Raw genomic sequence first — 57,671 nt, 5'->3', positions numbered from 1 at the left:
CCACCACGTCGAGGGCACTCATCGGCTCGTCGCCGAACAGGATCCGGGGCGAGTGCACCACGGCCCGGGCGATCGCGATCCGCTGCCGTTGCCCGCCGGAGAACTCGTGCGGGTACCGGTCGACCGTGTCGGCAGGCAGGTCGACGCGCTCCAGCACGGCACGGACCAGGTCGTCGTGCGACCCCGGGACCTGCAGGGCCCGCAGCGGCTCGGCGACGATCGCGCCGACGCGCATCCGCGGGTCGAGGGACGCGTACGGGTCCTGGAACACCACCCCGGTCTCGCGACGGAACCAGCGCAACGCACGCGCGGACCGGGACGCGACCACCGGACGGCCGGAGGCGGCGACGGTGCCGGCGGAAGGGGCCTCCAGGCCGGCGAGCAGCCGGACCAGCGTGGACTTGCCGGATCCCGATTCGCCGACGATGCCGAGCCGTGCGCCGGGGGCGACCGTCAGGTCGACACCGTCGACGGCGGTGCGGACCGGACCGGGCTCGAACGGGCCGCGACGGGGGAGTCGGTAGGTGCGGTGGAGACCGGTGGCCTCGAGGACGGGGAGGGTCACGGGGCGGTCCTCCTGGCGGTGGCACGTGCGGCGTCGACGAGCGCGGCGGTGGCGGGGTGCTGCGGTGCGGCGAGCAGGTCTGCGACGCGGCCCTGCTCGACCACCCGGCCGGCGTCGAGCACCACTGCGGTGTCGGCGATGCGCGCGAGCACGGCGAGGTCGTGGGTGACGAACACCATGCCCGCCGGCAGGTGCTCGAAGAGGTCGAGGATGCGGGCCTCGGTGGTGACGTCGAGCGCCGTGGTCGGCTCGTCGGCCACCAGGTACGACGGCTCGCCGGCCATCGCCATCGCGATGCAGATCCGCTGCCGTTGTCCGCCGGACAGCTGGTGCGGGTACTGCCGCAGCAGCGACTCCGGGTCGGGCAGGCCCACGGACGCCGCCAGGTCGACGGCTGCCGCGCGCGCCGCGCGTCGGTCGAGCCCGCGGTGCAGCCGGAGCGGCTCCGCGATCTGCGCGCCGACACGGCGCAGCGGGTCGAGCGCCGTCCCCGGCTCCTGGAACACCATCGCGATGCCCGCCCCACGGTGTCGCGCGCGCTCGCGGTCGGGCAGGCCGACGAGTTCGGTGCCGTCCAGGCGGACGCTGCCGGTCACGACGGCGCCGGTGGGCTCCAGGCCCATCAGGGCGAGCGAGGTCATCGACTTGCCGGATCCGCTCGCGCCGATCACGCCGACGCGCTGGCCGGGAGGCACGGTGAAGGTGACGTCGTCGAGGATCGTCCGCCCCGTGATGCGGACCGACAACCCGCGCACCTCGAGTCCGGAGGCTGCGGTGGCGTGGGCGGTGCCGGCTGCGCCGGTGGGGCCGGCTGCGTGGTCGGGGCCGGATCCGTCGTGTGCGTCGGCGGTCATGCGGTCACCCCCGGGTTGGTCGTCGCCGGGTCGGCGCTCCGGCCGCTCGTCGTGCCGTGGGTTGACGTCCGGTCGCTCGTCGTCAGCCGCGGGTCCGAGGCGTCCCGCACCGCGTCGCCGAGCAACGACAGTGCCGCGACGACGAGGGCGATGGCGGCTCCCGGCCAGGTCGCACTCCACGGGTGGACCCCGATGTAGGTCTGCAGGTCGGACAGCAGGCTGCCCCAGGACGCGGTGTCCGATCCGGCGCCGTAGCCCAGGTAGGACAGCCCGGCCTCGGCGAGCACCGCCGTGGCCATCGCGAGCGACAACTGCACGGTGAACAGCGGCGCCGCGTTCGGCACCAGGTGACGGAAGAGCACCCCGGCACCGCCGACGCCGGACGCCCGGGCCGCGGTCACGTAGTCGCTCCGGGCGATCCGCCGGATCTCACCGCGGGCCACGCGGGCGATCGTCACGCCGAAGGACAGCCCGACGCTGACGATCACGACGCCGAGCGACCCGCCGAACACCGCGGTCAGGAGCATCGCGGTGAGCAGGGTCGGGAACGCCACCAGGATGTCGAGCAGGACCGCGGTGCCCTCGCGCACCCAGCGGGCGGTGAGCGAACCGATCGCGGTGAGGACGATGCCGACGACGCTCGCGATCACCCCGGAGCCGACGGCGACGAGCACGGTGGTGCGGGTGCCGGCGAGCAGGTAGCTCGCGATGTCGCGGCCGGCGGCGTCGGTGCCGAACCAGTGCGCGGCGCTCGGCCCCTCCCACTGGTGGAACGGGTCGGCGCGGAACGGGTTCTGCGGTGTCCAGACGAGCGACACGGCCGCGAGCACGAGCAGCAGGCCGAGCACGACGACGGCGAAGACCCCGGTCGGTCGGGACACCAGGCGGCGGATCATCCCTGCACCTCGCGCTGTCGGGGGTCGAGGGTGCGGTGCACGACGTCGACGGCGAACCCGACGAGCAGCACGAGTCCGGTGAGCACGAGCAGTTCCGACTGCACCTTCGTGATGTCGCGGCGGCCGACGTCGGTCACGAGCATCCGGCCCACCCCGGGCAGGGAGAACAGCTGCTCGACGACGACGGCACCGACGAGCAGCCCGGCGATCTGGACGCCGAGCACGGCGAGCACCGTGAGGGCGACGCTCGGCAGACCGTGGCGGAGCAGCGCCTGTGTGCGGGTGAGCCCGACGGCGGCGGCGGTGCGCAGGTGGTCGGCGTCGAGGACGGAGAGCGTGGCGGACCGGGTGAACCGGAGGATCACGGCGCCCTCGACCGCACCGATCGTCAGCGCGGGCAGCACGAGCGACGCGAACGCCCGCCCGGGTTCCGACCAGCCGTCGAGCGGGAAGCCCTGCGTCGGCAGCCAGTGCAGCGTCACCGCGAACAGGGCGACGAGGAGCATGCCGGCCCACACGACGGGCACGGCGGCGACCGCCTGCGCCCCGAACCCGATCACCGCACCGCCCGGGCGTCGACGGAGCACCGCGGCGACCACCCCGAGCGGGACACCGATCACCAGGGCGGTCGCCAGGGACATCGCGGCGAGCGGCAGGGTGATCGCGAGCTTCTGCGCGATCTCCGGTGCGACGGCACCGTTCGTCACCAGCGAGCGGCCGAGGTCACCGCGGAACACCCCGCCGATCCAGTCGAGGTACTGCACCACGACGGGCCGGTCGAGTCCGAGCTGCTGGCGGAGCTGCTCCACCTGCGCGGGGGTCGACTGCGTGCCGGCGACGACCTGGGCGACGTCACCGGGCAGCACGCGGAGCGTGGCGAAGATGATGACGCTCGCCACGAGCAGGCCGACGACGAGCAGGAGCACCCGCCCGATGAGGAACCGGGTCACGACACCGATGCTACGGGGACGGACACCCCGCCGCGGCCGCTCCGGGTCACTTGACCGCGAGCTTCGCCAGGTCGAGGCGCGAGTTGCCGCCGTCGACCGGGAAGCCCGTCACGCCGGAGCGCACCGCGGTGATCTCGGTCGCCGTGTAGAGCCACTCGCCGGCCGCGTCCTCGCTGACGATGCGTGCAGCCTTGCGGAGTGCCTCGGTCTTCGTGGCCTCGTCGGTCGCCGCGATCGACTGGGCGTAGAGGGCCTGCACCTTCGGGTTGTCGTACCCGAAGTAGTAGTCCGGGTTCGCCCAGTTGCCGAAGTCACGGGCCTCGACGTGGTCGACCATCGACAGGTCGAAGTCCCGCTCGCCGGACTTCGGCGCCTGGAACACCGAGGACAGCCAGGTGGCGAAGTCGACGCGCTTGACCGTCAGGGTGATCCCGACGTCGGCGAGCTGCGACTTCAGCACGTCGCCGATCGTCGTCGGGTAGATGTTCGCGTAGGTGAGCGTCAGCTTCAGGTCCTGCTGGCCGGCGGCGGCCAGGAGCTTCTTCGCGTTCGCGGGGTCGTACGCGTCGATGTCGGTGAGGTCCTCGTAGCCGGGGTCGAGCTCCGGGATCGGGCCACCCTGCTCCACGCCGGTGCCGCCGATCGCCTTGATGAGCGCCTTCGCGTCGATCGCCTGCCGGATGGCCCGGCGCACGCGCTCGTCCGTGAACGGTTCCTTGCGGTCGTTGAACGCCAGCGTGTACTTGTCGGTCGTCTTGCCGCTGTGCAGCGCGATGTCGGCGTTGCCCTGCAGCTGGCTCTTGAGCGTGCCGTCGACCGGGTTCAGGACGTCGAGGTCACCGTTCGCCATCGCGTTGACGGCGGTCGACGGGTCCGTGATGTACCGGAAGACGATCTTCGCGACCTTCGCCTTCGTGCCCCAGTAGTCCTCGTTGCGGTCGAAGGTGAGCGAGTCGCCCTGCTTCCAGTCGGCCACCTCGAACGGACCGGTGCCGTTGGCGCTGTCGGACAGGTCGTTGTCGGCCGCCTTCTCGAGCACCAGGCCGGAGCGGCCGGTCAGGTTCCAGAGCAGGTCGGAGTCCGGCTTCGCCAGTTGCAGCACGACGGAGTCGTCCGACGGCGAGGTGATCGACGTGACGCCCGCGAGCTTGGCCGAGTCGACGTACGAGTCGTTCGACTTGACCTGCTCGAGCGACCAGACGACGTCGGCTGCGGTGACCGGCTTGCCGTCCTGGAACGTCGTGCCGTCCCGCAGCGTGAACGTGTAGGTCAGGCCGTCCTTCGAGACCTCGTGCGATGAGGCCAGCACGTCACGGATCTCGCCGTCGGCGGTCCGGCCGACGAGCCCCTGGTACACGTTGTCGATGAGCACCTGGTCGAGCGCCGCCCCGGACTGGGTGCGGATGTCGAGACTCGTCGGCTCGAGCACCAGCCCGACGCGCACCGTGGCGTCCTTGCCGCCGGTGGTGTCGGACGAGCCGGAGCAGCCGGTCAGCGCCAGGGCGGAGACGACGGCGACGGCGGTGGCGGCGAGGGCAGCGCGCCCGATGCGCGAGGTGCGCGCAGTGCGACGGGGCAGGAGCGGACTCATGGGGTGGTGGGTTCCTTCCGGGCACGAGGGCTGGGATCGGGCCTCGCGCTCGCACGAGGGTACCGGCGGCTGGTGCCGTCCGGCGACGGTTCTTCGATCGGGTGCAACAATCCGTGCCGCTCCGCCCATGCCCGGATCGCCGAAGCCAGTTCGAGGGGTGCCTGGTTCTGCACCGCGTGCCGCGAGGTCACCGTCACGATCTCGGCGTCCGGCAGACGTTCGGCGAACCCGGCGTGCAGCTTCGGGGAGACGTACCCGCGGTCACCCCGGACGAGCAGGATCGGCACGCGCAGGGCCTCGAGGTCCGGCCACGCATCGGCGAAGCGCCCCACCGACGACGTCCGCCCGGCGGGCAGGTGCGGGAAGTGGTGACGGCGAACGAGTCGCCCGTCCGCACCGAGGGCCGTCGTGTGCCGGGCCTCGCGCAGCAGCACCTGCCGGTCGTCGCCGACCCGCGCCTCGATCGCCCGGTCGACGACCTGCTCGAGCGACTCGAACGGCTCCTCGGCCTCGAGCGCGCGGGCGATCCGGTCGACGGCACGCTGCGCGAAGTCCGGCGACATGTCGACGAGCACGAGTCCGGTCACCCGCTCCGGCGCGGTGGCCGCGAGTCGGGCGGACAGGATGGCGCCGAGCGAGTGGCCGACGACGATGCCCGGCGGCACCGCGAGCGCGTCGAGCGCGGCGAGCACGCTCGGCGCCGTCGCGGCCGCCGCGTAGTCCGCGTCCTCCCGCCACGACGACCGGCCGTGGCCGGGCAGGTCGAGGGCGACCGCCGGCTCGCCCACGGCGAGTGCCGTGGTGTCGAAGCTGTGGGCGTCGATGCCGAGCCCGTGCAGGTAGGTGATCCGAGCCTCCTGGCCGTCGTCGCCCCACCGGATCGCGGAGGTCTCCTGCCCGTCCGCGGTGCGGACCACCTGCCTGGAGGCGCGGAGCGGCTCAGGGACGCCGCTCGCGCTGGCGAGGGCGGGCAGGTCGGCGAATTCGTCGTCGGGGGCTTCGGACACGGGGACGATCCTCGCACCGTTCCGGGGGCCTGGAGACGTTAGGTAAGGCATGCCATACTCGATTCCGTGGCAACCCGGTATCGCGTCTTCTCCGTCCGTGTGGCCGCCGTCACGTTGCTCACCCCGAACTTCGTCCGGGTCACGCTGACGGGCGACGCGCTCGCCGACTTCTCCTCGGTCGGTCTCGACCAGCGGATCAAGATCGTGCTGCCCCTGCCCGGCGTCGGCTTCTCCGAACTGCCGGAGGACGAGGATTGGTACGCCGCCTGGCGCGCGCTGCCGGACGACGCCCGCAACCCGCTCCGCACGTACACGGTCCGCTCGTTCCGGCCGGACGCCCGCGAGCTCGACATCGACTTCGTCGCGCACGGCGACACCGGTCCGGCGTCGCGCTGGGTGTCGGCCTGCCGCGTCGGTGACGAGCTGCGCATCGTCGGGCCGCGGGTCCCCGAGTCGCCGGAGGACCTGCCGACCGGGGCCGCCGAGTTCGCTCCCGGGCACGCGAACCGGATCCTGCTCGCCGGGGACGAGACCGCCGCACCCGCCATCTGCGCCATCCTCGAAGCCCTCGACGTCTCGACCGTCGGCCACGTCTTCATCGAGGTGCCCACCGACGCCGACCGGCTGCCGGTCACCGCGCCCGCCGGGGTCGAGGTCCGCTGGATCGCCCGCAACGGCGCCACCCACGGGGTCCGGATGACCGACCAGGTGCACGCCTGGGCCTCCACCGTCGCGCCGTCCGCCGCCGCGTGCGAGCCGGCCGCCGAGCTCACCGACGTCGACGTCGACGAGCAGGTGCTGTGGGACGTCCCCGCCCCGGTCGACGAGCGCCCCGTCTACGCGTGGATCGCGGGCGAGGCCGGCTGCGTCAAGGAACTCCGCCGCCACCTGGTGCGCGGCGTCGGCATCGACCGCAAGCAGGTCGCGTTCATGGGCTACTGGCGGCACGGCAAGGCCGAGCACTGATGCCGACCGCGGGCACCGCGCTCGGTCCGGTCCCGACCACCGCGCTGGGGGCCCGTGGGCTGACCCTGGCGTACGACGACCGGGTCGTGGTGGACACGCTCGACGTCGACATCCCCGACGGCGAACTCACGGTCATCGTCGGGCCGAACGCCTGCGGCAAGTCGACGCTGCTGAAGTCCTTCGCCCGCACCCTGAAGCCACGAGCCGGCACGGTCTTCCTCGACGGGGCGCCGATCGACTCGTACCGCCCGAAGGCCGTCGCCCGGCGCGTCGGGATGCTCCCGCAGACCCCGATCGCCCCCGACGGCATCACCGTGCGTGACCTCGTGTCCCGGGGCCGGTTCCCGCACCAGGACCTGCTGCACCCCTCGTCCGGATCAGACCGGCAGGCCGTGCAGGCCGCGCTCGAGCAGACGTCGACGGTGGAACTGGCGGACCGGAGCGTCGACGAGCTCTCCGGCGGGCAGCGGCAGCGGGTGTGGATCGCGATGGTGCTCGCGCAGCAGACCGACATCGTGCTGCTCGACGAGCCGACGACGTTCCTCGACATCGCGCACCAGTACGACGTGCTCGAACTCGCCTCAACGCTGCACGCCGCCGGTCGCACGGTCGTCGCGGTGCTGCACGACCTGAACCAGGCCGCGCGCTACGCCACCCACGTCATCGCGATGCGCGACGGGGCGATCGTCTCGGCGGGCAAGCCGTCGTCGGTGCTCACCGCGGACCTCGTCGAGGACGTCTTCGGCCTGCCGTGCGTCGTCGTCCCCGACCCCGAGACCGGCACTCCGCTCGTGGTGCCGCGGCGGCGCGCGGCCTGACGCACGGGCCGGCTGGGGCCGGGCCGGGCCGAGGTCGCACGATCTGCCGCCTGCCCGGCGTCGGGGCGACAGTTCGCGCGACCACGACGACGCGCACGCGGCGTGTCGTGCGACCGCAGCACACCCGCGCCGCACCCGCCCCGCCCCGCACGCGCACGCGCACCCGTCAGCGGTAGCCGCCGTCCTCCAGGCCGGCCTCGACCTCGAACCGGTTCCGCAGGGGATCCCGCCCGGCGACGGCGTAGAGCAGCGGCATGAGCATCCCGTACCGGCGCCACTGCTCGACGTGCACCCGCTCGTGCCGGAGCACCCGCGGGCCGTCGTTGTCGCGGGTCAGGTACACCGAACCGACGCAGGTGCCGCCGCGCCGGAACACCCAGCGCGGCAGCCCCGTGCAGACGACGAGCCCGTCCTCCACCCGGATCCGCCCGGTCGACAGGGGGACGCCCACGGCGAGCCCGACGGCGGTCGCGAACACCCACCCCGCGCGGGACACGGGGGAGTCGAGCAGCGGGTTGCGCACGCTCAGGCCGGGCGGCCGTACGTCTCGAGCAGGCGGAGCCAGATCTCGTTCATCGTCGGGTAGGCCGGCACCGCGTGCCACAGGCGGTCGATCGGGACCTCGCCCACGACGGCGACGGTGGCACCGTGCAGCATCTCGGCGACGTCCTGGCCGACGAACGTGACGCCCACGACGACCCCGCGGTCCTCGTCGACGACCATCTTCGCGCGGCCCGTGTAGCCGTCCGCCTGCAGCGAGGACCCGGCGATCGCACCGAGGTCGTACTCGACCGCGCGGACGTTCAGCCCCTGTTCGCGGGCCTTCGCCTCGGTCAGGCCGACGCTCGCGACCTCGGGGTCGGTGAAGGTGACCTGCGGCGAGGCGGCGTGGTCGGCGGTGGCGACGTGGGCACCCCACGGCTCGGCGTGCAGTGGCGTGCCCTGGTACCGGGCGGCGATCGCCTCGCCGGCGGCACGCGCCTGGTACTTGCCCTGGTGCGTGAGCAGGACGCGGTGGTTGACGTCACCCACGGCGTACAACCAGTCGGTGCCGTGCACGAGCATGGTGTCGTCGACGTCGAGCCAGTCGCCCGCGGTCAGGCCGACGGTCTCGAGCCCGAGGTCACGCGTGTGTGCGGCGCGGCCGGTGGCGGCGAGCACCTCGCTCGTGATGACCGTGGTGCCGTCGTCGAGTTCCGTGGTGACGAGACCGTGCTCGTCGCGGTCGACCCGGACCGGGTTGACGCCGGTGCGGACGTCGACACCGAGTTCGCGCAGGGAGTCGGCGACGAGTTCCCCGGCGAAGGGCTCCATGCCGCCGAGCAGACCGTGCCGGGCGACGAGGGTGACCTTCGCGCCGAGGGAGGCCCACGCGGTCGCGAGCTCCGAGCCGGAGACGCCGCCGCCGATGACGAGCAGGCTCTCGGGGACCTGCTGGGCGCTGGTGCCCTCGCGGGTGCCCCACGGCTTCGCCTCGGCGAGACCGGGCACCGGGGGCAGCGTGTGCAGGGAACCGGTGACGACCGCGACGGCGGCGCGCGCCGTGTGCGTCTCGCCGTCGACGTCGATGGTCTTCGGGCCGGTGATGCGGGCGTGCCCGCGGATCAGGTCGATGCCGGCGGACTCGAGCCACGAGACCTGGCTGTCGTCCTTCCAGTCCGAGGTGAACGAGTTGCGGCGGGCGAGCACGTGTGCCGCGTCGAGCGTGCCGGTCACGGCCTGCTTCGCACCGTCGAGCCGCTTGGCGGCGGCGAGGGCGTGTCCGCTGCGCAGGAGCGCCTTCGAGGGCATGCACGCCCAGTAGGAGCACTCGCCGCCGACGAGCTCGGCCTCCACGATCGCGACCGACAGGTCGCGCTTCCTGGCGTAGTCCGCCACGTTCTCGCCGACAGCGCCGGCTCCGATCACGATGAGGTCGTAGTCCGTCATGCTGCCGAGCGTACGCGGGACGGCAGGGCGTCCGCCGGTCGCGTCGGACGTGTGGTCAGCCCACCCGGGAGGCGCTGGTCACCGCTCCGACGACGCGCAGGATCACGCCGAGGTCGTCCACCGCCCGGTCCGGGTCGACTGGGGCGAATCCGGTGAGCGCGGCGCCGACGAGGCGCCGGCCGCGGGTCGCGGCCTGGATGCGCTCGACGAGCGCTGCGCCGTCGAGGCCGAACGGGACGGGTTCGAGGAGTCCGTCGACCTCGGACGGGTCGAGGACGTCGAGGTCGACGTGCACGAACACCGACGAGGCACCGGTCCGCTCGACCGCTGCGGCGAGGGCGTCCGGGGTGGCGGCGTCGACGTCGAGGTGCACGATCCCGGCCTTGTCGAGGGCGGCCCGTTCGGCGTCCTCGACCCCGCGGACCCCGGCGACGACGACCGAGGACGCCGGCACCACCGGCAGGCCGGGGAACAGGTCGTCGGGGCGGTCGACCAGCAGGCGCAGGGCGGCGGTCTCGGCGGCAACGGGCTGTGCCCGGTTGAGCGCGCGGTACCCGCTGGACCCGGAGATGCGGACGAACGCGGTGTCCGGTGCGAGGGCGGCGGTCGCGCCGAGGACACTGGCGCCGTCACCGCCGACGACGAGCACCGGTTCGGTGGCGACGGCTGTTTCCTCGGCGACGCGTTCGGCGACGGCGAGCACCGAGGTGTAGCGGGCGACGGCGGTCTCGAGGCGGTCACCCGCTCCGGCCGGGACGTCGATCACGGTGGTGGACGCCCGGGGGAGGTCGGCCGCGATCGCCGACGCACCGTCCCCGAGGCGCATCGCGCGCGACGACGCCGAACCCTGCCACTGACCGACCACGAGGAAGTGCATCGTCTCAGTCTGTCAGCTGGGGTCCGGCGTCGTCAGGGCGTTCGTCAGATGCTCGAGGATCCGCCGGACTTCAGCGCGGCGAGCCGTGCCTCGACCTCGGCGTCCTTGCCGACGTCCTCGAGGCTCTCGAACTGTGCGTCGAGGCTCGACGACTGCAGCTCCTGCTGGCCGAGCACCTTCGCCTCTTCGCGGCGGACCTTCTCCTCGAAGCGGCCGAGGTCGCTCGTCGGGTCGAGCACGTCGATGTTGCCGAGGGCGTCGTTGACGCGGGACTGCGCCTCGGCGGTCTTCGAGCGGGCGACGAGGTTGTCCCGCTTCGCGCGGAGCTGCTCGAGCTTCTGCTCCATGCCGGCGAGACCGGTCTTGAGCTTCTCGACGGCCTCGTTCTGCGACGCCAGGTTCGGCTCCGCGTCCTTGACCTCCTGCTCGGCGGCGATCTGCTTGCCGATGGCGATCTTGGCGAGGTTGTCGAACTTGTCCGCCTCGGCCGTCTTGCCCTCGGAGCGGTACTTGTCGGCTGCGGTGGAGGCGTTGGCGGCCTTCTGGCCCCACTCGACCGCGGCCTTCTTGTCCTCTTCGTGGTCCTGCTCGAGCAGGCGCACGTTGCCGATGGTCTGCGCGATCGCGGTCTTCGCGTCGGCGATGTTGTTCGTGTAGTCGCGGACGAGCTGGTCCAGCATCTTCTGCGGGTCCTCGGCGTCGTCGATGATCTGGTTGATGTTCGCGCGCACGAGGGTGGAGATGCGTCCGAAGATGGTCTGCTTGGCCATTGCTGTTCCCTTTCGTGGAAGTCCTGTGGACGGTGTTGTCGGGTCGTGTCTGGTTCTGGGTGACGGGGGGAGTGCGTCGGGTCAGAAGCGGCCGCCGCCGGAGAAGCCGCCGCCCCCGAAGGAACCGCCGCCGTAGCTGCCGCCGCGTCCGCCGAGCAGGCCGCCGAGGACGAGTCCGGTGACGAGGCCGCCGAGCTGGGCGCCGCCGCCGCCACCGCCCTGGCCGCCGCCCCAGCCGCCGAGGTCGTCGTTGGCGGCGTCCATCGCGGCGGCCGCGTACTGCTCGGCCGCGCGGGCGGCGTTGAGTGCCTGGCCGGGGTTGTTCGGGGCGAGTTCGACGGCGTCGTCGTAGGCGCGCTGGGCCTCGGACAGCCGGGTCCGGGCGGTCGGGCCGATGCCGCCGCGGTGCAGGGAGACGTAATCGCGGGCCTGGCTGATCCGGTTCCGGGCGTCGCGCAGGGCGGCGTCGAGCGCCTGGGTGGCCCGCTGGCGCTGTTCTTCGGCACCCCGTGCCGTGGCGATGGCCTGGTCGATCTCGGTGTTCGCCCGTGTCAGCGCGTCGACGGCCGCCACAGGGTCCTTCGGGTCGAGCCCCTGGCGGAGCACGGCCTCGGCGCGGGTGACCGCTGCGGCGAGGTCCGGCCCGCCCGAGCGCAGGCTGCGGGCGGCGGCGACGTCGCCCTGGATGTCGATGCGCATCGCCTCGGCGCGGGCGGTGGCCTCGTCGAAGGACTGCTCGGCGGCGAGTGCTCCGTCGGTGAGCTGCTGCACCTGGGCGAGCGCGTGCTGGGCGTCGCGCACGGCCACGACCGCCTCGCCCTTGTCGCCGGCGGCGATGGAGGCGGTGGCGGCGTTCGAGCGTTCGGTGGCGAAGGCGAGCACCTGGTGGGCCTGGTCGACGTTGTTCGCCACGGTGGCGAGGGTGCGGCCGGTGTAGCGCGCGCGGACGCGGTCGAGCGCAGCGGCGGCGGCCCCGACCGATGCCGGTGCGGCGGCCACGGCCTGGGCGAGCGATGCGGCCGCGTCCTCGATGCCGTCCTCGAGCGAGCGGAGCTGGTCGAACGCCTCGGTCTGCTCCTCGATCGCGGCGTGCGCACGTTCGCAGATCACGATGATCTGGTTCGCCCACTCGGCGCGCTGCTGCGGGGTGTCGGGGATCTCGTCGTCGAGCTGCTGCCGGATCGTGAAGGCCTTGCGGACCTCGCGCTGTGCGGCCTGCACGGCGTCGGCGAAGGGCTTGGCGGCGTCGGGGCCGAACTGCGCGCTCGCGAACCCGACCTCTTGCTCGGCGGTGCGGAGTTCGTCGTCGATGGTGACCAGGGCGCCGCCGGCGGTGCGTTCGAGGTCGGCGAGCGAGGCTTCCTGCGCCTCGGTCGCTGCGGCGGTGCGGCGCTTGTTGCGGGTCCGGATGACCAGGACCACGACGATGAGCCCGACGACCACGACGAGCAGCAGGATCCACAGCCAGGTCAGGTCCACCGGGGCCTGCGACTGGGTCAGCCCGTCGGCGAAGGCCACGGCGGCGCCGGACCAGTCGCCCTGCTTGAGCTCGGGGAGCAGCGAGTCGTTGACGGCGTTCTCCACGTCGGACGAGGAGATCGCGGTCTCGTTCGTCTGCTGCACGTCGTAGTTCCGCTCGTCGACCGCGACCGAGAGCAGGATGCCGTCGGTGTCGATCTGGTTCTGCTCGAGCACGGCCCGGCCCCACTCGGTGTGGTCGGTGGGGTCGGTGAAGGACGGCACGAACACGACGTACAGCTGCGTCTGGGTCTCGGAGTACAGGTCCTGCACGGCCTGCTCGACCTTCGACTGCTGGGATGCGGTCAGCGCGTCGGCCTCGTCGAGGACGTACGCGCCGCCCAGGTCGACGGGCGCCGTGGCGTGGGCGGTCGCTGCCGGAGCCAGGACGATCAGCATCGCGACGAGGGCGGCCGTCACACGGCTCCACAGCCGCGTTGTCCCCCTGTGCCCGCTCGATCCGTCCGTGCCCGATCCGTGCTGGACCGCTCGCATCCGTCCTCCGTCCGTCGCCGGTCGGTACCCCGTGGCACCGCACCGGACCGCGCCACGAGTGCGCTGTCGCCCGGAGTCTATCCAGGCCACGCAGGGGCACCGCCAGACTCTGGGGGAACGCTCCGGACCGTGCTTCCCGTGGACGTCTTGTCCCCCGTACCGGGGTATGCTGGCGCCACTGTTCGAGGATGAACGGAAGGGGAAGAACGATGGAACGCACCACGAGCACCGAGGTCGTCCCGCTCGAGGACGGCTACCACCGGGTGTCGACTCCGGCGACGGGTGTGATCGGTTTCGTGCGCGAGCACGACGGCCGTTACGAGGTCCTGCGCGGACGAGTTCGCCAGGCGACCCGCTCCGAGGGGCAGTACAGCACCATGAACGTCGCGCTCATCGCGCTGACGCACGCCTGATCCGCTCTGGGCGCGACCAGACGACCGACGGGCGCTGCCCCGGTCGGTGGGTCGCGCCTCCAGACCGTCACGGTGACGCTCCGGACGCCGGCTGCTGACCGCGCGGACGACCGGGAGGCCCTGGTCGCCGCCGTCGCGTCGGCGACCGGCGTCGAGCCGGTCGCCGTGCGCGCGGGGCGCGTCTGTCCGCACTGCGCGGGGACCGACCACGGTCGTCCGTGGGCGACCGTCGCGGGCGTCACGGTCGGCGTGAGCCTGTCGCGCGCGCCGGGCGTCGTCGCCCTCGCGGTCGGACCGTCGGCACTCGGCGTCGACGTCGAACGGGTCTCGCGGGTCGCCGCTGCGCCGCTCGACGCCTTCACCTCGGGGGAGCTGCTCCGGGCTGACGGAGACCCGGCGCTCCTCGCGGCAGCGTGGGCGGCGAAGGAAGCGGTGCTGAAACGCGACGGACGCGGGCTGCGCGTCGACCCGCTCGCGGTGGAGGTCGACGTGGCCGCCGGTACTGCCCGGTTCGAGGGTGCCGAACAACCGCTCACCGTGCTGTACCCCGCACCGGACGTCGTGCTCGTCGTCGCCGCGGGTGGCCCGCCCGTCGAGGTGGTCGGGACGGTCAGCGGGGGAGCGTGAGCACCTCGGCGCCGTCCTCGGTGATCGCGATGGTGTGCTCGGTGTGGGCGGTCCGCGCTCCGGTGGCACTCCGCAGGGTCCACCCGTCGGCGTCGGTGACCAGGACGTCGGTGTCCGCCATCACCCACGGTTCGAGCGCGAGCAGGAGTCCGGGCCGGAGCGTGTAGCCGCGGCCGGAGCGCCCGGTGTTCGACACGTGCGGGTCCTGGTGCATGGTCGAGCCGATGCCGTGCCCGCCGAACTCGACGTTCACCGGGTAGCCCGCGGCCTCGAGCACGGTGCCGATCGCGTGGGACAGGTCACCGATGCGGGCGCCCGGTCCGGCGGCGGCGATGCCCGCGGCCAGCGCGCGTTCGGTGGCGTCGATGAGTGCGAGATCCTCGGGGCGTGCGGTACCGACGACGAAGCTGATCGCGGCGTCGGCGGCGATGCCGTCCAGGGACACCGCGAGGTCGAGGGTCAGCAGGTCGCCGTCCTGCAGCGCCCGGTCGTGCGGCAGCCCGTGCAGGACGGCGTCGTTCACGGCCGTGCAGATGTGGTGGCCGAACGGGCCGCGGCCGAACGAGGGTGCGTAGTCCACGTAGCAGGAGTCGGCACCGGCGGCCTCGATCATCTGCTTCGCCCACCGGTCGATCTCGAGCAGGTTCGTGCCGACGCGGGTGCGTTCGCGCAGGGTCTGCAGGATCGTGCCGACGAGGGCTCCGGTGGCGCGGCCCTTGTCGACCTCGGCGGGGGTCAGGATCTCGATCACGCGGATGATCATACCGGTATTACTATGTGGTCATGGTCCGTCTCCCACTCCGCCCCGACGAGGTCGCGCGCGGTCGTCGCCTCGGTGCGCTGCTCCGTCGTGCCCGTGGTCCGCGATCGATCGTGGACACCGCCCTGGCCGCGGGGATCTCGCCGGAGACGCTCCGGAAGATCGAGACCGGCCGCATCGCGACGCCGGCGTTCTCGACCATCGCGTCGGTCGCGGGTGTCGTCGGGCTGTCGCTCGACGCGGTGTGGTCCGAGGTCAGCTGCGACCCGGCCGACGGCGAGCTGGCTGGCTAGTCGACGCGGCGGCGTCGCGAGCTGGTCGACGCGGCGGCGGAGCCTGCTCGCCAGCGGGCAGCGCCGGCACCGACGCCTCGTCGATCCAGGGCCCGGTCACCGCACCGACGTCCGCGACCGAGCGGCCGGCGGCGTCCGCGAACGCACGGAGCACGTCCGGCACGGTCACGGATCCGTGACGGTGCCGCTCGGTGATGCTCCGCAGCCCGGCGAAGAAGGCGTCGTCGCCGAACGTGCGGCGGACGGCGTGCAGGGCGAGGGCACCGCGCTTGTAGACGCGGTCGTCGAACATGTCCTTCGCGCCCGGGTCACCGACGACCAGGTCCTCCGGCTGTTCGAGCAGTCCCTGCCGGTACCGCTCGGCCAGCTGGTCGGCGGTGTCGTCCCCGCGGTCCTCGGACCACAGCCACTCGGCGTAGCAGGCGAACCCCTCGTGCAGCCAGATGTCGTGCCACCGGGTGACCGTGACGGAGTTGCCGAACCACTGGTGGGCGAGCTCGTGGGCGATGAGGCGGTCGGTGCCGTGTTCGCCGTCGACGTGGTTCCGGCCGAACACCGCCAGGCCGTGGGCCTCGAGCGGGATCTCCAGGTCGTCGTCGGTCACCACGACGCCGTACGCCGCGAACGGGTACGGGCCGAACCGGTCACCGAACAGCGCGAGCATCTCCGGCACCTGGCCGAAGTCGGTCTTCGCGGCGGCGGCGAGGTCGGCGGGGTGGTGCAGCGTGACGGGGACCCCGCTCGTGCGCAGCTTCGTGGTGCGGTACCGGCCGATCTGCACGGTCGCCAGGTAGGTCGCCATCGGCTCGGTGGTGGCGTAGGTCCAGCGGGTGCCGACGCGGTCGCGCTCCTTGGCGAGCAGCTCCCCGTTCGCCAGGACGTCGTACGCCGCCTCGGCCGCGATCTCGATCCGGTACGTGGCCTTGTCGTCGGGGCGGTCGTTGCACGGGAACCACGACGGCGCTCCCGTGGGCTGCGCGGCGACGATGACGCCGTCGGACAGTTCCTCCCAGCCGAGCTGCCCCCACGCACTCCGGACGGGGTGCGGGGTACCGCGGTACCGCAGGTGCACGCTGAACACGGTGTCGGCGGCGATGGGGTCGGCCGGGGTGACCGTCACCTTGTGCGTCGCGGTCGAGACCTTCTTCGCCCGGCGTCCGTCGACGTCGACCCGGTCGACCGTGAGCCCGTGCAGGTCGATCACGACCTTCTCGAGCGGCTCCAGGGCGCGCGCGGTGATCGTGGCGGTGCCGTCCAGGCGGTTCGTGGCGACGCGGTAGTCGAGACGGAGCTCGTAGTGCTCGGCACTCCACCGTCGGTCGCCGCTGTGCGGGGTGTACGGGTCTGCGGCGGGATCGGAGGGCACGGGGACAGTCAACCTCATGGCGCCGGTGGGGCGGTCACCGAGGGAGCTGCCGATGTCCACGGAGCGATCGGGTTGCCGGACCAGCGGGAGCCCGTCGGCACCTGCTCACCGCGCATCACGAGCGAGGACGGCCCGACGGTCGCCCCGGCACCGATGCCGGCCGCCGGAAGGACCACGCTGTGCGGCCCGAGCGTCGCACCCGCGTCGATCCGGACGGTGTCGAGCTGCATCACGCGGTCGTGGAACAGGTGGGTCTGCACGACCGTGCCCCGCGCCACCGACGCCCCGGAGCCGATGGTGACCAGGTCGGCCTCGGGCAGCCAGTACGTCTCGAGCCAGGTGCCGCGGCCGATCGTCGCACCGAGGCTCCGCAGCCAGACGGCCAGCGCGGGGGTGCCGGTTGCCTGCTCGGCGAACCAGGGGCGCGCGACGGTCTCGACGAAGGTGTCCTGCACCTCGTTGCGCCACACGAAGGACGACCACAGCGGGTGCTCCCGGGCGGTGATCCGGCCGACGAACGCCCACTTCGCGATCGTCGAAACGACGGCGGCGACGGCACCGGCGGCGATGAGCACCGGTCCGGCGAGCAGCACCGTCCAGCCGATCCCCACGGCCGACCAGAGCGCCAGCAGTGCTCCGGCCACGCCGAGCGCGATGGCGGCGGAGACCATCGGGGCGACCAGGCGCAGCAGCTCCCAGCAGCCGCGGGCGACCTTGAGCCGCCGGGACGGACGGAACGTGCGCGCCTCGTCGAACTCCGTCGCCGCGCGCCGCAGCCGCACCGGGGGCGACCCGAGCCACGACGACCCGCGCTTGGCCTTCTTCGGCACCGCGGACAGCACCGCCACCAGCGCCTCGCGCGGCACCGAGCGTCCGGCCCCCGTCATGCCGCTGTTGCCGAGGAACGCCCGACGGCCGACCTTCGAGCGACCGATCCGCACCCGACCGCCGCCGAGCTCGTACGTCGCCACCATCGTGTCGTCGGCCAGGAACGCCCCCGACGCGATCTGCGTCAACGCCGGGATGAGCAGCACCGTCGAGATCTCGGTGTCCCGCCCGACGCGGGCGCCGAGCAGCCGCAGCCACACCGGCGTCACGAGTGAGGCGTACAGCGGGAACAGCAGGGTGCGCGCCGCGTCGAGCACCCGCTCGGTCGACCACACCTGCCAGCCGATCCGGGAGCGCACCGGGTGCCGCCCCTCGTGCAGGCCGATGCCGAGCAGCCGCACCGCGACCACCACCAGCAGCGCGTACACCGCACCGGCGACGACCGTCGCCAGGGGGACCGTCACCAGCGCACGGAGCACCGCGTCGCCCAGGGTCGACGCCCGCCCGACCAGGGCGAGGGCGACCAGCAGTCCGACCGCGACACCGACCACCGGCAACCCGGCCACGGCCAGGGACCCGGCCCCGTACGCGAGCAGCCAGCGTCGTCGGGTCGCTGGACGGGCCTCCCGGTCGTCACGAGCCGACCCGGTGCGCTCCGCAGGTGCCCCTGCCCAGCGTTCGCCCGCGGGCACCGGGCCGCCGACGGCGGAACCCGCCGTGATCTCGGCACCCGCACCGACGTGCGCCCCGGGCAGCAGCGTCGTCCGGCTGCGCACCACGGCGTCCTCGTCGATGCGGACGTGCCCCAGGTGGAACACGTCGCCGTCGAGCCAGTGCCCGGCCAGGTCGACCTCGGGCTCGATCGAGGCACGCTTGCCGATCGTGAGCATCCCGGTCACCGGCGGCAGCGTGTGCAGGTCGACGTCCCTGCCGATGCGCGCGCCGAGGGCCCGGGCGTAGTAGCTGATCCACGGGGCGCCCGCCGTCGAGGGGCCGTCGACCGCCTCGGCGATGCGCTCGGCCAGCCAGACCCGCAGGTGCACCGAACCACCGCGGGGGTACGACCCCGGCCGGACCCCGGCGAGCAGCAGCCGCGCGAGCACCACCGTCAGCGCCATCTTGCCGATCGGCGTCACGAACACCAGGAGCGCCAGCACCAGCACCGGCCAGGGCAGCACCGGCAGGAACGGCAGCGTCGTCGCGTGCAGCACCGCAGCCACCAGGGCCGTCCACGTCAGCACCCGCAACCCCCGGAGCACCTGCACAGGCAGCCCGAGCAGCGTCATCAGCAACCCCGTCGCCGGAGGCACCGGAGTGACGTCGCGCGACGACGCCTCGACCGGGCCGGACTCGTCCAGCGCCGCCGCCAACGCCCCGATCCGCGGGTGGTCGTACACGTCCGCCACCGTCGTCGTCGGGAACCGCTCCCGGATGGCCGACACCAGTTGCGCCGCCGTCAACGACCCACCGCCGTGCGCGAAGAAGTCGTCGTCGACGCTCGCCACCGGCACCCCCAGGATCGCCGACCACCGCTCGGCGATCCACGCCACCGTGTCCGGCAGCATCGCCGCGTCCGAGGCACCGGGCAACGGCCACGGCAGCGCCGCGCGGTCGACCTTGCCCGACGTCCGCGTCGGCAGCGACTCCACCACGGCCACCAACGGCACCAGCGCCGCCGGCAGCTCCTGCCGCAACCGGGCGTTCGCCGCAGCCACGTCCACCGTCGCCCCGGCCACCGGAGCCACGTACCCGACCAGCACCTGGTTGCCCGCCGGGGTCCGCTGCACCACCGCGGCCCCACCCGCCACGTCGTCCAGGGCCTGCAGCGCCGCATCGATCTCCCCGAGCTCGATCCGCCGGCCACCGAGCTTCACCTGGTCGTCCGCACGCCCCTGGAACACCAGCCCCTCGGGCTCGTACCGAACCAGGTCCCCGCTCCGGTACGCCCGCTCCCACCCGAGCTCCGGGAACGGCGCGTACTTCTCCGCGTCCTTCGCCGGGTCCAGGTACCGCCCCAGCCCGACCCCGCCGATCACGAGCTCACCGACGCCGCCCGGCTCCACCCGCTGCCCGGCACCGTCCACCACCGCCAGGTCCCACCCGTCCAGCGGCAACCCGATCCGGATGGGCTGGCTCCCGTCGAGCAGGGACCCGCACGCCACCACCGTCGCCTCGGTCGGCCCGTACGTGTTCCACACCTCACGGTCACGACTCGCGATGCGCGCCGCCAGCTCCGGCGGGCACGCCTCACCACCGAAGATCACCAGCCGCACCTGCTCGAGCGCATCGTCCGGCCACAGCGCCGCGAGCGTCGGCACCGTCGACACCACCGTGATCGTGTGCGCGATGAGCCACGGCCCCAGGTCCACCCCCGTCCGCACCAACGACCGGGGCGCCGGCACCAGCGCGGCACCGTGCCCCCACGCCAGCCACATCTCCTCGCACGACGCGTCGAACGCCACGCTCAGCCCCGCCAGCACCCGGTCACCCGGACCGATCGGCGCCGCCTGCAGGAACATCCGTGCCTCGGCGTCCACGAACGCCGCTGCACTGCGGTGGGTGACCGCCACACCCTTCGGGACCCCGGTCGACCCGGACGTGAAGATGATCCACGCGTCGTCGGTCTCACGGGGGAGTTCGGCGCTCGCCGCAGGGTCCGTCACCGGCAGCTCGGTGCCGTCGCGGTCGCGCAGGACACCGCCCGCGCCGATCACCCCGACGACACCGGCCTCGCCGAACACCAGGGTGGCGCGCTCCTCGGGGTCGTCCGCGTCGACCGGCACGTACGCGGCTCCGGCGGCGAGCACGGCGAGGATCGACAGGTACAGGTCACGCCCACCGGAGGGGATCCGCACCCCGACCCGGTCGCCCCGTCGGACACCGCGGCGGGCCAGATCGTCGGCCTGCGCGCGCACGAGGTCGAGCAGGGCGGCGTAGTCGACGCTGCCGGCCGGGTCCTCGAGCGCCGTCGCGTCCGGGTGGGTCGCCGCGGTCGCCGCCAGGACGTCGAACAGGGTCCGTGGGGCGGGTGCGTCGCCGCCGCGGGCGAGTTCGAGCTGCGCGTTCCCGGTGCCGATGGTCATCGAGGCCTCTTCCCGGTCGTGTGCGGGACGACCGGCCCGTGATCCTAGAGGGTCGAGGTGTCCTGCTCGGGAACGGACGGTGCCGCACCGGTCGGGCCGAGCGCCGCACCGGTCGGGCCGAGTGCCGCACGGGCCGCGTCGAGCGCCGTCGCGATCCCGATCGAGTCGTCCAGCGAGTGCACCGGGGACTCCGTGCGACCCTCCGCCACGTACTGCGCCAGCGCCGCCGCCTGCCACACGAGTCCCTGACGACCCCGCAGCCCCGTCGGCTCCGCCCAGTGGTCCTCCCCACCCGGGTGGTGCACCGCGAACGACGCCGGGAACACGAAGTGGTCGGTGTACCGGACCGTGGCCCGGCTCCCGGCGATCACCGCCAGCCCCGGCGTCCACGCCGTCATCGACGTGGCCACCACCGCCTGCGCGCCACGCTCCGCCGTCGACACCGTGACGGACTGGAGGTCCACCCCGCGATCCGAGACCGCCCCCGTCGTGCTGCTGGTCACCGGGGCGCCGGTGGCGAACCGTGCGAACCAGTGCCCGTAGACGCCGGCGTCGAGGAGGGCACCCCCACCTGCGGCGGGGTCGAACATCCGGTCCGCCGGGTCCGGGTCGTGCGGCCACCCGACGTCGACCGTCGCGAGGCGGACGTCGCCGAGGACCCCGTCCGCGAGCAGACGGGCGATGACCGTGGTGCCCGGCAGGTACCGGGTCCACATCGCCTCCATCGCGAGGACGCCCGCGGCCCGTGCGGCGTCGGCGAGGGTGCGGGTGTCCGCTGCCGAGGTCGTCATCGGCTTCTCGACGAGCACGTGCTTGCCGGCGGCGATCGCGAGCAACGCGTGCCCGAGGTGCTGCGGGTGCGGCGAGGCGACGTAGACCACGTCGACGGACGGGTCCGCCACGAGGGCCTCGTACGACCCGTGCACACCGGGCACGCCGTGGCGGGCGGCGAAGGCCGCAGCACGCTCGGGGGAGCGGGACCCCACGGCGATCACGCGCTGGTCGGAGTTCGCGTGCAGCGTCGCCGTGAAGTCGTTCGCGATCTCCCCGGGGCCGATCACACCCCACCGGAGCACGGGTCCGCCCCGCAGCGCGTGGACTCCGGGCACCGGGAACGTCATCGTCATGCCGGAACGCTACCGGGATGCTCCGGACCCGGTTGTGCGGCTCCTCGCCACGGAACCGACCCGCATCGAGTCATCCGACCCAATCGCCCCGTGGGACCGTCGATGAGAATCGGATTCCACGAACCGCCGCCGGTCGCGGCGTCGGGAACCCGAGGAAGGTCGTCACCGATGCCCACCCAGCCACCTCCCCACATCGACCGCGACGTGCGGTACTCGGACCGGCACGACGCCCTGGTCCTCGACGTCCACCGTCCGGCCCCCGGAACGCCCGCGAGCACCGGCGCCGTCGTGCTCGTGCACGGGGGCGGCTGGTTCCGCGGGGACAAGTCCAAGGAGGACGGCCTGTCCGCCCGACTCGTCGACGCCGGGTACACGGTCTTCGTCCCGAACTACCGGCTGGCACCGACGGACGTGTTCCCCGCGAGCAGGGACGACGTGCTCACCGCGTACGAGTGGGCGCTGCAGTCCGACGTCCCCTTCGACCGGAGCAAGGTCGCCTTCTTCGGCGGGTCGGCCGGCGGGAACCTCGCCGTCGAGGGCGGCATCGCGACCGGCCGTCCCTCCGTGAGCTGGTCCGGGATATTCGGCCTCGCCGAGATCATCCGGGCGACGGACGGCACGGTCTCCGCGGCGCCGACGACCCAGGACCTCGACGCGATGCGGAGCGCCGACATCGACCAGACCGGGCGGGACGACCCGTTCCTCCGCTGGGTGATCCTGCAGGAGGTCGGCGGCGACCGGTCGGCGCTCGCCGCGGCGTCCACGATCGAGCACGTGACGGCGTCGACGGGCCCCGTCTACCTCGCCAACTCGCTGGACGAGTGGGTCCCGCGGTCGGACCCGATCGCGCTGCAGGCGGCGCTCGCCGCGGTCGGCGTCCCGAACACGCTGCAGCTGATCCCCGGTCTCCGGCACGCCGAGGGCTACACCGACCACGCGCTGCCCGGATCGCTCGCGTTCCTCGCGCAGACGCTCGGGGTCGAGCACCGCTGAGCGGCGCGCGACGAAGGAGGACCCCCGTGCACGACGACTCCGCAGCACCGCTCCCGATCGGCCCGGTCGGCAACGTCTTCCTGTTCGTCGACGACCTCGACGCCGCGGTCGTCTGGTACGCGGCCAGGCTCCGCCGCGAACCGGTCGTGCGTGGTGGCGCGCTCGTTGCGTTCGACATCGAGGGCGTCCGCCTCACGCTGCACCGCACCGACGAACTGAACACGCCGGGGCCGTCCGGAACGGTGCCGTACTGGACCGTGCCCGACGTCGATGCCGTCGTCGAGGACTGGGTCGCCAACGGTGCCGTCGCGCACCGGGGGCCGAAGACGGTGTTCACGGGAGAGCGGCTCTGCCAGCTGCTCGATCCCTTCGGGAACCTCTTCGGCGTACTTTCCAGTGCCCCCAGGAGGATTCGAACCTCCGCCCCTGCCTCCGGAGGGCAGTGCTCTATCCCCTGAGCTATGGGGGCCAAGGGGTGTCAACAACCGTAGCAGGTCCGGCGGGTGGTCCTGGACAGCGCGTGTCGCGCTGTGGAGGTGCCATCGGACGGCCGGGAGGCGCGGTGCGGGCCCGCCACGGCCCTCACGTCTGCACCGTGCGTCCGTCGCGATCCCGTGCGAGGTTTCGTGTCCCGTGCGGCGCTGCAAGCGCGCACCACGCACGGAAGCTCGCACCAGATGGCGGACCCGGCACCGTGCGAGCGTCACGAGCCGGTGCGAGGTTCCGCGTTCCGTGCGGCGCTGCAAGCGCGCACCACCCGCGCAACCTCGCACCAGACGACGGACGCGGCACCGTGCGTGGCCGCCGCCGACCTGGAGGCGCGGTGCGGGCCCGCCGCGGGCCTCCTGTCCGCACGGTGCGCGCGTCGAGATCCCGTGCGAGGTTCCGTGTTCCGTGTTCCGTGCGGCGCTGCAAGCGCGCACCAGGCACGCGACCTCGCACCAGATGGCGGACGCGGCACCGAGCGAGCGACGCGATCCCGTGCGAGGTTCCGTGTTCCGTGCGGCGCTGCAAGCGCGCACCAGGCACGCGACCTCGCACCCGATGGCGGACACGGCACCGTGCGTGGCCGTCGCCGGCCGGGAGGCGCGGTGCGGGCCCGCCGCGGCCCTCCCGTCCGCACCGTGCGTCCGTCGTGATCCCGTGCGAGGTTCCGCGTTCCGTGCAGCGCTGTGAGCAGCGCACCACGTGCGCAACCTCGCACCGGACGGCGGCGGCCCCGCACCGTGCGCGGGGGCCGCGCGCGTCAGCCCGCGGGCGTCGCCGTCGCCGACCCGGACGGCTGGAGCGCGGCCCGCACCGCGTCGACGACGGGCTGCGCCCCACCCGGCTCGGTGAACAGCGTCGACTGCGCGGTGATCCAGTACGGGTCGGCGAAGGCGTCCGCGCGGCCGACGTCGCCGCTCAGGGCGAAGTAGCCCTCCACGCGGTAGGTGGGGACGGACCCGCCCCGCTCATACAGGGCGTCCTTCAGGTTGGTGAGCGACTTCTCAGGCAGGTCGGCGACCGCGAGCGTGATCGCCGTGGCGTCCGCGTCGGTGCTGACGAACCGGCACACGCGACCCTGCTGCTTCGCGATGGTCGCGGCGGGGGAGCCCTTCGTCGGGGTGAAGGAGTCGTCGAGCTCGAAGGTCTGCCCGTACACCGACAGTGCGCTCGTCGGCAGGAGCTCCGCGCAGGTCTGCGACACCGGCTTGCCCGCCGGGGTCGCGCTGGCCGACGGAGTGCTGTCCCCGCTGCTCGAGCACCCGGCGAGCACGACGGCTGCTGCGGTGGTGAGGGTGGCGACGGTGAGCGCCCGGGCACGGCTGCGGGGGGTCATCCCGACATGATGCTGCATCGACCGGTGCGGACCTGGGCGTCCCGGTAGGATCGGTCCTCGTGACTCCTGCCGAACTCTCCGCCGCGTACCTGTCGATCCTGACCGGGATCGTCGAGCGCCGAGGCGCGTCCGAGACCGTGACGATCGAGGAGTCCCACGTGGTGCTCGAGCGTCCGAAGAACCGCGCCCACGGCGACTGGGCCTCGAACGCCGCCATGCAGCTCGCGAAGCGGCTCGGCACGAACCCGCGCGAGCTCGCGACCGAGATCGCCGGCGAGCTGACCGAGCTCGACGGTGTGGACTCCGTCGACGTCGCCGGCCCCGGCTTCATCAACATCACGCTCGAGGCGGCCGCCGCTGGCGAGATCGCGCGCACCATCGTGGACGGCGGCGAGTCCTTCGGCACCGGCGACCTGTACGACGGCGTCCGGATCAACCTGGAGTTCGTCTCCGCCAACCCCACCGGCCCGATCCACATGGGCGGCGTCCGCTGGGCCGCAGTGGGCGACAGCCTGGCCCGCGTGTTCCAGGCGCAGGGCGGCCTCGTCACCCGCGAGTACTACTTCAACGACCACGGTGCGCAGATCGACCGGTTCGCCCGCTCCCTCGTCGCCAGCGCACTCGGTGAGCCGACGCCCGAGGACGGCTACGGCGGCGCCTACATCGCCGAGATCGCCGCACGGGTCATCGCGACCCTCGAGCCGGGCATCGACGTCCGCGACCTGCCGCGCGACGAGGCGCAGGAGCTCTTCCGTCGCGAGGGCGTCGACTTCATGTTCGCGGACATCAAGTCGTCGCTGCACGACTTCGGCGTCGACTTCGACGTCTACTTCCACGAGAACGCCCTGCACGAGTCGAAGGCCGTCGAGCGTGCGATCGCCCGGCTGCGGTCGGCCGGCGTGATGTACGAGGCCGAGGGTGCCGAGTGGCTCCGCACGACCGACTTCGGCGACGACCGCGACCGCGTCGTCATCAAGTCGGACGGCGAGCCCGCGTACATCGCCGGCGACCTGGCGTACTACCTCGACAAGCGCGAGCGCGGGTTCGAGCGGAACCTGATCATGCTCGGCGCCGACCACCACGGCTACGTCGGCCGGATGATGGCGATGTGCGCCGCGTTCGGGGACGAGCCGGGCAAGAACCTCGAGATCCTGATCGGGCAGATGGTCAACCTGCTCAAGGACGGCGAACCGATGCGCATGTCGAAGCGCAACGGCACCATCGTCACGATGGAGGACCTCGTCGACGCCGTCGGTGTCGACGCCGGCCGGTACGCCCTGGTCCGCTTCGCCAGCGACACCGCGATCGACATCGACCTCGACCTGCTCACCAAGCGCACGAACGACAACCCCGTCTTCTACGTGCAGTACGCCCACGCCCGCACGCAGTCGGTGGCCCGGAACGCCGCCGCGGCCGGGGTCGACCGGTCGGTGTTCGACGCCTCGCTGCTGACCCACGAGTCGGAGAGCGCGCTCCTCGGAGCCCTCGCCGAGTACCCGCGGGTGGTCCGGCACGCAGCCGAACTGCGCGAGCCGCACCGCATCGCGCGGTACATCGAGCAGCTGGCCGGCCTGTACCACCGCTGGTACGACTCCTGCCGTGTCACGCCCCTCGGCGACGAGCCCGTGACCGACCTGCACCGCACGCGCCTGTGGCTGAACGACGCCACCGGCCAGGTCGTCCGGAACGGCCTCGGCCTGCTCGGCGTGTCGGCTCCGTCCCGCATGTAGCGGCACTCCTTCCGCAAAGCACCGGTGTTCGCGCACCGAACACCCGCATTCCGCGGCGTCGAGCGCGAACACCGGTGTCTTGCATCCCGGCAGCCGCCGCGCCGGACGCGCACCGGGCCTCCAGGCAGGCTGCCGGGACGGACTGGCAGGGTGGGACGCATGCCCGCAGCCACCGAACGCCCCACCACGCGCCGCCGCTGGCCCGTCGTCCTGCTCGTGGTCGTCGTCGTGCTCGCCGCCCTCGTCGTGATCGCCGAGTTCGTGCTGCGCGGCGTCGTCGACCGGATCATCGCCCAGCAGGTCGAGCAGTCGCTGCCGGACGGCACGACCGGCGAGGTCGACGCCCACGCCGAGGGCATCGTCATCCCGCAGCTCATCAGCGGCACCCTCGACCGCGTCGAGATCTCCTCGGCGAAGCTCACGGTCGACGGCATCCCGCTCGCCGCCGACGTCACCGCGCAGGACGTCCCGGTGGACGGCAAGGGCGACGTCCGCGACGTCGACGGCACGGTCACCCTGGCGTCGTCGAGCGTCAAGGACCTGGCGAAGTACAGCCCGCTGTTCGACCGGCTGAACCTGGTCGACGGCGGCGTCGAACTGACGGGGTCGTCGTCGGTGCTCGGCTACGACATCACCTACGCGGCCAAGGGTGCCGTCGTCGCGCAGGACGACGGCCGCGGCATCTCGATCACCCCGGAGAGCGTCCGGATCACGAACTCCGACCTCGGCCTGAAGGTCGACTCGATCCCGGGCGTCACCGGCGTCCCGGTGCAGGTCTGCACCGCGCAGTTCCTGCCCGAGGCGCTGCGGGTGCGCTCGCTCGACGTGTCGAAGTCGGACGCGACGGTCCGGATCACCGCGGACGCGCTACCGCTCAACGAGGACGGCCTGCGGACGGTCGGCAGCTGCGGCTGAGTGGACGGGTGCGTAACGCGGCCTGGAGGAACGGCTCGCGTCGGTAGGATCGGGTCCCGTGAGCGAGAACCCCCTTGCACCGCCGCGGCTGCGGTTCCCGACGGACGCCTCCGAACTGGTGGACCGCATCTGGCCCGCGTCTGCGACGCGGACCGACGACGGCACCCTGGCGATCGGCGGCATCAGCGCGACGGACCTGGTCGCGCAGTTCGGCACGCCCCTGTACGTCGTCGACGAGCGTGACGTCCAGTCCCGCGCCGTCCGTGTGCGGAACGCGTTCGCCGAGGCGTTCGAGCGCATCGGCAGCCACGCGCACGTCTACTACGCCGGCAAGGCCTTCCTGACGACGCAGGTCGTCGCGTGGATGGCCGAGGCCGACCTGCGCGTGGACGTCTGCACCGCCGGTGAGCTCGCGGTCGCCCTGGCCGGCGGCATCGACCCCGGCCGGCTCGGCTTCCACGGCAACGACAAGTCCGACGCCGAGATCGCCCGCGCGGTCGAGGTCGGTATCGGCACGATCGTGCTCGACAGCCACGAAGAGGTGCAGCGCGTCGCCCGTGCCGCCGCCGACGCCGGGGTCGTGCAGCGCGTGCGCATCCGGATCAACACCGGTGTGCACGCGTCCACCCACGAGTACCTGGCGACCGCCCGCGAGGACCAGAAGTTCGGCATCCCGCTGTCCGAGGCCGTCGAGGCCGCGGCAGCCGTCCGCGCTGAACCCTCGCTCGCCTTCGTCGGGCTGCACTCGCACATCGGCTCGCAGATCTTCGACGACGCCGGCTTCCGCGAGGCCGCACGTCGACTCATGGACGTGCACGCGACGCTCGTGGCCTCCGGTCCGGTGCCCGAGCTGAACCTCGGCGGCGGCTGGGGCATCGACTACACCGAGGCCGACTCGGCCTTCGCCCCCGAGGACGTCGCCGAGGCACTGGCCACGATCATCGGCGAGGCCTGCGCCGAGCGCGGCATCCCGGTGCCGGACATCGCCGTCGAGCCGGGCCGCTACATCATCGGCCCGCCCGGGGTGACGCTCTACCGCGTCGGCACGATCAAGCCCGTCACGCTCGAGACCGACGACGGCGGCAGCGCGACCCGCACGTACGTCTCGGTCGACGGCGGGATGAGCGACAACATCCGTCCCGCCCTGTACGGCGCCGACTACACGGCCCGGCTCGCCCGCACCTCGGACGCACCGGCGGTGCTGAGCCGCGTCGTCGGCAAGCACTGCGAGAGCGGCGACGTCGTGGTGAACGACGAGTACCTGCCCGGCGACGTGCAGCGCGGTGACCTGCTCGCCGTCGCGGCCACCGGGGCCTACTGCTGGGCGCTGTCGAGCAACTACAACCACGTGGGCCGCCCGCCGGTCGTCGCCGTCGCGGACGGCGCAGCCCGTATCCTCGTGCGGGGCGAGACGATCGACGACCTCCTCGCCCGTGACACCGGGGTCGCCGCCGTGCCCGCCGACGGCACCGGCCGCTGACCCCCGACCCGACCGGGTCCGCCCACCCCGCAGGGCGCACCCCCACCGACAGGAACCGCTACCAGATGATCGAATACCGCAACGTCCGTGTCGCGCTGCTCGGGGCCGGCTCGGTCGGTTCCCAGGTCGCGCGACTGCTCCTCGAGCACGGCGACGAGCTGGCCTCGCGCGCCGGTGCCGGGCTGGAGCTGGTCGGGATCGCCGTGCGCGACGTGGACGCCCAGCGCGACGTCGACCTGCCGGCGGAGCTCTTCACCACGGACGCGGCATCGCTCATCCTCGGCGCGGACATCGTCGTCGAGCTCATCGGCGGCATCGAGCCGGCGCGCACCCTCGTGCTCCAGGCCCTGCAGTCGGGCGCGGACGTCGTCACCGGCAACAAGGCGCTGCTCGCGACCCACGGCCCGGAGCTCTTCGCCGCGGCCGAGCAGGTCGGCGCGCAGCTCTACTACGAGGCCGCCGTGGCCGGGGCGATCCCGATCATCCGCCCGCTGCACGACTCGCTCGCCGGTGACCGCATCGTCCGGATCATGGGCATCGTCAACGGCACCACGAACTTCATCCTCGACCTGATGGACCGCAAGGGCTCCACGTTCGAGGACGCCCTGGCCACCGCGACGGAGCTCGGGTACGCCGAGGCCGACCCGACCGCCGACGTCGAGGGCTACGACGCCGCGCAGAAGGCCGCGATCCTGGCCTCGCTGGCGTTCCACACCTCGGTGCCGCTCGCCGCCGTGCACCGCGAGGGCATCACCCACGTCACGATCGACCAGGTCCGCGCCGCCCGCAAGGCCGGCTACGTCGTGAAGATCCTGGCGACCGCCGAGCGGCTCACCGACGAGGACGGCCGCGAGGGCGTCAGCGCCCGCGTCTACCCGGCCCTCGTGCCCGAGTCGCACCCGCTCGCGAGCGTGCACGGTGCGAAGAACGCCGTGTTCGTCGAGGCCGAGGCCGCCGGCGACCTGATGTTCTACGGCGCGGGTGCCGGTGGCGTCGAGACGGCCTCGGCGGTCCTCGGCGACCTGGTCTCCGCGGCCCGTCGGCACGTCATCGGCGGCCCGGGGGTCGCCGAGTCGACGCAGTCCGAGCTGCCGGTGTTCCCGATCGGCACCGTCCGCACGAGCTACCAGATCACCCTGCACGTCACGGACGCCCCCGGCGTGCTGTCGACGGTCGCCGGCGTGCTCGCGAAGCACGGCGTCAGCGTCGAGACGGTCGAACAGACCACCACCGGCGCAGCTGAGGGGACCGCGACGCTCGTCATCGGCACCCACCTGGCGCGCGAGGCCGACCTGGCGGACACCGTCGTCGCCCTCCGCGGCGAGGACGTCGTCCTGGACGTCACCAGCGTCCTGCGCGTCGTCGGTCGCTGACGCGACCACGGGCCTCCAGGCCGACCAGCCGGCCCACCCAGCCGCACCACCACCAGATCGACACCACCGGACAGAGAGAGAAGCCTGATGGCCCACCAGTGGCAGGGAGTCCTGCGCGAGTACGCCGACCGACTCGACGTGACCGAGGCGACGCCCATCGTCACGCTCGGTGAGGGCGGCACGCCGCTCATCCCGGCTCGTCGGCTCTCCGAGCGCACCGGCGCCGAGGTCTACGTGAAGTTCGAGGGCATGAACCCGACGGGTTCGTTCAAGGACCGCGGCATGACGATGGCGATCTCGAAGGCCGTCGAGCACGGCGCGAAGGCCGTCATCTGCGCCTCGACCGGCAACACCAGCGCCTCGGCCGCCGCGTACGCCACGCACGCCGGCATCACCGCCGCGGTGCTCGTGCCCGAGGGCAAGATCGCCATGGGCAAGCTCAGCCAGGCCGTCGCCCACGACGCCCAGCTGCTGCAGGTGCAGGGCAACTTCGACGACTGCCTCGACATCGCCCGCGACCTGGCGGCGAACTACCCGGTGCACCTCGTCAACTCCGTCAACAACGACCGCATCGAGGGGCAGAAGACCGCCGCGTTCGAGGTCGTCGACGTCCTCGGTGACGCACCGGACTTCCACTTCCTGCCCGTCGGCAATGCGGGCAACTACACCGCGTACTCGCGCGGCTACCGCGAGGACGTCGCCACCGGCCGCAGCACCAAGCTGCCCCGCATGTTCGGGTTCCAGGCCGCCGGTTCCGCCCCGATCGTGCACGGCGAGGTTGTCCGGCACCCGGACACCATCGCGTCGGCGATCCGCATCGGCAACCCGGCCTCGTGGCAGTTCGCGCTCGAGGCGCGGGAGGAGACCGACGGCTACTTCGGTGCCATCACCGACGAGGCCATCCTCGCGGCACACCGCATCCTGTCGGCCGAGGTCGGCGTCTTCGTCGAGCCTGCGTCGGCGATCGGTGTGGCCGGGCTGCTCGAGCGCGCCGACGCCGGCGTCGTGCCGAAGGGCGCGAAGGTCGTCATCACGGTCACGGGCCACGGCCTGAAGGACCCGCAGTGGGCGCTCCGCACGCCGGACGGCGGCGAGGTCACCCCGACGAGCGTGCCGGTCGACACGAAGTCGATCGCCGACGTGCTCGGTCTGGTCAGCGAGCAGTGATCTCCGACCGCTCGTCCGGACCGGGTGAGGGCATGACCGCCCGCAGTGCTGTACCGGCCGGACGGGCGGTCCGTGCACTGCCGACCGGATCGGCGGTCCGCGTCCGGGTGCCTGCCACGTCGGCGAACCTCGGCCCCGGCTTCGACTCGCTCGGCCTCGCGCTCTCGCTCTACGACGAGGTCGTGGTGCGCGTGCGCCGCCAACCCGGCGCCACCGTCACGGTCGAGGGCGTCGGTGCCGGCGAGGTCGCCACCGACGACACGAACCTCGTCGTCCGTGCGGTCCGCCGTGGCCTGGAGCACGCCGGTGTCGACCAGCCCGGTCTCGAGCTGCACGCCACGAACGCGATCCCGCACGGCCGCGGTCTCGGTTCCTCCGCCGCGGCGATCGTCGCCGGGCTGATGGCGGCCCGGGGGCTCCTCGAGGGCATCGTCGACCTCGACGCCTCGACGCTCCTGACCCTGGCCACCGAGATGGAGGGCCACCCGGACAACGTCGCGCCGGCGCTCTTCGGCGGCCTGACGATCGCGTGGATGACCGCCGAGGGCCCTGCGTACAAGCGGCTCCTGGTGCACCGCGGTGTCGCCCCGGTGGTGTTCGTGCCGACCTCGACGCTCTCGACCAAGCTCGCGCGCTCCCTGCAGCCCGAGCAGGTCCCGCACGCCGACGCCGCGTTCAACGTCTCCCGCTCGGCGCTGCTCGTCGCGGCGCTCATCCAGAGCCCCGAGCTGCTGCTCGCCGCGACCGAGGACCGTCTGCACCAGGCGTACCGCGCCAGCGCCATGCCCGAGACCGACGCCCTGATCCGGTTGCTCCGACAGCACGGCCTCGCCGCGGTGGTCTCCGGTGCCGGGCCGAGCCTGCTCGTCCTCGGCAGCGACCCGGCACAGCGCCTGACCGCCGCCGAACTGGTGCAGCGACACGCCGAATCCGACTGGCGGCCGCTCATGCTGGCCGTCGATCTCGGTGGTGCTACAGTGGCAGCGCACTCGGCGCTCGAAGCCGAACCCGCGTAACCGTACGGATCGCTCGTCCTCAGGACAGCTCCTGCGACGTCGCAGGGTCCGGTGCGCGAGTGTGCATCTCTTTCTGATCACCGAATCCCGATCCGTCGTCTGAACGGCGGTCGATGCTCACCCTGCATCCGGGACGGTGGAAACTCTCCGCGTTCTGCGGTTCGAAAGGAAACACCGACCTTGACCGACAACAACTCCGCCCAGGTGGAGATCCCCAGCGACCTGCGTGCCCTCCGTCTCCCGGAGCTCCAGCGCATCGCCTCCTCGCTCGGCATCACCGGGCTCTCCAAGCTCCGCAAGGGCGACCTGATCGCCTCCATCGAGGACAAGCGTCCCGTCGACGAGACGCCGGCCGCCCCGGCCGCCGCCGCCGTCGCCGAGACCCCCGCCGAGCCGGCCGCCACCGAGCAGCCGACCCTGCCGGAGCCCGCCGAGACCCCCGCGCAGCCCGCTGCCGAGGCCCCCGTCGCCGACCCCGAGGCCCCCGCCGAGTCGGCAGCCCCGAGCCGTGCCCGTCGTTCGCGCCGCGCATCGTCCGGCGGCACCGTGAACGCCGCGCCGACCTCGGCCGCCGAGCACACCAACCACGGCCAGACCGGCACCGAGGACCTCCTCGCCGGGCTCGACCAGGTCCGCGCCGAGAAGGACGCCCAGGAAGCCGCGCAGTCCGGCTCCCAGCGCCGTGGCCGTGGCCAGCGGAACGCCGAGCAGCGTGGCACCGAGCAGCGTGGCGCCGACCAGCGCGCCGCCGAGCAGGGCCAGCAGGCGTCGGCACCCGCCGAGGCCGAGCAGCCGAGCCAGGCGGGCCAGCAGGGCCAGCAGGCTCCGACGTCCGCCGTGCAGGCCGACCAGGACCAGAACGAGTCCGGCGACCAGAACGACCAGGGCGACCAGAACTCCGAGCAGGGCGAGGGCGGCTCGCGTCGCGGTCGTCGTAGCCGTGGTCGCGGTCGTGGCCGTGGCCAGAACGCCGAGAACGGCGAGCAGCAGAACGGCGCCGACCAGCAGAACGGCGCCCAGAACGGCGCCCAGAACGCCGGCCAGCAGAAGCAGAACGGTGCCGACCAGCAGAACGGCGGCCAGCAGAAGCAGAACGGCGGCGAGCAGCAGAACGGCCAGCAGAACGGCGGCCAGAAGCAGAACGACCAGCCGAAGCAGGCCGAGGCCAAGCAGGACGACAAGGCCGACCAGAAGCAGCAGCAGAACAACGGTCAGCAGAAGCAGCAGACCAGCGGCCAGCAGAAGCAGCAGCAGCAACAGCACGCCGACGAGGCCGAGAGCGGCCGCAGCCGTCGCCAGCGCGACCGCAAGCGCGGCCGTGGCGGCCAGAACGACGACTTCGAGCCCGAGGTCACCGAGGACGACGTCCTGATCCCGATCGCGGGCATCCTCGACGTCCTCGACAACTACGCGTTCGTCCGCACCACCGGGTACCTGCCGGGCCCGAGCGACGTCTACGTCTCCCTCGGCCAGGTGAAGAAGTACCACCTGCGCAAGGGCGACGCCGTCGTCGGTTCGATCAAGCAGCCGCGTGACGGCGAGCAGCAGAGCCGCCAGAAGTACAACGCGCTCGTGGCCGTCGAGTCGATCAACGGCCAGTCCGCCGACGAGGCCGCGGCCCGCGTCGACTTCAACGACCTCACCCCGCTGTACCCGAACGAGCGCCTGCGCCTCGAGACGGAGCCGGGCAAGCTGTCGACCCGCATCATCGACCTCGTGTCGCCGATCGGCAAGGGCCAGCGCGGTCTCATCGTGTCCCCGCCGAAGGCCGGCAAGACCGTCGTGCTGCAGGCCATCGCGAACGCCGTCGCCAAGAACAACCCCGAGGCGCACCTGATGGTCGTCCTCGTCGACGAGCGGCCCGAAGAGGTCACCGACATGCAGCGCACGGTGAAGGGCGAGGTCATCGCCTCGACCTTCGACCGTCCCGCCGAGGACCACACCACCGTCGCCGAGCTCGCCATCGAGCGTGCGAAGCGCCTGGTGGAGCTGGGCCACGACGTCGTGCTGCTGCTCGACTCGATCACCCGCCTCGGCCGTGCGTACAACCTGTCGACCCCGCCGTCGGGCCGTGTGCTCTCCGGTGGCGTCGACTCGGCGGCGCTCTACCCGCCGAAGCGCTTCTTCGGTGCCGCGCGCAACATCGAGGACGGTGGCTCGCTGACCATCCTCGCGACCGCGCTCGTCGAGACCGGCTCCAAGATGGACGAGGTCATCTTCGAGGAGTTCAAGGGCACCGGCAACATGGAGCTCCGCCTGAACCGTCACCTCGCCGACAAGCGGATCTTCCCCGCCGTCGACGTGAACGCCTCGGGCACCCGTCGCGAGGAGCAGCTGCTCTCCGCCGACGAGGTCAAGATCACCTGGCGTCTGCGCCGGGCCCTCGCCGGGCTCGACCCGCAGCAGGCCCTCGAGATCGTGCTGCGGAACCTCAAGGAGACGCAGTCGAACGTCGAGTTCCTGGTGCAGGTGCAGAAGTCGGTCCCCTCGACCGGCGCCCACCACAACGGCCACCAGGAGTAACGCGTGTTCGAGTCGGTAGCGGGGCTGCTGGCGGAACACGAGGACCTGACACAGCAGCTGTCGGACCCCGCGCTCCACGCCGATGCGGCCCGGGCGAAGAAGGTGAACCGGCGGTACGCCGAGCTCAACCAGATCAAGTCCGCGTACGAGGCCTGGCAGGCGGCGGGGGACGACCTCGCCGCCGCCCAGGAACTCGCCCGTGAAGACGCAGCGTTCGCGGACGAGGTCCCCGGGCTCGAGGAGCAGCTGTCGGAGCGCCAGGAGCGTCTCCGCCGGCTGCTCATCCCGCGCGACCCCGACGACGGCCGTGACGTCATCATGGAGATCAAGGGCGGCGAGGGCGGCGAGGAATCGGCGCTGTTCGCGGCCGACCTCCTGCGCATGTACTCGCACTACGCCGAGACCAAGGGCTGGAAGGTCGAGCTCCTCGAGCGCACCGAGTCCGACCTGGGTGGCTACAAGGACGTCCAGGTCGCGATCAAGTCGAACACGACCGATCCGTCCCAGGGCGTCTGGGCGCACCTGAAGTACGAGGGCGGGGTGCACCGCGTCCAGCGTGTGCCGCAGACCGAGTCGCAGGGGCGCATCCACACCTCGACCACCGGCGTGCTGGTGTTCCCCGAGGTGGACGAGCCCGAAGAGGTCCAGATCAACCAGAACGACCTCAAGATCGACGTCTACCGGTCCTCCGGCCCGGGCGGGCAGTCCGTCAACACGACGGACTCCGCGGTCCGCATCACCCACCTGCCCACGGGCATCACGGTGGCGATGCAGAACGAGAAGTCGCAGCTGCAGAACCGCGAGGCCGGCATGCGCGTGCTCCGCGCACGCATCCTCGCGCGCCAGCAGGAGGAGCTCGACGCGATCGCCTCGGACGCGCGCAAGTCGCAGATCCGCGGGATGGACCGTTCGGAGCGCATCCGCACGTACAACTTCCCGGAGAACCGGATCGCGGACCACCGCACCGGCTACAAGGCGTACGACCTCGACCGTGTGATGAACGGTGCCCTCGAGCCCGTCATCCAGTCCGCCATCCAGGCGGACGAAGAGGCACGTCTGGCCGCCATCGGCGACCAGGACGCGTAAGCGCACACCCAGCCTGGAGGCCCGGATCACCGCCGACACGCCACTCACGTACGCCGCGGATCGCCTGCTCGAGCAGGCGACCGCGGCGCTCGTCGCCGTCGGCGTGCCGACGCCCCGGGTCGACGCGGAGCTGCTGCTCGCGTGGGCGACCGACACCTCGCGCGGTGCCGTCCAGGCCCGTGCGCTCATCGGTGGCGGCATCGCGCCGGAGCACGTCGAGCGCTTCCGGCACGCCGTCGCCCGCCGTGCCACCCGTGAGCCGCTGCAGCACATCACCGGGCAGGCGTACTTCCGTGCGCTCACCCTGGCCGTCGGACCGGGCGTGTTCGTGCCCCGTCCGGAGACCGAGGGCGTCGTGCAGTTCGGCATCGACGCGCTGCGGGCGACCGCGGTCCCCGAGCCGATCGCCGTGGATCTGGGCTCCGGCAGCGGTGCGATCGCGATCGCGATGGACACCGAGGTGCCGAACGCCGTGGTCTACGCCGTCGAGCGGTCGGCCGAGGCCCTGCCCTGGACCCGGCGGAACGTCGACGCCCACGGTGGGACGGTCCGGCTCGTCGAGGGCGACCTCGCCGACGCGCTGCCGGAACTCGACGGCACCGTGTCCGTCGTCGTGTCGAACCCGCCGTACGTGCCGGACGACGCGATCCCGATCGACCCCGAGGTCCGCGACCACGACCCGGCGATGGCGCTCTACGGCGGGCCGGACGGCCTCGACGCCGTCCGGGCACTCGCCGAGACGGCCTGGCGGTTGCTCGTGCCCGGGGGAGTCCTGGTCGTCGAGCACGCCGAGCCGCAGGGCGCCGGGGTCCGGGAGGTCCTGGCACGCCGGGGGTTCCGCACCCCGGAGACGCACGTCGACCTGACGGGGCGCGACCGCACGACCACCGCGACGCGGTAGTCGGGGGCGAGCCGCGCCTCCCGTCGCTCGGCCGCGCGTGCGTGTGCCGGGTGGATCCGGGCGTACCTGGTGGGATCGGGCGTACCGGGTCGTCCGGGATGACCAGGTATGCCCGTTCCTGCTCTCCAGCGCGACCGCGATGGGAAGGAACGGGCGTTGCGGGCGTGGGCGGGCCTCCCGTCGCTCACCCGTGCGTGCGTGTGCACGTGCCGGCTGGGTCCGGGCGTACCTGGTGGGATCGGGCGTACCGGGTCGTACGGGATGACCAGGTGTGCCCGTTCTTGCTTTCCAGCACGACCGCGATGGGAAGGAACGGGCGTGGCGGGCTACGCGACGGGGGAGGCCTCGCGCTGCTGCGCCGCGACGAAAGCGCGGACGTGCTCCCGCAGGTCGGTGTCGTGCTCGACCAGGACCGCGTGGATGCCGACGCTCCGCGCACCTGCGATGTTCTCGGGCATGTCGTCGGCGAAGAAGGTGCGCTCCGCGGGGACGCCGTGGTGGGCGATCGCGCGCTGGAAGACCTCGGGCTCGGGCTTCCGGGCGCCGAAGTTGCTCGAGGTGTCCAGGTGCTCGCCGAAGACCTCGGGCAGGGACGGCGCCCACTCGTGGATCCAGCGGCCGGCGAGCGGACCGTTGTTGGTGAGCAGCCCGACACGCCCGTGCTCGCTCGCGATCCGGACCGCCTCGATGCGTTCCGGCAGCTCGGTCATGGCGGATCCGCGGATCCGGGCCCAGTCGGCCTCGGGGACGTCGCACTCCATCGCGCGCTCGAACGCGGCGAGGTACTCGTCGCCGTCGGCGAACCCACCGGCCTCGGCACGCATCTCGTGGCCGCAGTCCCACCAGCGGCGACGGAGCTCCTGGAACTCGTGTCCGGTGAACTCGGAGAGTGCGGCCATGCGCACCTGCCAGTCGTACCGGACCAGGACGTCGTCCATGTCGAAGAGGAACAGGAGCGGGGGTGCGGGCGTCTCGTTCACGATGTCCACCATTGTGTCGCACTATCATCGTCGAGTCATGGCATCCCGATACGACTGCACCGACTCCGACGGGCTCCTGACCGGGATGCGGCTCGCACGTGCCGCCCTCGGACGCGGAGAGCTCGTCGTGGTCCCCACCGACACCGTCTACGGCCTCGCCGCGGACGCCTTCAGCGCGACGGCCGTGCAGCGGCTGCTCGACGCGAAGGGCCGCACGCGGCAGTCGCCGCCGCCCGTGCTCATCCCCGGTCCGCCCACGCTCGACGCCCTCGCCAGCGAGGTCCCGCAGCCGGTGCGCGACCTGGTGGCCGAGTTCTGGCCGGGCGGGCTGACCGTCATCCTGCACGCACAGCCGTCGCTCGACTGGGACCTCGGCGAGACGCGCGGCACGGTCGCGCTGCGGATGCCGGACTCGCGGATCGCCCTCGAGCTCCTGCAGGAGGTCGGGCCGCTCGCCGTCTCGTCCGCGAACTCCACGGGCGACCCGGCCGCGATGGACGTCGACGCCGCCGAGCGCATGCTCGGTGACAGCGTCGCGATCTACCTGGACGGCGGACCCGTCGAGGTGCACGACGGCTTCGAGGCCAGCACCGGCTCGACGATCGTCGACGCCACCGGGCTGTCGGACGGCGGGAAGCTCCGCATCGTCCGGCACGGGGTGATCCCCGACGAGGAGATCATCCGGGTCGTCGGAGCCGACCTCGTCACATGAAGTACTACCTGCTCGCGGGGGCCATCGCCGCGGTCGTGAGCTTCGTGATGAGCCTGATCGTCTGGAAGCTCGGGCTGAAGTACAAGTGGTACCCGCAGGTCCGCGAGCGGGACGTGCACCGCACCCCGACGCCGCGGCTCGGTGGCATCGCGATGTACATCGGCGTCATCGTCTCGCTGCTCGCGGCCTGGTTCCTGTTCCCGTCGATCGCGGGGACCGACTACTTCCGGCTCGTGTTCTCCGAACCCGGCCGCGTCCTCGCGGTGCTCGGGGGAGCGACCATCATCGTGGTCCTCGGTGTCGCGGACGACATCTGGGACCTCGACTGGATGACGAAGCTCGCCGGGCAGATCATCGCGGCGGGCATCCTCGCCTGGCAGGGCGTCGCGATCGTCTCGCTGCCCATCGGCAACACGCTGGGCGTCGGCTCGTCGTACATGAGCCTGATCTTCACCGTGCTGGCGGTGGTGCTCGTGATGAACGCGGTGAACTTCATCGACGGGCTCGACGGCCTGGTGGCCGGCGTCGCGATCATCGCCGGCGGGGTCTTCTTCCTCTACACGTTCTTCATCAACCGCGTGGTCGTCCAGACCGAGTTCTTCTTCAACCTGCCGTCGCTGCTCACCGCGGTCCTCGTCGGGGCCTGCTTCGGCTTCCTCATCCTGAACTGGCACCCCGCCAAGCTCTTCATGGGGGACGCCGGCGCGCTGCTCGTCGGGTTCCTGATGGCCACGAGCGCGGTCTCGGTCACGGGCAACATCGACCCGGCGGCGGTGCAGACACGCCAGGCGCTGCTGCCGGCGTTCATCCCGATCCTGTTGCCGTTCGCGATCCTGATCGTCCCGATCCTGGACTTCGGTCTCGCGGTCACCCGACGGCTCAGCGCGGGGAAGTCGCCGTTCTCGGCCGACCGGAAGCACCTGCACCACCGCTTGCTCGACATGGGGCACTCGCACTTCCACGCGGTGCTGATCTTCTACGCGTGGACCGCGACCGTCGCCTTCGGGTGCCTGCTGTTCCTCTTCGTGGACTGGTACTGGGTCGTCGTCTTCGTGTCCGTCGGCTTCACCGTCTGCGCCGTCGCGACGTTCGCGCCGCTCGGCCGAAAACGCACGGAGATCGCCGCCCAGACCGCCAACCGTTCCGCCGCCGTGGTGGACGCCAGCCTCGACCCGCTCGACCGGGCCGCCAACGACCGCACGATCCCTGGAGACATCACGTGACCGCACCGAACGCGCTCGACCACGTCCGGCCGGTGTTCCGCCGCATCATCACCTGGGGCGCGGTCCTCGCCGTCGCCCTGGCGGTGGTCGGCGGGCTCATCGGGTTCCTCGTCGCGGACGGCCCCGGGTTGGTCGGGGGACTGCTCGGCGCGGTGCTGAGCGTCGTGTTCCTCGGGCTCACAGCGGTCAGTGTCCTCGTCGCGCTGCGCGTCTCGAAGGGCCAGATGATCTCCGGTGCCTTCTTCGGCATCGTGATGGGCACCTGGCTGCTCAAGTTCATCGTCTTCATCGTGCTGCTAGTCCTGCTCAAGGACCGCGACTGGGTCGACTTCCCGGTGCTGGCGATCGTGATCATCGCGGGGGTCGTCGGCTCCCTGGTGATCGACGTCGTCGCCGTCGCGAAGGCCCGCACCCCGATCGGCGTCCGGCTGCCGGGCGACGGCCTCGACGACTCCGCAGACGCTGGGAACCCGACCCCCCGCGTCTGAGAAGCCGGGAAGCCTCTCGCACCTGATAGGCTTCTCGAAGTCCGCTACCGGAGCCTTTCGCTCGGGGCGGACGAGCCTCCACAACGTCCACCATCGCGTGCCATGATGTGCGCGCGCCGACACAGGAGACAGCGCTGCTATCCCACGCTCTTCCCCTGTCCCTCTCCGCTGCGGTTGACACCGTCGCGGCGGGGAGCAGCAAGGCCGCCGAGTTCCATGGTCCGTCGATCAACGAGTTCTTCCCGGATGCGATCTTCTTCGCCGGGACGCCGTTCGAGATCGATCGGCTCGTCCTCATCCGTTTCTTCGCCGTCGCCGTGCTCCTGGTGTTCGCGTTCGTGGGCACCCGTGCACTGAAGCTCGTGCCGAACCGCGGTCAGGCGTTCATCGAGTACGCGTTCGACGTCGTCCGTCGCAACACCTTCGACAATCTCGGAGAGAAGGACGGCAAGCGCTTCCTGCCGCTCCTGGCGACGATCTTCTTCGGCGTGCTGTTCATGAACCTGACCGGTCTGGTCCCGTTCATGAACCTCGCCGGCACCAGCCGCATCGCGATGCCGATGATCCTGGCGATCGTCGCGTACCTCGCCTTCATCTACGCCGGCCTCCGCAAGCACCCGGGCACGTTCCTCAAGAACTCGCTCTTCCCGCCCGGGGTGCCGTGGCCGCTGTACATCATCGTGACGCCGATCGAGCTCGTCTCCACCTTCGTGCTCCGTCCCGTCACCCTGACGCTGCGACTCCTGATGAACATGGTCGTGGGGCACCTGCTCCTCGTGCTGTTCTTCTCGGCCACGCAGTTCTTCTTCTTCGACGCTTCGCTCGGCTTCAAGGCCTTCGGCGTCGGGACCATCGCGTTCGGCATCGCGTTCAGCTTCTTCGAGGTCCTCGTCGCGCTGCTGCAGGCCTACGTCTTCATGCTCCTCACCGCCGTCTACATCCAGCTGGCGCTGGCTGACGAGCACTGATTCCTCACTGACCCCCTACGGGACCGGCGACCGTCGGACCCGCACCTCGAAAGGAAAACACGTGGACGCAACGACCGTTCTCGCGGAGATCAACGGCAACATCGCGACGGTTGGCTACGGCCTCGCAGCGATCGGCCCGGCCATCGGTGTCGGCATCGTCGTCGGTAAGACGATCGAGTCCGTCGCTCGCCAGCCCGAGCTCCAGGGCCGCCTGACGACCCTCATGTACATCGGTATCGCCTTCACCGAGGCCCTGGCCTTCATCGGTATCGCCACGTACTTCATCTTCACCGGCACCAACTAAGGCTCCTCGATGCACAACGCACTCATCATCGCGGCGGAGGAGACGCACAACCCGCTGATCCCGCCGTTGTACGACGTCGTCTGGTCGGCGCTTGCCTTCGTCATCATCTTCCTGGTGATGTGGCGTGTCGTCACGCCGCGCATCACGAAGATGCTCGATGAGCGCACCGAGGCCATCGAGGGCGGCATCAAGAAGGCCGAGGCCGCTCAGGAGCAGGCCGCTGCTGCGCTCGACGAGTACAACAAGCAGCTCGCTGACGCACGTGCCGAGGCTTCGCGCATCCGTGAGCAGGCCGGCGCCGACGCCACGGCGATCGGCAACGAGGTCCGCGAGCAGGCGGCCGCCGATGCAGCACGCATCACGGCCAACGCCCAGGCGCAGATCGAGGCCGAGCGCCAGAGCGCCGTCCAGGCACTCCGGTCCGAAGTGGGCACCCTCGCGCTGGACCTCGCGTCCGGTGTGATCGGTGAATCCCTCAAGGACGACGCCAAGTCGACCGCAGTGGTCGACCGCTTCCTCGCAGACCTCGAGGCCTCGCAGGCCACGAAGACGGGGGAGCACTGAGCATGCGCAGCGCTACCAGAGAAGCACTCGCGTCCACCAGGGCGGTGCTGTCGGACCTCGGTCCGAGCGCCGGCCTGGCCGCGGGTGCCGAGATCCTCGCCTCCGGGCGTGCGATCGCCGGTGCGCCGCAGCTGCTCGGGCTGCTGTCCGACCCCACGGCCGACGCGGCCGGCAAGAAGGTCCTCATCGACCGTGTCTTCGCCGGACAGTCGGACGCGACGCGTGCGGTCCTGACCGCGGTGGCCGGCTCGCGCTGGTCCTCGCAGCAGGACCTGCTCGCGGGCATCGAGGACGCGGGCATCCGCGCCGTCGCCGCCACCGCGGGTCCGGACTCGTCGATCGAGTCGGAGCTGTTCGCCTTCGAGACCGCCGTCCGCTCGGACGCCGGCCTCGAGCTGGCGCTCGGCACCAAGCTCGGCAGCCCCCAGCAGAAGGGCGCGCTCGTCGAGCGGCTCCTCGGTGCCAAGGCATCGGAGCAGACGATCACGATCGTGTCGGCCCTGGTGCAGCAGCCCCGCGGCCGCCGCATCGGTGAGATCGTCCGTGATGCCTCGCGCATCGTGGCCGAGCAGGCCGGCAAGCTCGTCGCGACCGTCGTCACGGCGACGCCACTGACCCCCGCCCAGTCGGCCCGCGTCACGCGCGGTCTGTCCGAGCGGTACGGCAAGGACATCAGCATCAACCAGGTCGTCGACCCCACGGTCGTCGGCGGGGTCCGGGTGCAGATCGGCGGCGACGTCATCGACGGCACCGTGTCCACGCGACTCTCGGAGCTCCGGCTCCAGCTCGCCGGCTAGGCGTACGGTCGAAGCCGCTCCTCCCCAAGTCCACAACGGGAACTGCCGAGTCCGGCAGCGTCACCCTCTCGGAGCCGAAGGGCCCCGGAAAACCACAAGGAAAATCCCATGGCAGACATCACCATCAGCCCCGATGAGATCCGTGATGCCCTGAAGGACTTCGTCTCGAACTACGAGCCGACGAAGGCCTCCACGGCCGAGGTCGGGCACGTCACCGACGCCGGTGACGGCATCGCCCACGTCGAGGGTCTCCCCGGCGTCATGGCGAACGAGCTCATCCGCTTCGCGGACGGCACGCTCGGCCTGGCGCAGAACCTCGATGAAGACGAGATCGGCGCCATCGTGCTCGGCGAGTTCGGCGGCATCGAGGAGGGCATGGAGGTCACCCGCACGGGTGAGGTCCTCTCCGCCCCCGTCGGCGACGCCTTCCTCGGTCGCGTCGTCGACCCGCTCGGCGCCCCGATCGACGGTCTCGGCGAGATCGCCGCAGAGGGCCGTCGTGCCCTCGAGCTCCAGGCTCCCGGCGTCATGGCCCGCAAGTCGGTCCACCAGCCGCTGCAGACCGGCATCAAGGCCATCGACGCGATGATCCCCGTCGGCCGTGGTCAGCGTCAGCTGATCATCGGCGACCGCCAGACCGGCAAGACGGCCATCGCGATCGACACGATCATCAACCAGAAGGCCAACTGGGAGTCCGGCGACGAGGAGAAGCAGGTTCGCTGCATCTACGTCGCCATCGGTCAGAAGGGCTCCACGATCGCCTCCGTGAAGGGTGCGCTCGAGGACGCCGGTGCGATGGAGTACACCACCATCGTCGCCGCTCCGGCCTCCGACCCGGCCGGCTTCAAGTACCTCGCCCCGTACACCGGTTCGGCCATCGGCCAGCACTGGATGTACCAGGGCAAGCACGTCCTCATCATCTTCGATGACCTGTCGAAGCAGGCCGAGGCCTACCGTGCGGTGTCGCTCCTCCTGCGTCGTCCGCCGGGCCGCGAGGCCTACCCGGGTGACGTCTTCTACCTGCACTCCCGTCTGCTGGAGCGTTGCGCGAAGCTGTCCGACGAGCTCGGCGCCGGTTCGATGACGGGTCTCCCGATCATCGAGACCAAGGCGAACGACGTCTCGGCGTACATCCCGACCAACGTCATCTCCATCACCGACGGCCAGATCTTCCTGCAGTCGGACCTCTTCAACGCGAACCAGCGTCCGGCCGTCGACGTGGGCATCTCGGTGTCCCGCGTCGGTGGTGACGCTCAGGTGAAGTCGATCAAGAAGGTCTCCGGCACGCTGAAGCTCGAGCTGGCGCAGTACCGCTCGCTCGAGGCGTTCGCGATGTTCGCGTCCGACCTCGACCAGGCGTCGCGTCGTCAGCTGGAGCGCGGTGCGCGTCTGACCGAGCTCCTCAAGCAGCCGCAGTACTCGCCGTACCCGGTCGAGGAGCAGGTCGTCTCGATCTGGGCCGGCACGAACGGCAAGCTCGACACCGTCCCGGTGCCGGACGTGCTCCGCTTCGAGTCCGAACTGCTCGACCACCTGCGTCGCAACTCCGACGTCCTCACGACGCTGCGCGAGACGAACCAGCTCAGCGACGAGACCGTCGCCGAGATGGACAAGCAGATCGACGAGTTCACGAAGAGCTTCCAGACGAGCGACGGCAAGACCCTCGGCTCCGAGCAGTTCGACGCGGCTGACGCCGAGGACGTCGACCAGGAGCAGATCGTCAAGGGTCGTCGCTAGATGGCAGCGCAGGTCCGGGTCTACCGCCAGCGGATCAAGTCGGCGAAGACCACGAAGAAGGTCACCCGCGCCATGGAGCTGATCTCGGCGTCGCGGATCCAGAAGGCGCAGGCCCGCATGGCTGCGTCCGGTCCGTACTCGCGGGCCGTCACGCGTGCGGTGTCGGCCGTGGCGACGTTCTCGAACGTCGACCACGTGCTGACCACCGAGCCGGAGTCGTCGACCCGTGCAGCCGTCGTGCTCTTCACCTCGGACCGCGGCCTGAACGGCGCGTTCAGCACGAACGTCCTCAAGCATGGCGAGGAGCTCGCCTCCCTGCTCCGCAGCGAGGGCAAGGACGTCGTCTACTACCTGGTCGGCCGCAAGTCCGTCGGGTACTTCGCGTTCCGTGAGCGTCCGTCCGAGCAGCAGTGGGTCGGCAACACCGACCAGCCGGAGTTCTCGACGGCCAAGGAGATCGGCGACGCCGTCGTGGCGAAGTTCCTCCAGGACACTGCTGACGGCGGCGTGGACGAGATCCACATCGTGTTCAACCGGTTCATCAGCCTGGCGACCCAGGAGCCGCAGGTCGTTCGCCTGCTGCCCCTCGAGGTCGTCGAGGGCATCGACGAGCCCGAGGGCAACGAGCCCCTGCCGCTCTACGAGTTCGAGCCGGACGCCGATGCGGTGCTCGACTCGCTGCTCCCGGTCTACATCGAGAGCCGCATCTTCAACGCCATGCTGCAGTCGGCTGCTTCCGAGCACGCCGCGCGTCAGAAGGCGATGAAGGCGGCCAGCGACAACGCCGACTCGCTGATCCGTGACTTCACCCGACTCGCGAACAACGCGCGTCAGGCGGAGATCACCCAGCAGATCTCCGAGATCGTCGGCGGCGCCGACGCCCTCTCGTCGAAGAAGAAGTAGTCCGCGTCGTTCGCGGACATATACCCACCCTCAGGAAGGCACCAGCCATGACCGACACCGCAACCACCGCGGTCGAGACGTCGTCGGCGCCCGGTGTCGGCCGGATCGCCCGTGTCACGGGCCCCGTCGTCGACATCGAGTTCCCCCACGACGCAATCCCGGAGATGTACAACCTCCTGTTCACGACCATCACCATCGGTGACTCGTCGCAGGAGATCGGCCTCGAGGTCGCGCAGCACCTCGGCGACGACCTCGTCCGTGCCATCTCCCTGAAGCCGACCGACGGCCTGGTCCGTGGCCAGGAGGTCCGTGACTCGGGCGCTCCGATCTCGGTCCCCGTCGGCGACGTCACCAAGGGCAAGGTCTTCGACGTCCTCGGGAACGTGCTCAACACGGACGAGAAGCTCGAGATCACCGAGCGCTGGCCGATCCACCGCAAGGCCCCGGCCTTCGACCAGCTCGAGTCCAAGACCTCGATGTTCGAGACCGGCATCAAGTCCATCGACCTCCTCACCCCGTACGTGCAGGGTGGCAAGATCGGCCTCTTCGGTGGTGCGGGCGTCGGCAAGACCGTCCTCATCCAGGAGATGATCCAGCGCGTCGCGCAGGACCACGGCGGTGTGTCGGTGTTCGCCGGTGTCGGTGAGCGCACCCGTGAGGGCAACGACCTCATCGGTGAGATGGAAGAGGCGGGTGTCTTCGACAAGACGGCCCTCGTGTTCGGCCAGATGGACGAGCCGCCGGGAACGCGTCTCCGCGTGGCCCTGTCGGCGCTGACGATGGCGGAGTACTTCCGCGATGTCCAGAAGCAGGACGTGCTCCTCTTCATCGACAACATCTTCCGCTTCACGCAGGCCGGCTCCGAGGTCTCGACGCTGCTCGGCCGCATGCCGTCCGCCGTGGGTTACCAGCCCAACCTCGCCGACGAGATGGGTGTGCTCCAGGAGCGCATCACCTCGACGCGTGGTCACTCGATCACCTCGCTGCAGGCGATCTACGTGCCGGCTGACGACTACACCGACCCGGCTCCGGCCACCACGTTCGCGCACCTCGACGCGACGACCGAGCTCTCCCGTGAGATCGCATCGCAGGGTCTGTACCCCGCGATCGACCCGCTGGCGTCGACGTCGCGCATCATGGACCCGCGTTACCTGGGCGCCGACCACTACGAGACGGCCACGCGCGTCAAGCAGATCCTCCAGAAGAACAAGGAACTGCAGGAGATCATCGCCATCCTCGGTGTCGACGAGCTCTCCGAAGAGGACAAGATCACGGTCGAGCGCGCTCGTCGTATCCAGCAGTTCCTCTCGCAGAACACCTACATGGCGAAGAAGTTCACGGGTGTCGAGGGCTCCACGGTGCCGCTCAAGGACACCATCGAGTCCTTCCGCGCCATCGCCGACGGCGAGTTCGACCACGTTGCGACCCAGGCGTTCTTCAACGTCGGTGGCATCAACGACGTGGAAGAGAAGTGGGCTCAGATCCAGAAGGAGAACCGCTGACATGGCGGGTCTCAGCGTGAGCGTCGTCTCGGCGGACCGTGAGGTCTGGTCGGGCGACACCACCATGGTCGTCGCACGGACGACAGAGGGCCAGATCGGCATCCTCGCCGGACACGAGCCGATGCTCGCGATCCTGGCGCAGGGTCAGGTCCGCATCACGCGGGCCGATGGGTCGACCGTCGCGGTCGACGCCGAGGACGGCTTCCTGTCGGTCGAGCACGACACGGTGACGATCGTCGCGCGGCAGGCCGCGCTGGCGTCCTGACCGGACTGACCGTCCTGCTCCCGCCTTCGGAGACGAAGCGGGAGGGCGGGGACACGAGCTGCACGCTCGATCTGAGTGCACTCTCGTTCCCGGAACTGGCCGATGAGCGGGCCGCGGTGATCACCGCGGCCCGCTTCGTCAGTTCCGAGGAGTCCTCGGCCAGGACGGCGCTCAAGCTCGGTCCGAAGTCGATCGCCGAGCGGCTCCGGAACCTCGAGCTCGACACTTCGGGCACCATGCCCGCGATCGAGCGGTACACCGGGGTCCTCTACGACCCGTTGGGCGCGCAGGACGCGGATGCTGCGACCCGCGCGTGGTGGGCGGAACACGTGGTCGTGCAGTCCGCGATGTTCGGCCCCATCGGTGCCGGTGACCCGATCCCGGCGTACCGGCTCTCACACGACTCGCGGCTCGGCTCGATCCGGTTGGCCGCGCACTGGCCCGCGGTGTCGACCCGTTCCCTGCTGACCCGTGCGGACGGCCTGGTGCTCGACCTGAGGTCCGAGGGGTACCGGCAGCTCGGTCCCGTGCCCGGAGCGGTGGCACCACGGGTGGTGAGTGTCGACGGCTCCGGTCGTCGTCGTGCGCTGAACCACTGGAACAAGACCGCGAAGGGTCGCCTGGTGGCGCTGCTCGCCCGCACCGGCGCGAGCATCGGCAGCATGGACGACCTGGTCGGTTGGGCGGCCGCGAACAACGTGGTCGTCGAGCGCAACGAGGGCGGCTGGGACCTGGTCGCCGAGAGCCTGGAGCCCGTCGCCGCCTGAGCGGGTGCCGGGTCGGCTCGTCCTCCACAGGCGTGAGCGAGGTCGCTCCGGTCCACAGATGGTCGGGGCGACCCTGCCTGGAGGCTCCCAGCACGTTTCGATGGCGTGCATGATCCCTCTCACGGCACAGTCCGGCCCCGGCTCCGCAGTCCGTTTCCCTCGCGAGATCGCCGCGGCGGTCACCCTCCCCGCTGCGGCGGCCGCGCTGGTCGCGCCCGGTCGCGCCGACCTGTCGACGGCGGCTGCGACGGCCGTGGTGACCGCGTGCGGCGCACTCGCGCCCCGGATGGCCCTGGTGCCGTTCATCGCGGCGCAGGGCACACCGGACCCCCGGTCGATCCGGGTGTTCGACCCCTTCGCGGACCCGACACCGCCGGCGCTCCACGGTTTCGGCCCGGCTCCCGATCGTGCCCGCGTGCGGGTCGCCGGTGACCGGTGCGCCGACGCGTGGCGGGTGTGGCGGGCGCAGGACGGCCCCTTCGACGGATCGTCGGGTGCCGCCGGTGCCCTGTCGCTCGGTGCCTGGTGTGCGTGGGCGCTCGGGTCGTGGGCCCGGGCGGAGACGCGTGCCCGGTACGCCCTCGAGACCCGCGCGGACGACCCGCTCGCGGGGCTCGTCCTGCGCTCGGTCGTCGCGGGCAGCGGGCCGTCGTGGGAGCGTCGATGACGTGGGGTCGACCGGATCGTCTACGGTGGGGGAGACCACACTGGGAGGGCTCCGGTTGTACGACGACGACATCGAGGACACCGTCATCCGGCGACCCCGACGATCGCTGGGCGACCGGACGGCGGACGCCGTCGACGACACCGTCATCCGGCGCGCAGGTCCCGTCGTCCCGGGAGCCGGTCCCGACTCCGACCCCGACCCCGGTTCCGACGACGGGGTCCTCGGTGACACGGTCATCCGGCCCGCAGCCGGGGCAACCGACCAGCCACCCGCAGCGGTGGATGACGTCGATCCGGAGGACACCGTCGTCCGGGTGCCGGCGCGACCCGGTGCCGGGCCGAGCCCGTTCCTGGGTGCCGCCCCGGGCCTCCCGGCCGTCCCGGCGGTGCCCGCCGCCCCCACGGCACGCGTGCCCTCGATCCGCATCGGCGACCGCACCTTCCGGCTCGACCACCCGGTGGTCATCGGGCGACGGCCGTCGCTGCCGCGGGTCACCCGTGGCCCGCAGCCCGAACTCGTGACCGTGCGGTCGACGTACGGGCAGGTGTCGTCGTCCCACGTCCGGATGCACGCCGAGGGCGAAGCCGTCGTCGTGCAGGACCTCCGGTCCACCAACGGGACCGTCGTCCGCCCGGCCGGTGCACCCGCCTACCGCATGGCATCGGGTGCGTCGATCGTCGCGCTGACGGGTACGGTAGTCGAGATCGGTGACGGCAACGCCATCGAGGTCCTCTCGCCGTACCTCCGGGTCGCACCGACGGCAGAGGGGCTGCCTCCGGTTCCCCCGTGGCCCTCCGATCAGACAGCACACGGCACGCCCCGACCCACCAGAGAGCGATCCTGACACGTGACCGAACTCGGCCGAGCAGCCACTGCGCACGCCATCGACGTCCCCGGTGCCGACGGCGCCACCCTGACACTCTCGTGGGGAGCCGCGACCGACGTCGGTCGGCGGCGTGACCACAACGAGGACAGCTACATCGTGGGCGCGCCGTTCTTCGTCGTCGCCGACGGCATGGGCGGGCACCTCGCGGGCGACCGTGCCAGTGACGCGGTCGTGCGTCGGCTCGAGCAGGTGACGGCCGAACCGTTCACCACGCGTCAGGGCATCCAGCGTGCGCTGCTCCTCGCGACAGCCGACATCGAGCGTGCAGCCGGCGGCAACGCCATCGGTGCGGGCACCACCGTCACCGGGATCGCGCTCGTGGCGTCGCTCGGGCAGCCCGCTGCCCTCGTGTTCAACGTCGGTGACTCCCGCACCTACCGCATCGAGGACGGCGTGCTCCGCCGCGTCACCGTCGACCACTCGGTGGTGCAGGAGATGGTGGACGCCGGCCTGCTGCGTGCCGAGGACGCCGAGCAGCACCCGGACAGCAACGTCATCACGCGTGCGGTCGGCTTCGGCGAACCGCCGGCACCGGACTGGTGGACCCTGCCCCTGCGGGCCGGTGACCGCTACATCGTCTGCTCCGACGGGCTGACCAAGGAGCTCGGCGACGCCGGCATCGCGCGCATCGCGGCACGCGAGCCCGGCGCGCAGGACCTGGCGGAGCGCCTCGTCGGCGACGCCGTCGTGGCCGGCGGTCGTGACAACGTCACCGTGGTGGTGCTGCAGGTCGATGCCGCACCGGACGACGGCGACCTCGAGGACACGCTGCCGCGCCACTAGCTGGCCCCCGAACTGGGGGAACACGTCGAGCCGTGGGGGATCGGCGTGCGGAATGTCGGTCACCCACGCTTCGTACAATGACATGGCCACGTCGAGAGAGCTGGCCGCTCGGCCGGGGGAGGAGAGGACCATGGCGAGACGCCTGCCGTCCAACCCGCCCGTGATCGGCGGTTTCAGTCCCGTGCACGTCCTCGGGTCCGGTGGCTTCGCCGACGTCTTCCTCTACGAGCAGGACATGCCCCGACGACAGGTCGCGGTGAAGGTGCTGCTGGACGAGGTCGTCGACGACCGCGTCCGGCAGATGTTCCAGGCCGAGGCCAACCTGATGGCCCGGCTCAGCACGCACCCGTCGATCCTCACCGTCCTGCAGGCCAGCGTCGCCGCTGACGGCCGTCCCTACCTGGTGATGGAGCTCTGCTCCTCGTCCCTCAGTGAGCGCTACCGCCGCGAACCGATCCCCGTGTCCGAGGTGCTGTCGATCGGCATCCGCATCGGGTCGGCGCTCGAGACCGCACACCGTGAGGGCGTGCTGCACCGCGACATCAAGCCGTCGAACATCCTGCTGACGGCCTACGGCAACCCCGTGCTCTCCGACTTCGGCATCGCCGCGACGATCGGGGGTACCGACCCCGACGAGCCGATCGGCATGTCGATCCCGTGGTCCGCGCCCGAGGTCCTGATCGACGAGTCGCGCGGCACGATCCAGTCCGAGGTGTACTCCCTCGCGGCGACCGTGTACTCGCTCCTCGCCGGGCGCAGCCCGTTCGAGATCCGCGGCGGCAAGAACGGTGCGAACGACCTGATGCACCGGATCGACAAGGGCGGCGTGAAGCCCACCGGTCGCACCGACGTGCCGCCCTCGCTGGAGCGCCTGCTCGCCTCGGCGCTCTCCCGCAAGCCGCAGGGACGCCCCGCGACGGTGATCGAACTCGTCCGCGGGTTCCAGCAGGTCGAGGCCGAACTCGGCATCCCCCAGACGTCCGCCGACGTCGCGGTCGAGGCCTGGGCGATCTCGACGCCGACCCCGCACGGTGAGCGCACCGTGATCCGTGAGCTGCAGCCACCCACCCGGGTCGGCGGGCGTCGTCGGACCCGCCGTGCGGTGCAGGGCGGGGTGGTGGCCGGCGGTTCGCACAGCGTCGGCACCGTGCACCGCACCGGGTCCGTGACGCGGGCCCGGCGCCGGACCCGTTCGACCCTGGTCTGGGCGACGTCCCTGGCCGTCGTCGTGGTCGCCGCCCTCGCGATCGCCACGGTCGTCGTCGTCGTCGGTCGGCTCGGCGCCGGGGCGATCCCGGTCGTGGCCGAGGTCCGTGCCGAGCCGTCGCCGCAGTCCGTGTCCTTCAGCTGGACCGACCCCGGGCTGCGCAGCGGCGACACGTACGTCATCTCGTCCAACGGGTCGTCGAGCCAGCAGACCGGCACGACGTTCGTCGTCTCCGGTGAACGCGGCGACGAGGAGTGCATCGCCGTCGCCGTGAACCGCGACGGCAAGACGGGTGCCGCGAGCGCGCAGAAGTGCGCGACGATCGGGAGCGCCGGGTGATCCGCGCCCTCCTCGCGAAGCACCGCTCCGCCGCCGTGACGACCGGTGCCTCGGTGCTCGTCGCCGCCGTCGTCGCGACCACCGCCATCGTCTCCACCGGGTACCACACGCAACGCGTCGACCTCGGCGACGGCACGGTCTGGGTGCCCTCGGCCGAGTACGGCGCGGTCGGCCGGGCGAACACCGGCATCCTGCAGCTCAACACCGCCGTCGAGACGGCCAGCGACGACCTGTCCGTGCTGCAGCGCGGCTCCACCGTCTACAGCGTGGACGAGACGAAGGGCACGGTCGCCCGGGTCGACGTCGCCGACGCCACCGTGGGTGATGCGATCACGCTGCCGGCGGGGACGCCGCAGGTCTTCTTCGCGGGCGACACCGCGGTCATCGGCAACTCCGACACGGGCGAGCTCTGGGCGACCCCCGCGAACGACCTCGCCGAGTTCGACGCGTCGGCCAAGGCAGACCTGACCCTGGGCGCCGACACCGTCTTCGACGCCTCCGACGGCCACGTCGCGGTCTACTCCGCGAAGACCGGGACGGCGTCGCTGGTCGACGTCGGCACGACACTCACCGTCGCCGAACGGTGGAAGGTCGACATGGACCGCGGCGACGACTTCCAGGTCGCCACGTTCGACGGGCACCTCGCCGTGCTCGACCGGACGAGCGGTGCCCTGTCGGTCGACGGCCGCACCGTCGAACTCGGCGACCGGGTGGGGTCGTCGCCGGCCCTCCAGCGGTCCTCCGACAGCACGGCCCAGGTCACGGTCGCGGGCACGGCGGGCCTGGTCCGCGTCAGCGCCTCCGGCACCGTGGACGCCACCGCGCTCCAGGTGGCCGGACGAGCCGCGCGGCCCTACGTCGACGGCTCCTGCACGTACGCGGCGTGGGCGGGCGGGCAGGCGATCGACACGTGTGACGGCAACGCGCTGCAGCGGCTGGCGAGCACCGGCGGCACGAGCGAACTGCAGATCCTGCACAACGGCGACACCGTCGTCGCCAACGACCCGACGAGCGGCCGTTCCTGGGCGATCGACCGGAGCGGGCAGCTCATCGACAACTGGGCCGACCTGATCAAGCAGGACGACGAGCAGCAGCAGGAGCAGGTCTCCGACGACGACCCCGAGGTCGACAAGGACCAGAAGCCGCCGGTGGCGGTGGACGACGAACTGGGCGCTCGTCCGGGACGCACCACGAGCCTCCCGGTCCTGCTGAACGACTACGACCCGAACGGTGACCCGATCATCGTGAGCGAGGTCGGCGCCATCTCGAAGTCCGCCGGCCGCGTCGCGATCGTCGGCGACGGTCAACGCCTGCAGGTCACGCTGTCGTCGCGCGCCACCGGGACCGTGACGTTCCCGTACACGATCACCGACGGCAACGGCGGATCGGACACCGCGACCGTCCGGATCAGTGTGCGCCCCGACAGTCAGAACGAGGCGCCGCGGCAGGTCCGTGACACCTCGGCCGACGTCGTCCAGAACGGGCACGTCGTCTCGAACGTCCTCGGCGACTGGGTCGACCCGGACGGTGACCCGGTGTACCTGGAGTCGGCGACCGCGTCGAACGGCGACCGGGTGTCCACCACGCCGGACGGCCTGCTCGACTTCCGGAACGACAGCGGCCGGACCGGCGAGCGCTCCGTGCAGCTGGTCGTGAGCGACGGCCGCGCCGACGGTCGGGGTGCCGTGACGGTCCGGGTCGCCAAGCAGGGCACCGTCCCGCTGCGCGCCGATCCGTTCCCGGTGTCCGGGTACGCCGGCAAGGCCTTCACGGTCGAGCCGCTCGACCACGTTCGAGGTGGCAACGGCACCGTGACACTGACCAGCGTGTCGTCGGCGTCCGGGCTCACCGTCACCCCGAGCTACGACGCCGGGACCTTCCGGGTGCAGGGGGATCGGGCGGGCGACCACCAGCTCGAGTACACGGTGACCGACGGTGTGAAGACCTCGAGCGGCATCGTCCGGGTGACCGTCCTCGCGCCACCGGATGCCTCGACGGCGCCGATCACCACGCCGAAGACGGTGTTCGTGAACACCCTGTCCACCAAGGACACGGACGTCACCGCGACCGACATCGACCCGGCGGGCGGCGTGCTGCTCGTGACGGCGCTCGACGGACCCCCACGGGGCAGCGGCGTGCAGGCGAGCATCCTCGACCAGCACACAGTCCGTGTCACGCTCACGGCGCCCCTCGACGGTCCGGTCTCGTTCGGGTACACGGAGACCAACGGCCTGGCGTCGTCACCCGGCACGATCACGGTCGTCGAGATCCCGAAGCCCGACCGCATCCAGCCCCCGGTCGCCCAGCCGGACAGCGCCACCGTCCGTGTCGGCGACGTCGCGAACATCGACGTGCTCGACAACGACACCCAGCCCGAGGGCGAGCCGTTGACGCTGCAGCCCGAACTGGTGCAGAACGTCCCCGGTGACGGCGGCCTGCTGTTCGTCTCCGGCGACCACCTGCGGTACCTCGCCCCGAAGACGCCGGGCAACTACACCGCCGTCTACCGGGTCGCCGGCCCGGACGGCCAGTACGCCGACGCCGCGGTGTCGATCTCGGTGCGCGAACGCGACGCCGCCACGAACAACCCGCCCGTCCCGCAGACCGTCACCGCGCGCGTCGTCGCCGGGTCGTCGGTGCGTGTCAGCGTGCCGTTGAACGGGATCGACCCGGACGGCGACTCCGTCCAGCTGGTCGGCGTGGGCTCCAACCCCGACAAGGGGTCGGTCTCGGACGTCGCCTCGGACGCCCTGACCTACGAGGCGGGCGACTACTCGGCCGGCACCGACGAGTTCACCTACACCGTCGTCGACGCCCTCGGGGCCCGCGCCACCGGCACCGTACGGGTCGGCATCGCACCCCGCGCCGAGCAGGCCTCGAACCCCGTGGCCGAGGCCGACCACGTCACGATCCGCCCCGGTGGGTCGGTGACGGTGCGCGTCCTGCAGAACGACTCCGACCCGGAAGGCGGGCAGCTGACCGTCGCGCAGGCCGAGCCGACGGCCGAGGACGTCACCGCCAAGGTCCTCCGGAAGCAGCAGATCCGCGTCACGCCTCCGGAGTCGGCGAAGAGCGGTGACTTCGCAGTGCTCTACACCGTCGCGAACAGCAGCGGGGGGTCGAGCACGGCCTTCCTCACGGTGACCGTCGACCCCGACGCCCAGCCGCTCCGGCCCGAGGTCGACGACACGACCCTCGACCTGCAGGACATCCTGCACCGGCAGAGCGTGACCGTCGACGTGCTCGACAACGTCTTCTTCGCCGAGGGCACCGCGGCCGACCTCCGGGTCGGGGTCGTCCCCGGCTACGGCGACACCGCGACGCCCACCGACGACGGCCGCATCACCGTCCGGTTGACCGACGACTCGCAGGTGATCCCGTTCTCGGTCGCCCGGGCCGACCACCCGGACATCGTCTCCTACGGCTTCATCAACGTGCCGGGCTTCGACGATGCCCTGCCCCAGATCAACCGCAGCGCCGGTGCGGTCACGGTGAAGAGCGAGGCCACCGTCCGCATCCCGCTGCAGGACTTCGTCGTGACGGCGAACGGCGAGACCGCGAAGATCACCGACCGTGGCACGGTCAAGGCCACCCACGCCAACGGGCAGAGTCTGGTGGTGGACTCGTCGACGCTGCAGTTCACGTCGTCGAAGCTCTACTACGGCAAGGCGTCGATCTCGTTCGAGGTCACCGACGGCTCGTCGGCGAACGGCGGCAAGGGCCGCGTCGCCACGCTCGTGCTCCCGATCACGGTCACGCCCCGGTCGAACCAGCCGCCGGCGTTCACGGGATCCTCGGTCGAGATGCAGCCGGGTGAGACGCGCAAGATCGACCTGACGAAGCTGACCGACTACCCGTACCCCAGGGACCTGCCCGAGCTCCGGTACTCGATCGTCGGCCGGCCAACCGCGGGGACGACCGCGTCGATCGCGAAGCAGGAGCTCACGATCTCGGTCGCCGACACCGCGAAGAAGAACACCACCGCGTCGATCGGGATCGGTGTCGCGGACGACGCCAACACCGGTCGCGCCGGCACCGTCACGGTCGGCGTCGTCGCCTCCACCCGTCCGGTGGTCCAGCCCGGTGCGGACCGGTCGGTGACGAAGCGCGGGGCGATCACCACCATCGACGTGCTCACGAACGACCAGCCGACCAACCCGTTCCCGGGTGAGCGGTTGCGCGTCGTGAACATCCGGGGTCTGTCCGGCGGGCTGCCGAGCGGCGTCACCGTCACGCCGAGTGGTGACCGCACGCGCCTGCAGGTCTCGGTCGCCGACACTGCGAAGCCCGGCGACGCCCACCTGCAGTACCAGGTGGCGGACGCGACGAACGACCCCGACCGGTACGTCTGGGGCGACGTCACGATCTCGGTGCAGGACGTCCCGGACGCTCCGGGTGCGCCCACCCGCACCGGTTCCTACGACGGCGGTCAGGTCACGCTCACGTGGTCGACCCCGCAGGGCAACAACTCGCCCATCACGGGCTACCGGGTCGTCGGGACCAACGGCGTCTCGAAGAACTGCGGGACCGCGACGGTGTGCACGCTGACCGGACTCGACCCGAAGGCGTCGTACCGGTTCCAGGTCGTGGCGACCAACGCGATCGGTGACTCGAAGCCCTCGTCCCGCTCGGGTCCGATGAGTGCGGACTTCGTGCCGGCACCCCCGAAGGGCATCACGGTCACGCCGAGCAAGGCGACACCGAACCAGCTCGACGTCAAGTGGGGCAAGGTGTCCGCGCCGAACAACGGCAGCGCGGTCGACGACTACATCGTCACGATCGAGGGCCCCGGGCTGTCGAGCACGCGGCACACCGGCACCGCCACGAACACGTCGTTCACCGGCGCCCAGAGCGCTGCCCAGTACAAGGTCACCGTGTCCGCTCGCAACGACGCCGACCGCAACGGCACCGTCGTGCAGTGGAACTCCGCGTCCGCCACCGGCAGTGCCGTCGGGACACCGGGCAAGCCGACGAACCTCCAGGCGGTCGCCGGGGACCAGGCGGACTCGTCCGGCCGGTCGACGGTGACGGTGAGCTGGAGCGCCGGGGACGCCGCCGGCGGGTCCGGCCTGCGGTACGCCGTGTTCCGATCCGGCAACGTGGACTGTGCTGCTCCGCCCTCGAACTCGCTCGGTAGTTCGAGTCCGACGCGCGACTCTGGCGTCGGCGGTGGCTCGACCCGGTACGCGGTGACCGTGACCAACGGCTACTTCTGCAACGTGGACTACGTCGACGCCGTGACCTACGAGCGGCCGTCCGGCACCGGCAGGCCCTCGGTCGACGTCGTCCCGGCCGGCACGAACCTCTGGAACGTGAGCGTCACCGCCTCGTCGCGGCCAGCACACCACTACCAGCTCGAGGCCGGCGGGCAGCCGATCACGCTGCAGCCGGGCCAGACCTGGACGGGTGTGCCCGGGTCCGGCGCCCGGAACGTCTCGGCACCGTTGACCGTCCGCGCCTGCGGTGGCCCGGGGAGCAGCTTCTGCTCGTCCGATGCGGACTCGTGGACGGGGAACGCCACGGCGCTCGACGCGAACCTCTCGGTGGCGACTGCTCAACAGGGCCAGCCGATCGCCGTGACGGGGCCGAGCGGCAGCGGGATCACGGTGCGGTACACGGCGTACTGGTACGCCAGCGACGACGGCAACGGCTTCCCCACGACGTCGAGCTGGGACGCTGGTGGGACTCCTCCGGAGCCACCCTTCTTCGCCAAGTCCGTCAAGGTGCGCGCGTACGTCACCGCGACCGACGGATCGGGTTCGACCCAGGCGGGTGAAGCAACCGACGCCTTCCCGGTCGCAGCGGCACCCGAACCGGAGCAGCCCGCCCCCGAGCAGCCC

49 protein-coding genes, 1 tRNA gene and 1 pseudogene (1 of these 51 running past the window's edge) are annotated in these 57,671 nt (G+C 71.7%); 33 read left to right on the top strand and 18 right to left on the bottom strand.

The window, feature by feature from the left end:
- The 6 genes in view from DEJ04_RS15345 to DEJ04_RS15320 are tightly spaced (at most 46 nt apart) and all read right to left on the bottom strand, a layout consistent with a single transcriptional unit that may run on beyond the window.
- A protein-coding gene (locus DEJ04_RS15345) for an ABC transporter ATP-binding protein (RefSeq protein WP_111024546.1) crosses the window boundary here: on the bottom strand, nt 1–565 show its 5' portion. It extends 221 nt beyond the left edge of the window; 565 of the gene's 786 nt are visible here — the first part of the coding sequence; it begins with the start codon at nt 563–565; the stop codon falls past the left edge of the window.
- The gene (locus DEJ04_RS15340) at nt 562–1,419 is read right to left on the bottom strand and encodes an ABC transporter ATP-binding protein (RefSeq protein WP_181437849.1); all 858 of its coding nucleotides are present in this window, start codon (nt 1,417–1,419) and stop codon (nt 562–564) included. The genes DEJ04_RS15345 and DEJ04_RS15340 overlap by 4 nt, the downstream gene beginning before the upstream one ends.
- Nucleotides 1,416–2,315, bottom strand: a complete 900-nt coding sequence (locus tag DEJ04_RS15335; protein WP_111047639.1) for an ABC transporter permease — start codon at nt 2,313–2,315, stop codon at nt 1,416–1,418. The genes DEJ04_RS15340 and DEJ04_RS15335 overlap by 4 nt, the downstream gene beginning before the upstream one ends.
- Nucleotides 2,312–3,265 (bottom strand): ABC transporter permease, encoded by a 954-nt coding sequence (locus DEJ04_RS15330; protein ID WP_111047638.1) that lies wholly within the window; start codon nt 3,263–3,265, stop codon nt 2,312–2,314. The genes DEJ04_RS15335 and DEJ04_RS15330 overlap by 4 nt, the downstream gene beginning before the upstream one ends.
- 46 nt (nt 3,266–3,311) lie before the next feature.
- Complete coding sequence (locus DEJ04_RS15325; RefSeq protein WP_111047637.1) at nt 3,312–4,856, bottom strand: ABC transporter substrate-binding protein; 1,545 nt, start codon at nt 4,854–4,856, stop codon at nt 3,312–3,314.
- Nucleotides 4,853–5,863: an alpha/beta fold hydrolase gene (locus DEJ04_RS15320; protein ID WP_181437848.1), complete on the bottom strand. Its 1,011-nt coding sequence runs from the start codon at nt 5,861–5,863 to the stop codon at nt 4,853–4,855. Before DEJ04_RS15320 ends, DEJ04_RS15325 begins: the two co-directional genes overlap by 4 nt.
- Before the next feature lie 66 nt (nt 5,864–5,929).
- Between DEJ04_RS15320 and DEJ04_RS15315 the strand changes: the two genes are divergently transcribed.
- Both DEJ04_RS15315 and DEJ04_RS15310 read left to right on the top strand, forming a co-directional pair.
- Nucleotides 5,930–6,829 carry a siderophore-interacting protein gene (locus tag DEJ04_RS15315; RefSeq protein WP_258371395.1) on the top strand — a complete coding sequence of 300 codons (900 nt, stop codon included), beginning with the start codon at nt 5,930–5,932 and terminating at the stop codon, nt 6,827–6,829.
- Nucleotides 6,829–7,647 (top strand): ABC transporter ATP-binding protein, encoded by an 819-nt coding sequence (locus tag DEJ04_RS15310; RefSeq protein ID WP_111047634.1) that lies wholly within the window; start codon nt 6,829–6,831, stop codon nt 7,645–7,647. Before DEJ04_RS15315 ends, DEJ04_RS15310 begins: the two co-directional genes overlap by 1 nt.
- A gap of 166 nt (nt 7,648–7,813) precedes the next feature.
- Here DEJ04_RS15310 and DEJ04_RS15305 read toward each other — a convergent pair whose 3' ends face one another.
- The 5 genes from DEJ04_RS15305 to DEJ04_RS15285 form a co-directional block, all read right to left on the bottom strand.
- Nucleotides 7,814–8,170, bottom strand: a complete 357-nt coding sequence (locus DEJ04_RS15305; protein ID WP_175330772.1) for a Fe-S oxidoreductase — start codon at nt 8,168–8,170, stop codon at nt 7,814–7,816.
- Between the two features lie 2 nt (nt 8,171–8,172).
- Nucleotides 8,173–9,576, bottom strand: coding sequence for an NAD(P)/FAD-dependent oxidoreductase (locus DEJ04_RS15300; protein ID WP_111047633.1), 1,404 nt, complete (start codon nt 9,574–9,576; stop codon nt 8,173–8,175).
- 55 nt (nt 9,577–9,631) lie between these two features.
- Nucleotides 9,632–10,453 carry an arginase family protein gene (locus tag DEJ04_RS15295; protein ID WP_111047632.1) on the bottom strand — a complete coding sequence of 274 codons (822 nt, stop codon included), beginning with the start codon at nt 10,451–10,453 and terminating at the stop codon, nt 9,632–9,634.
- Nucleotides 10,454–10,497: 44 nt separating this feature from the next.
- Nucleotides 10,498–11,223, bottom strand: a complete 726-nt coding sequence (locus tag DEJ04_RS15290) for a PspA/IM30 family protein (RefSeq protein ID WP_111047631.1) — start codon at nt 11,221–11,223, stop codon at nt 10,498–10,500.
- Between the two features lie 81 nt (nt 11,224–11,304).
- Nucleotides 11,305–13,161 carry a TPM domain-containing protein gene (locus DEJ04_RS15285; RefSeq protein WP_181437847.1) on the bottom strand — a complete coding sequence of 619 codons (1,857 nt, stop codon included), beginning with the start codon at nt 13,159–13,161 and terminating at the stop codon, nt 11,305–11,307.
- A gap of 284 nt (nt 13,162–13,445) precedes the next feature.
- Between DEJ04_RS15285 and DEJ04_RS15280 the strand changes: the two genes are divergently transcribed.
- Both DEJ04_RS15280 and DEJ04_RS15275 read left to right on the top strand, forming a co-directional pair.
- The gene (locus DEJ04_RS15280) at nt 13,446–13,649 is read left to right on the top strand and encodes a hypothetical protein (protein WP_017885770.1); all 204 of its coding nucleotides are present in this window, start codon (nt 13,446–13,448) and stop codon (nt 13,647–13,649) included.
- A 72-nt stretch (nt 13,650–13,721) separates the two neighbouring features.
- On the top strand, nt 13,722–14,276 hold the full coding sequence (locus tag DEJ04_RS15275; protein ID WP_181437846.1) for a 4'-phosphopantetheinyl transferase superfamily protein: 555 nt from the start codon (nt 13,722–13,724) through the stop codon (nt 14,274–14,276).
- On the opposite strand, the gene map is transcribed toward DEJ04_RS15275, so the two are convergent.
- The gene (map, locus tag DEJ04_RS15270; RefSeq protein WP_111047642.1) at nt 14,260–15,027 is read right to left on the bottom strand and encodes a type I methionyl aminopeptidase; all 768 of its coding nucleotides are present in this window, start codon (nt 15,025–15,027) and stop codon (nt 14,260–14,262) included. The genes DEJ04_RS15275 and map overlap by 17 nt on opposite strands.
- 32 nt (nt 15,028–15,059) lie before the next feature.
- Here map and DEJ04_RS15265 point away from each other — a divergent pair, with 32 nt between their 5' ends.
- The gene (locus DEJ04_RS15265; RefSeq protein WP_027465796.1) at nt 15,060–15,329 is read left to right on the top strand and encodes a helix-turn-helix domain-containing protein; all 270 of its coding nucleotides are present in this window, start codon (nt 15,060–15,062) and stop codon (nt 15,327–15,329) included.
- On the opposite strand, the gene DEJ04_RS15260 is transcribed toward DEJ04_RS15265, so the two are convergent.
- The 3 genes from DEJ04_RS15260 to DEJ04_RS15250 are packed head-to-tail and all read right to left on the bottom strand — an operon-like array spanning nt 15,292 to nt 21,733.
- Complete coding sequence (locus tag DEJ04_RS15260) at nt 15,292–16,695, bottom strand: M1 family metallopeptidase (RefSeq protein ID WP_258371394.1); 1,404 nt, start codon at nt 16,693–16,695, stop codon at nt 15,292–15,294. The two genes, DEJ04_RS15265 and DEJ04_RS15260, sit on opposite strands and share 38 nt — an antisense overlap.
- A 14-nt stretch (nt 16,696–16,709) precedes the next feature.
- Nucleotides 16,710–20,606 (bottom strand): Pls/PosA family non-ribosomal peptide synthetase, encoded by a 3,897-nt coding sequence (locus DEJ04_RS15255; RefSeq protein ID WP_111047628.1) that lies wholly within the window; start codon nt 20,604–20,606, stop codon nt 16,710–16,712.
- Between the two features lie 44 nt (nt 20,607–20,650).
- Complete coding sequence (locus tag DEJ04_RS15250) at nt 20,651–21,733, bottom strand: Gfo/Idh/MocA family protein (RefSeq protein ID WP_258371393.1); 1,083 nt, start codon at nt 21,731–21,733, stop codon at nt 20,651–20,653.
- A gap of 168 nt (nt 21,734–21,901) precedes the next feature.
- Between DEJ04_RS15250 and DEJ04_RS15245 the strand changes: the two genes are divergently transcribed.
- Together DEJ04_RS15245 and DEJ04_RS18900 are read left to right on the top strand one after the other, a co-directional pair.
- Nucleotides 21,902–22,726 (top strand): alpha/beta hydrolase, encoded by an 825-nt coding sequence (locus tag DEJ04_RS15245; protein WP_181437845.1) that lies wholly within the window; start codon nt 21,902–21,904, stop codon nt 22,724–22,726.
- A gap of 26 nt (nt 22,727–22,752) precedes the next feature.
- Nucleotides 22,753–23,097, top strand: a pseudogene (locus DEJ04_RS18900) (VOC family protein); the annotation flags it as partial.
- Nucleotides 23,098–23,123: 26 nt separating this feature from the next.
- Here the strand turns inward: DEJ04_RS18900 and DEJ04_RS15240 are convergent.
- Together DEJ04_RS15240 and DEJ04_RS15235 are read right to left on the bottom strand one after the other, a co-directional pair.
- Nucleotides 23,124–23,195: transfer RNA gene (locus DEJ04_RS15240), tRNA-Arg, on the bottom strand.
- A 777-nt stretch (nt 23,196–23,972) separates the two neighbouring features.
- Entirely contained in the window at nt 23,973–24,548 is a 576-nt protein-coding gene (locus DEJ04_RS15235; RefSeq protein ID WP_111047626.1) for a hypothetical protein, read from the bottom strand.
- Between the two features lie 59 nt (nt 24,549–24,607).
- On the opposite strand from DEJ04_RS15235, the gene argS reads away from it, so the two are divergent.
- The 9 genes from argS (at nt 24,608) to prmC (ending at nt 36,739) form a co-directional block, all read left to right on the top strand.
- Nucleotides 24,608–26,278 (top strand): arginine--tRNA ligase, encoded by a 1,671-nt coding sequence (gene argS / locus DEJ04_RS15230; RefSeq protein WP_056068838.1) that lies wholly within the window; start codon nt 24,608–24,610, stop codon nt 26,276–26,278.
- Nucleotides 26,279–26,437: 159 nt separating this feature from the next.
- Nucleotides 26,438–27,193 (top strand): LmeA family phospholipid-binding protein, encoded by a 756-nt coding sequence (locus DEJ04_RS15225; protein WP_071404604.1) that lies wholly within the window; start codon nt 26,438–26,440, stop codon nt 27,191–27,193.
- 58 nt (nt 27,194–27,251) lie between these two features.
- Nucleotides 27,252–28,673 carry a diaminopimelate decarboxylase gene (gene lysA, locus DEJ04_RS15220; RefSeq protein ID WP_111047625.1) on the top strand — a complete coding sequence of 474 codons (1,422 nt, stop codon included), beginning with the start codon at nt 27,252–27,254 and terminating at the stop codon, nt 28,671–28,673.
- Between the two features lie 65 nt (nt 28,674–28,738).
- Nucleotides 28,739–30,046: a homoserine dehydrogenase gene (locus tag DEJ04_RS15215; RefSeq protein WP_027465790.1), complete on the top strand. Its 1,308-nt coding sequence runs from the start codon at nt 28,739–28,741 to the stop codon at nt 30,044–30,046.
- A gap of 87 nt (nt 30,047–30,133) precedes the next feature.
- A complete protein-coding gene (gene thrC / locus DEJ04_RS15210; RefSeq protein WP_111047624.1) occupies nt 30,134–31,213 on the top strand; it encodes a threonine synthase in 1,080 nt (359 codons plus the stop codon).
- A 32-nt stretch (nt 31,214–31,245) separates the two neighbouring features.
- Nucleotides 31,246–32,229, top strand: coding sequence for a homoserine kinase (gene thrB / locus DEJ04_RS15205; RefSeq protein ID WP_111047640.1), 984 nt, complete (start codon nt 31,246–31,248; stop codon nt 32,227–32,229).
- A 180-nt stretch (nt 32,230–32,409) separates the two neighbouring features.
- Entirely contained in the window at nt 32,410–34,752 is a 2,343-nt protein-coding gene (gene rho / locus DEJ04_RS15200; protein ID WP_111047623.1) for a transcription termination factor Rho, read from the top strand.
- Between the two features lie 3 nt (nt 34,753–34,755).
- Nucleotides 34,756–35,838, top strand: a complete 1,083-nt coding sequence (gene prfA, locus DEJ04_RS15195) for a peptide chain release factor 1 (RefSeq protein WP_017885756.1) — start codon at nt 34,756–34,758, stop codon at nt 35,836–35,838.
- Between the two features lie 25 nt (nt 35,839–35,863).
- Nucleotides 35,864–36,739, top strand: a complete 876-nt coding sequence (gene prmC, locus DEJ04_RS15190) for a peptide chain release factor N(5)-glutamine methyltransferase (RefSeq protein WP_110864066.1) — start codon at nt 35,864–35,866, stop codon at nt 36,737–36,739.
- Between the two features lie 326 nt (nt 36,740–37,065).
- Here the strand turns inward: prmC and DEJ04_RS15185 are convergent, their stop codons facing one another.
- Nucleotides 37,066–37,719, bottom strand: a complete 654-nt coding sequence (locus tag DEJ04_RS15185) for an HAD family phosphatase (protein WP_139196861.1) — start codon at nt 37,717–37,719, stop codon at nt 37,066–37,068.
- Between the two features lie 37 nt (nt 37,720–37,756).
- On the opposite strand from DEJ04_RS15185, the gene DEJ04_RS15180 reads away from it, so the two are divergent.
- From DEJ04_RS15180 to DEJ04_RS15100, 17 genes are all read left to right on the top strand, one after another.
- Nucleotides 37,757–38,431: an L-threonylcarbamoyladenylate synthase gene (locus tag DEJ04_RS15180; protein ID WP_027465784.1), complete on the top strand. Its 675-nt coding sequence runs from the start codon at nt 37,757–37,759 to the stop codon at nt 38,429–38,431.
- Nucleotides 38,428–39,654, top strand: coding sequence for an MraY family glycosyltransferase (locus DEJ04_RS15175; protein ID WP_027465783.1), 1,227 nt, complete (start codon nt 38,428–38,430; stop codon nt 39,652–39,654). The genes DEJ04_RS15180 and DEJ04_RS15175 overlap by 4 nt, the downstream gene beginning before the upstream one ends.
- A complete protein-coding gene (locus DEJ04_RS15170) occupies nt 39,651–40,142 on the top strand; it encodes a hypothetical protein (RefSeq protein ID WP_217499674.1) in 492 nt (163 codons plus the stop codon). Before DEJ04_RS15175 ends, DEJ04_RS15170 begins: the two co-directional genes overlap by 4 nt.
- 107 nt (nt 40,143–40,249) lie before the next feature.
- Nucleotides 40,250–41,110, top strand: a complete 861-nt coding sequence (gene atpB / locus DEJ04_RS15165; RefSeq protein ID WP_241660362.1) for a F0F1 ATP synthase subunit A — start codon at nt 40,250–40,252, stop codon at nt 41,108–41,110.
- Nucleotides 41,111–41,171: 61 nt separating this feature from the next.
- Nucleotides 41,172–41,414: an ATP synthase F0 subunit C gene (gene atpE / locus DEJ04_RS15160; RefSeq protein WP_017885749.1), complete on the top strand. Its 243-nt coding sequence runs from the start codon at nt 41,172–41,174 to the stop codon at nt 41,412–41,414.
- Nucleotides 41,415–41,423: 9 nt separating this feature from the next.
- Nucleotides 41,424–41,978, top strand: a complete 555-nt coding sequence (locus DEJ04_RS15155) for a F0F1 ATP synthase subunit B (RefSeq protein WP_111047622.1) — start codon at nt 41,424–41,426, stop codon at nt 41,976–41,978.
- Nucleotides 41,979–41,980: 2 nt separating this feature from the next.
- A complete protein-coding gene (locus DEJ04_RS15150; RefSeq protein ID WP_111033768.1) occupies nt 41,981–42,775 on the top strand; it encodes a F0F1 ATP synthase subunit delta in 795 nt (264 codons plus the stop codon).
- A 108-nt stretch (nt 42,776–42,883) separates the two neighbouring features.
- Nucleotides 42,884–44,512, top strand: a complete 1,629-nt coding sequence (gene atpA / locus DEJ04_RS15145) for a F0F1 ATP synthase subunit alpha (RefSeq protein ID WP_027465778.1) — start codon at nt 42,884–42,886, stop codon at nt 44,510–44,512.
- On the top strand, nt 44,513–45,415 hold the full coding sequence (locus DEJ04_RS15140; protein ID WP_111047621.1) for a F0F1 ATP synthase subunit gamma: 903 nt from the start codon (nt 44,513–44,515) through the stop codon (nt 45,413–45,415).
- Between the two features lie 47 nt (nt 45,416–45,462).
- The gene (gene atpD, locus DEJ04_RS15135) at nt 45,463–46,917 is read left to right on the top strand and encodes a F0F1 ATP synthase subunit beta (RefSeq protein WP_017885744.1); all 1,455 of its coding nucleotides are present in this window, start codon (nt 45,463–45,465) and stop codon (nt 46,915–46,917) included.
- A 1-nt stretch (nt 46,918) separates the two neighbouring features.
- The gene (locus DEJ04_RS15130) at nt 46,919–47,182 is read left to right on the top strand and encodes a F0F1 ATP synthase subunit epsilon (protein WP_027465776.1); all 264 of its coding nucleotides are present in this window, start codon (nt 46,919–46,921) and stop codon (nt 47,180–47,182) included.
- Nucleotides 47,179–47,949, top strand: coding sequence for a peroxide stress protein YaaA (locus DEJ04_RS15125; RefSeq protein ID WP_309148021.1), 771 nt, complete (start codon nt 47,179–47,181; stop codon nt 47,947–47,949). Before DEJ04_RS15130 ends, DEJ04_RS15125 begins: the two co-directional genes overlap by 4 nt.
- Before the next feature lie 109 nt (nt 47,950–48,058).
- A complete protein-coding gene (locus tag DEJ04_RS15120) occupies nt 48,059–48,616 on the top strand; it encodes a hypothetical protein (protein WP_111047619.1) in 558 nt (185 codons plus the stop codon).
- 25 nt (nt 48,617–48,641) lie between these two features.
- On the top strand, nt 48,642–49,460 hold the full coding sequence (locus DEJ04_RS15115; protein WP_146248740.1) for an FHA domain-containing protein: 819 nt from the start codon (nt 48,642–48,644) through the stop codon (nt 49,458–49,460).
- A 3-nt stretch (nt 49,461–49,463) separates the two neighbouring features.
- Nucleotides 49,464–50,285, top strand: coding sequence for a PP2C family serine/threonine-protein phosphatase (locus DEJ04_RS15110; RefSeq protein ID WP_017885739.1), 822 nt, complete (start codon nt 49,464–49,466; stop codon nt 50,283–50,285).
- A gap of 130 nt (nt 50,286–50,415) precedes the next feature.
- Entirely contained in the window at nt 50,416–51,831 is a 1,416-nt protein-coding gene (locus tag DEJ04_RS15105; protein ID WP_111047617.1) for a serine/threonine-protein kinase, read from the top strand.
- A partial coding sequence (locus DEJ04_RS15100) for an Ig-like domain-containing protein (RefSeq protein ID WP_111047616.1) occupies nt 51,828–57,671 on the top strand: 5,844 nt, incomplete at its 3' end. The genes DEJ04_RS15105 and DEJ04_RS15100, both read left to right, overlap by 4 nt.

This window comes from Curtobacterium sp. MCLR17_044 (assembly GCF_003234435.1).
GTDB classification, from domain to species: Bacteria; Actinomycetota; Actinomycetes; order Actinomycetales; family Microbacteriaceae; genus Curtobacterium; species Curtobacterium flaccumfaciens.
The sequence above is the reverse complement of the archived record's forward strand: the minus strand, read 5'-3'. Positions and strand labels throughout refer to the sequence as shown.

What these genes read in the sequence shown, in the direction of transcription:
- DEJ04_RS15340 (WP_181437849.1), bottom strand. Translation starts at nt 1,419, where the DNA reads ATGACCGCCGACGCACACGACGGATCCGGCCCCGACCACGCAGCCGGC.
- DEJ04_RS15335 (WP_111047639.1), bottom strand. Translation starts at nt 2,315, where the DNA reads ATGATCCGCCGCCTGGTGTCCCGACCGACCGGGGTCTTCGCCGTCGTC.
- DEJ04_RS15325 (WP_111047637.1), bottom strand. Translation starts at nt 4,856, where the DNA reads ATGAGTCCGCTCCTGCCCCGTCGCACTGCGCGCACCTCGCGCATCGGG.
- DEJ04_RS15310 (WP_111047634.1), top strand. Translation starts at nt 6,829, where the DNA reads ATGCCGACCGCGGGCACCGCGCTCGGTCCGGTCCCGACCACCGCGCTG.
- DEJ04_RS15300 (WP_111047633.1), bottom strand. Translation starts at nt 9,576, where the DNA reads ATGACGGACTACGACCTCATCGTGATCGGAGCCGGCGCTGTCGGCGAG.
- DEJ04_RS15295 (WP_111047632.1), bottom strand. Translation starts at nt 10,453, where the DNA reads ATGCACTTCCTCGTGGTCGGTCAGTGGCAGGGTTCGGCGTCGTCGCGC.
- DEJ04_RS15290 (WP_111047631.1), bottom strand. Translation starts at nt 11,223, where the DNA reads ATGGCCAAGCAGACCATCTTCGGACGCATCTCCACCCTCGTGCGCGCG.
- DEJ04_RS15280 (WP_017885770.1), top strand. Translation starts at nt 13,446, where the DNA reads ATGGAACGCACCACGAGCACCGAGGTCGTCCCGCTCGAGGACGGCTAC.
- DEJ04_RS15265 (WP_027465796.1), top strand. Translation starts at nt 15,060, where the DNA reads ATGGTCCGTCTCCCACTCCGCCCCGACGAGGTCGCGCGCGGTCGTCGC.
- DEJ04_RS15255 (WP_111047628.1), bottom strand. Translation starts at nt 20,606, where the DNA reads ATGACCATCGGCACCGGGAACGCGCAGCTCGAACTCGCCCGCGGCGGC.
- DEJ04_RS15250 (WP_258371393.1), bottom strand. Translation starts at nt 21,733, where the DNA reads ATGACGATGACGTTCCCGGTGCCCGGAGTCCACGCGCTGCGGGGCGGA.
- DEJ04_RS15245 (WP_181437845.1), top strand. Translation starts at nt 21,902, where the DNA reads ATGCCCACCCAGCCACCTCCCCACATCGACCGCGACGTGCGGTACTCG.
- DEJ04_RS15235 (WP_111047626.1), bottom strand. Translation starts at nt 24,548, where the DNA reads ATGACCCCCCGCAGCCGTGCCCGGGCGCTCACCGTCGCCACCCTCACC.
- DEJ04_RS15225 (WP_071404604.1), top strand. Translation starts at nt 26,438, where the DNA reads ATGCCCGCAGCCACCGAACGCCCCACCACGCGCCGCCGCTGGCCCGTC.
- DEJ04_RS15215 (WP_027465790.1), top strand. Translation starts at nt 28,739, where the DNA reads ATGATCGAATACCGCAACGTCCGTGTCGCGCTGCTCGGGGCCGGCTCG.
- thrC (WP_111047624.1), top strand. Translation starts at nt 30,134, where the DNA reads ATGGCCCACCAGTGGCAGGGAGTCCTGCGCGAGTACGCCGACCGACTC.
- thrB (WP_111047640.1), top strand. Translation starts at nt 31,246, where the DNA reads ATGACCGCCCGCAGTGCTGTACCGGCCGGACGGGCGGTCCGTGCACTG.
- DEJ04_RS15180 (WP_027465784.1), top strand. Translation starts at nt 37,757, where the DNA reads ATGGCATCCCGATACGACTGCACCGACTCCGACGGGCTCCTGACCGGG.
- DEJ04_RS15175 (WP_027465783.1), top strand. Translation starts at nt 38,428, where the DNA reads ATGAAGTACTACCTGCTCGCGGGGGCCATCGCCGCGGTCGTGAGCTTC.
- DEJ04_RS15155 (WP_111047622.1), top strand. Translation starts at nt 41,424, where the DNA reads ATGCACAACGCACTCATCATCGCGGCGGAGGAGACGCACAACCCGCTG.
- DEJ04_RS15150 (WP_111033768.1), top strand. Translation starts at nt 41,981, where the DNA reads ATGCGCAGCGCTACCAGAGAAGCACTCGCGTCCACCAGGGCGGTGCTG.
- atpA (WP_027465778.1), top strand. Translation starts at nt 42,884, where the DNA reads ATGGCAGACATCACCATCAGCCCCGATGAGATCCGTGATGCCCTGAAG.
- DEJ04_RS15140 (WP_111047621.1), top strand. Translation starts at nt 44,513, where the DNA reads ATGGCAGCGCAGGTCCGGGTCTACCGCCAGCGGATCAAGTCGGCGAAG.
- atpD (WP_017885744.1), top strand. Translation starts at nt 45,463, where the DNA reads ATGACCGACACCGCAACCACCGCGGTCGAGACGTCGTCGGCGCCCGGT.
- DEJ04_RS15130 (WP_027465776.1), top strand. Translation starts at nt 46,919, where the DNA reads ATGGCGGGTCTCAGCGTGAGCGTCGTCTCGGCGGACCGTGAGGTCTGG.
- DEJ04_RS15120 (WP_111047619.1), top strand. Translation starts at nt 48,059, where the DNA reads ATGATCCCTCTCACGGCACAGTCCGGCCCCGGCTCCGCAGTCCGTTTC.
- DEJ04_RS15105 (WP_111047617.1), top strand. Translation starts at nt 50,416, where the DNA reads ATGGCGAGACGCCTGCCGTCCAACCCGCCCGTGATCGGCGGTTTCAGT.